A 57,671-nucleotide genomic window follows, 5' to 3' on the forward strand; every position below is an offset into this window, starting at 1 on the left:
TGATTTTGTTCTTAGTATTCAACAGCAACTTGGCAATAAAAAGTAATAGGGGTAACTCTCCGGCGACAGGATGCTCTTCCCGTGGTAAGCTTTGCAGCCCAACCAGCAAAGGGTGTAAAGGTGGAAGTGGTTCGTGTTCAGTGAGTTGGTTCGCTCACCATCAGCCCTCATGGTCGTTGGGTGAACCAAACAGCGAAAACAACGTAACGGTCAGCTTCCCTGCGACAGCGAGCACGTCTCGACAAGTCACGCTGTTTGGCTCGTTAGGTTGCTTCGGTTGACAGGCCAAACGCCCCGATAGGTCAGCTTTTAGTCTCATTTGCCACGTCTCGTCTGACTAGCCAACCGCTTTTGTAATGATAAGTCTAAAACTGATAGTAGTAAGAAGCAATAAGTCAGAAGAACTTGCCAAGTTTTATAGCCTTTTGGGGCTTCAATTCGACTATCATAGACATGGCAATTCACCGTATCACTATTCAGCCCAAGTTGACGAGGCCACTTTTGAGATTTACCCGTTACTGAAAAACCAATCTGAGCCAGATAAATCGTTGCGATTAGGCTTCAGTGTGAATGACTTTGAGGCAGTTATTCAAATACTCAAAAGCCAAAGTGTACAGTTTATTTCCGAGCCAGAAGCTACAGATTTTGGCTATTTGGCGGTAGTTGAGGATTTAGACGGCAGGCGGATAGAACTCTATAAAAAGGAATAGTAACTTTTCATCCTGCGCTGTCGTCCTTCGGGCGACAGGATGCTCGCCGGTTGGGAAGCCAGGCAACCAACCAAATGAGGGTGTAAAGGTTGACGCTCTGCTTGTTGTCTTGAGTAGCGTCATCATCCATCAACCCCTGTTGGCGTTGGGTGATGAACAAAAAGAGTGGCGTGTTTGCGGGCCTCGGTCGACAGGTCGCACGGCTCGAAAGGCAGGCTGTTTGGCTCGTCAGCTGGCTTTGGTTGACACGAGAATCGCCCCAGTTCGGTAAGTTTGAACTTGTATTTTTAGGTTCTAGCTTACGGATTGAACACTGTCAAGTTTCCTGTAACTTTATCGCATGGATGCAGGCGTTTATATGCCTATTATTTCCGATTACGGTTTTAAGGCCACTTTTGGTAACGAACGACAGTTTGTTTTTGTGTACCGCCTTGCAGGCACTCATAAAGTCGGACACCCCTATTCGGGAAGTTAGATTCGATAAAAACGTATTTGAGGCATTAACTATTGACAGCCGTAGCGGCATTTTTGATTTAGCCTGCACCGACGAAAACGGCAGTCAGTTTATCGTGGAAATGCAGTTGGGCTTAGCCCCGCATTTTGTGCAGCGGATGAAGTTTTACGCTTTACACAAGTTCAATACAGTGGTAGAGCGAGGTGAGTTTGACTATGCCAATCTGCCCAAGATCTACGCCATCGCCATTTTGGCGAAGAGTATTTTACCAACCGCGCATTTTCATACGGTGGCCAATTTACGGAGCGAACAAGGTGAAATCATCGATGAGCAGATGACGTTTATCACAGTAGAATTGGCTAAGTTTAATAAACAAGTTGCCGAGATTCAGACTGATTTAGAAAAACTGGTATATACCATGAAGACGCTTCACACAACCGAACCGACTCAATATCCGGCTTTCTGGAATGAGGAATGGCTTAAGCGGGCCATTGATGAGTTGGATACGCGGAAAATGACTCCAGAGGAACGAGCGTATTTTGCCCGTGTAACAGCAGCTACCGCTGAAGCAGTCAAGGCTGAGAAGCAAAAAATTCAGGAAGCCGAGGAACGTAGAGAAAATCTGGTGAAAAGCGAAACCGTTAGGAATGCACTCCAAATAGGTCTAACTGTTGAACAAGCAGCAAAATTGGCAAATGTGTCGGCTGAGTTTGTAGCTCAGATTCAGGCTCAATTATCTGTCAATTAGTATTCAGCGTCTCCTGTGACAGGCCGCACGTCCCTAAGTCGAAGCCGGGCAACCCAACCAAATGAGGTTGTAAAGATTGGCAGTGGTTTGTGTTCAGTAACGTAGCGTTCTCATCCATCAACCCTCATGGTCGTTGGGTGGCGGGTCAAAGTCGTGAGTGTTTGCCATCGTCTCGGCGACAAGCCGCACGTCTCGACGAGGTGACTTGTGAGTTCGTTTGCCAGCTTCGGTTGACAAAGGCCACGTCTGAAAGTTGAGGTTTTGTTCGTGGTTTGGAGTCGTGCACTCATCCATCAGCCCCCCGGGTCGTTGGGTGCGCCAGACAAGCAGTGAAAATACTCGTCTGCTAGCTTTCGGTCGACAGATTACACGGCTTACATAGATAGTTCTTGACTCATTAGGCAGGTTCCGTGTGACATAGAAACTCTCAGACAGGCCATATCATATGACAAATTAGTGAAGACAACTGTAAATAATGACAACTACCTTATTTCGACCTGTTAGTAAAAAAGAGTTGGACTTGATTGAACAGTCCAACTGGACAAAATTTCCACCTCGATTACTTGAACAGCCTATTTTCTATCCAGTCACTAATATCGAATACGCCCGACAAATAACAGTTGAATGGAACGTGCCAGCTTACGGCAACGGATACATAACCAAGTTTGACGTTGATAGTGAATATCTGAAAAAGTATACTATCGAAAACGTGGGAGGTCCTATTCATAATGAATTGTGGGTTCCCGCTGAAGAGCTTGAGGTGTTCAATAGCCACATAGTCGGTCCAATTGAAGTAATCGAATCTTACGAAAAATAGGCAAGAGCAAATCTCTCGTGACGGGATACTCGCCGTTTGGTAAGTTTGCTGCTCAACCAAACGAGGTTTTAAAGGTTGAAGTACGGTTTTAGTTCGGCACTCATTTGGAAATAATCTACGGTGGACTGCCATCTGACAACTTGCTAGTCGGCCGAAACAACATTTCCGTTTTGGCTAAATAGTAGTCCGGTTAGGCTAAATCACCATTGCGATTTGTTCCGAGTTTTGAGCCATGAAAGCATACTTATTATACGAAGCCGGAGAGGTCGATAAACTGGTTCTTGGCGAAACCCAGAGACCTACTTTAAAAAGTGGAGAAGTTTTAGTCAGAGTAAAAGCCATCGGTATAAATCCCGCTGATACCATTTATCGAAATTCACCCACATTTATTTCCCATATATTTGGCGAAGAGCGGCCCGTAATAATGGGTTGGGATATAGCTGGGGAGGTTGTCGCAAAGTCTGAGAATACAGCTGGATTTGAGGTAGGTGATGCCGTGTTTGCCCTTTTGCAAAATGCTCGCGGTTATGCTGAATTCGTGGCGGTCAATGTAGGGTTATTAGCTCATAAACCAGATAACATTACTTTTGAAGAAGCTGCTGCTGCTCCAATGGCTGGGTTGACAGCATGGCAACCACTGATTCACAGAATGAATATCAAAAGAGGCAACAAAATTCTTATACATGGGGCTGCAGGTGGTGTAGGGCATTATGCTGTGCAAATAGCCAATTATTTGGGTGCAGAAGTGATTGTAACATCTTCCGGTAAAAATCACGATTTTGTTATGGCTCTCGGTGCTGATAAACATATCGATTACCAAACTGAAAATTTCTGGGAAGTAATTAGCGATGTCGATTTTGTTTTTGATACTATCGGAGGAGAAACGTTGGAACATTCGATTGACGTAACCAAGCCAGGTGGTACAATTATTTCGATTATTCCTATGGCAGACGAGCGGCTAAAGCCCAAAGCGCAGGCAAAAAACGTAAAATTGTCCTTATGGGGATTGCAATTTAATGGAGAAGATCTTAGAGCATTTGCCGATTTAATGGCTAAGGGTATATTAAAATCCTACATTGCTAGAACGTGCCCTTTTACGGCAATGGCTGAAGCGCATATACAGGTAGAAACCCGTCGCACCACAGGGAAAATTGTCCTTACAGTTTAGCCAGATGATTCATCAAATAAAAACAATTGAACAATTTTATAAATTAAGAAATTTAGCACCACCAGCGCATCCACTAATTAGCGTTCTCGATATTTCCAATGCCCCAGTATATGAACAGATCGAATCAGGAAGTGTAGTCTTCGGTTTTTATGTACTCTCATTTAAAAGTGGTCGCACAGCAAATACGAAATATAGTCAGCTATCTGAAGATTCTGACAGGAGCGTTTTAGGCTTTCGAGCGCCAGGACAGGTAGTAAAGGTAGGACCCAATAAGGCTGTAACCTCTAGTGCATCAGGGTGGATGCTTTGCATTCATCCCGATTTCTTATGGCATACTCCGCTTGCAAGGAAAATCAGGAGCTATGATTTTTTTTATTATGATTTAAATGAAGCGCTGTTTTTATCTGACGAAGAACAAACCACAATAAACACGATTGTTGCAAATATCTCTTATGAGTTTCAAAAAAATACAGACGAATTTAGCCAAAATATTACAATTGCTTTAATTGATGTTTTGCTAGCTTATATTGAACGATTTTATCAGAGGCAATTTAATACGAATAAGGTTGCTAGCCATCAATTACTTGATAGATTAAACAACTTACTAAATAAGTATTTTGATAGCGAAAAGTTATCTAAATCAGGCTTGCCAAATGTTACAGCGGTCGCTGAGGAATTAAACATTTCTCCGCACTATTTAAGTGCAATGCTGAGATCAATAACGGGGAAAAATGCTCAACAGCATATTCACGAAAAACTTATTTCGAAGGCCAAAGAGTTATTATCTACGACGGATCTACCCGTTAGCGAAATCGCATATGCCCTGGGGTTTGAATACCTACAATCATTCAGCAAACTATTCAAAATAAAAACTCAGCTTTCACCTTTACAATTCAGGAAATCTTTCAACTGACAAACAAAAAACAGTGACTGACAAAAAGCCCTACTGGTAATATCGGTTTGGCGATAGGGTGGCCGAGGGAACTCATTCAACTGGTGTGTTACTGTTGAACTTTTGTATTAAATTGGGCTGACGTATTTTAGATTCCGCTATAACACTAAGCCGTTCAACGTTGGGGCAACATAATAGACCGTAAACAAGCGTACCAGGCAGATCAATAGCGTGCGGATTGCGTTCGCTGGCCGCATGTCTTAACAGGACAGCTTTTTTGGCTCGCCGGCCAGGCTTCGGTTGACACGAGAATTGCTCCGGTTAGGCAGGCTAAAAAAAGTGGGTCTATGTCCGTTTCCGCCGATAGACCAATTAATACAGAAACCCTTAAAAAACACTATTATGAAAACTAAGCTCTTATTCGTTTTATTAGTTCTTGGCACATGTTTTTCAACATTTGCGCAACAAACACACGCTCGTAAATCCGAAGCGGCTGTTGTCGAAAAAGGGTTGATTAAGGTATCTGTTTTGTACCCGTATGCAGAAGGTAAAACGTTCGATATGGAGTATTATGAAAAAAGCCATATGCCGTTTGTAGCAGGTTTGTTAGGGGCTAACTTAGTACGCTATACCATAGAAAAAGGTATTGCTAGTGGAATTCCCAACTCCCCATTGCCATTTATGGCGATTGGGAGTTTTTATGTTAAGAGCCTGACTGATTATCAGGCTGCTATCGCCCCTAATCGAGAGGCAATACGGGCAGATTTTCCAAAGTACACCAATATCACTCCTACTATACTGGTTAGTGAAGTAGTAAAGTGATTTTGAGCAACAGCACGCTGAGCACGTCTTGCTAGTGCGATTCGTGCCCGAGATGAAAAGTCGATAAACATAAATTGAGCGATAACAACGTAACTACAGTCTCAGATTTTTTTTAACGTAACTATTTAATATGCCACAAACCACATTGCGTCGTTACGCTGGCATGGCTATAAACGAAAGTTTTTATATTAGACAAGCACAAATACCTTCATAGCAACAGAATGCACAGTTCTTCGTATAGGCAATCAGACTCAGAACGTATTCGTGATTTATACCAGCGGCATGCCTTATTATGGAATGAGGAGCGAAATCGAAGCTTATTCGAAAAGGCGTGGCTGGATCGTTTTCTGAGTCTTATCCCGGCTGATGCTTCGGTTCTTGATCTTGGTTGCGGTATGGGAGAGCCTATTGCCAACTATTTAATTGAGCAAGGTTGTTCGGTTACAGGCGTAGATACCTCACATACGTTCATCGACCTATGTAAAAACCGCTTTCCCCAACAAAATTGGTTAGTTGCGGATATGCGGAATGTAGTTCTCGACAGGAAGTTTCAGGGGATTTTAGCCTGGGATAGTTTCTTTCATCTGAATCACGCAGACCAACGTCGGATGTTTCCGGTTTTTCGTAACTACGCGACCTCAGGTGCTGCCTTGCTGTTTACCAGTGGCCCTTCATACGGTGAGGCAATAGGCGAATATCAGGGTGAACCGCTTTATCATGCCAGTTTAGATGCTGCTGACTACCAAAACCTTCTTCAAGAACAAGGCTTTAGAGTAGTCGATCATATTGTGGAAGATCCAACCTGTGGGTATCGTACGGTTTGGCTGGCCAAATTGGACTAGTGTATGACCGTTTGAGACAGAAGCGATGAGGTGTCAAAAAGCGGGATTCGTAGCCTAATTGAACTTTTGTAAAAGTTACCTGGACTGCGTATCAGTACTTCTTCAATTTTACTTTCAGCAGTGCTTCATTACATTCTTAAAGTTGGCAATAGCTATACGTTACTAGCCGTCTACACACTTGTTCTGGTGGCATGCTTAATCTGGAATCGATTGGGTAGCAAAAGGTAATCATTAGATTGAAAGAAGTTCGTGCATAAATCAATCCGCTGGCATAGGATAGGCGTAGATAACCTATCATGCTGAACGTTAAACGCTATTTGGTTGCTTTAGGGTGTTTGATCCCGATGTTGGGTTTCGCCCAACGCATTGATAATACAGCATCGTTTCGGCAAATTGATAGGGATAAGTACTGCCGCTTTCACTACGACAACGACTATTTTACCGCCACGGACCACTACTATACACAGGGCTATAATATTGAAATCGTTAATCCGGCACTCCGAAAAAATCCACTGACAAAACTGCTCCTTAAATCCAGAGACAGTCAGGTTCAATATGGATTGGCGTTAGAACATTTCGGCTTTACGCCGACTACCCTAGGGAGTGATGCTATTTTAATGGGCGACCGTCCGTTTGCAGCTTGTATTCTGCTCAAAACATTCAGTATATCAACCGATACACTGCGCCGAGTCAGAATAGCGTCGTTATTGAGTACGGGTATAATAGGGCCGGTTGCGTTTGGGTACGAAATGCAGTCGGCCATTCACCGGCTCATAAACGGTGTTGAACCACATGGCTGGCAACATCAGATTCGCAACGATGCGATTGTGAATTATAGCCTCAATTACGAAAAACAACTCTATGCCTATCGTCATGCGCTGTCGGTAAGCGCCAATGCACAGGCTCAGGTGGGGACGTTTGTGGATCGGCTACAAACGGGATTTGTGGTGATGGCGGGTCGATTTGATTCGCCGTTTGGTATAACTGCCAACAGGTTGCCGTTGCAACTATATGTGTATGCACAGCCGCTGGTTAGCCTTGTTGCCTACGATGCTTCTTTGCAAGGTGGCTTGTTTAACCGAAGTAGTCCCTACGTGATTCCAACTGAACAAGTGTCGAGAACGACATTTCAGGCGAACTATGGAGTCGTATTGCGCTACAAAAAACTGTATCTGGAATATTATCAATCCCTACTTACCCGAGAGTTTGGTACCGGCATGCCACATCGTTGGGGAGGTATAAAAATTGGGTTCTCTGGTTAAGCCACTCATCATGGCGTAAAATAAATCTACATACATACGCTTTGGATAGATTAGGCATGTTGTCCTATCTTCGTTGGCAAATAAGCTCGATAAATGAAAGTTAGAAAAGCAGTGATTACCGCAGCCGCTCGCGGAGAACGATTATATCCAGTAGCTGACACGATACAGAAAGCCATGCTCCCGGTTATTGATACCGATGGATTGCATAAGCCCGTCATTCAGGCCATTGCCGAAGAGGCTTTTCTAAGCGGTATTGAGGAAATCTGCATTGTTTGTGCCCCTGGCGATGGTGAGCGCTATATTAATGCTTTTACCTCACTGCGCGACAACCTGGTTAAATCATACAAAAGTGTTGACTGGGCACGGGAAGAAGCCGAAAAAATTGATAATCTTATTAGCCGAATTCAGTTTACCGAGCAGCAGGAGCCGCTCGGTTATGGTCACGCCGTTTATTGTGCCAAAGACTTCGTCAACGATGAGCCTTTTCTACTTCTCCTGGGCGATTACCTGTACGTGTCGAACCTCACCAGCAAACGGTGTGCGGCTCAGCTCATCGAACTGGCGATGCAGGAGAACTGCTCTGTATCGGCGGTTAATCCCACCATTGAGCACCAGATTGGAAAGTACGGCACGATTACGGGCAAGCATGAGCCGGGGGTGAACGGGGTTTATCAAATTGAAAAACTTATTGAGAAACCCTCGTTGAGTCTGGCCGAACTCGAACTACAAACGCCCGGCTTACGCGTTGGTTACTATCTCTGTTTCTTCGGTATGCACGTATTGACACCCACCGTGTTTAGCCTTCTTGAGAAGCAACTGGCCCTGGGCAGCAAGAATACACCACTAACACCCGCCCTACAGGAGTTGGCTGATACCGAAAAATACCTGGCACTGGAGGTTAAGGGCAATCGCTATGACCTGAGCGGACGGCAGGGTTTGCTACGGGCACAAATGGCCCTTGGCTTAGCGGGCGTGGCCCACGACGAAATTCTGACGTCGATGGTCGAACTGCTGGCCGAAGCCAATACTCGAAAAGCGCAATTGATTCAGTAAGTAAATGGTCAATTGATAATGAATAATGGACAATGAATAAACCGTATTCATTATCCACCACTCATTATGCATTGTCCACTATTCATTATTCATTTACTTATCAATCAACATGAATGTTTTTATAGAAACGATTACGTCTGCCGATCCCGCTGTTCGTAACCGATCCTTTTTTGATATAAGCCGAAATTTATCTGCCAATACCTTATTAAAAGCGCTGCGTGAACTGGACGAATTCCGAAAGTCCACACCCAATCTCTACGATAAAGTCCGGGCGATTCTTTTCCTGTATGCTGGTTTCCGCTTTTTTCTGATGGAAACAAAGGAGATTCCGGCCATTGGAAAAATCCCCTACGCCGGTTTCGATGATTTGCTGGCTCGCCGATTTGAACAGGCTATTGCCACGTTTTTGCAGGATCTGGACAAACGAGGTCCCAATGCAACCCTGTTCAGCGGATTGGCTGATAGCTACCACCAGTTATCTTTCCAGACACTGGCCGATCAGGTTCGTAAGAGTGTTCGGTCTAGCAAAGGTAACCAGTGGATGTTCCGCGTAGGGCATCAGGCCGAGCATCCCATTCGGATTCACCCGAGTCTGCTTCAACGCTCAGATAACTCGCTCTTCTACCCGATTCTGCACGAGCAGACCTCCGTCCGGATGGACTTAACCCATAGCGGCTGGTCGGATATTTTTTTCCTCGGGATGGATTATCCCGAAGGCGCTCGTGTTATTAATATCTCCATTGATCTGGGCGTTTTTGGGCGCGACAAAGACATTCGACCGCCCCTACATTGCTACGTTCGGGTTATTTCAGAACCCGTTCTGCGCCTGACCAGCGTGGATTTAAATACGACCAAAGATGTACACGATCTCGCCGATCTGTTCAATTTTGGTAATGACTACATGAGTCTGGTTAAAGCCGGGGTTATTGCATCGGGCCTGATTCCCCCTTCGTTTGAAGGTACGAACCAATCGCTGGCCGAAATTCTGGCTCGTATTGTGGCGCCCGGTATGGGCATTGAACTCGTCACGAAAGTGAACGATATTCCCAAAGGCTCCCGGTTTGCCGTGTCGACCAACTTGTTAGGTTCGATTATTAGTCTGCTGATGCGGGCTACGAGCCAAACGAAAAATCTGGAAGGTGGCTTACAGGAAAGCGAACGTCGTTTAGTAGCCTCGCGGGCGATTCTGGGCGAATGGATTGGTGGTTCGGGTGGTGGCTGGCAGGATTCGGGTGGCGTCTGGCCGGGTATTAAAGCCATTCAGGGAACATTTGCGCAAGAGGGTGACCCCGAATTTGGCATCAGTCGTGGCACGCTGCTACCTCGTCACCGGGTGTTACAGGGCGAAGAGATTCATCCTGATATTCAGGAGAAAATCATGAACTCACTGGTGTTGATGCACGGTGGTATGGCTTCTAACGTTGGCCCAATTCTGGAAATGGTAACCGAAAAGTACTTGCTCCGGGGCAACAATGAATGGAATGCCCGCCAGCAAACGAACCAGATTTTCGACAATATCCTGGCCGCTATTAAGGAGGGCGATATTAAGAAACTGGGCCAAAATACAGCTCGAAACTGGGAAGGCCCCATCAAAACAATTATTCCCTGGGCCTCGACTTATTTCACGGAGCAGATCATTGCCAAAGCGAAAAAACAACTTGGCGACGATTACTATGGCTTCCTGATGCTGGGAGGCATGTCGGGTGGTGGTATGGGTATGTTTGTTAATCCGGCTCATTACGAAGAGTACAAAATGAAGGTACTGGAGATGCTTCGAAAAACGAAAAACGAACTCTCCGATTCCCTGCCTTTTGCAATGGAGCCCGTAGTCTACAACTGGAGTATCAATAACAAAGGCACCTGGGCCACGCTTCAGGAAGGCAATCAGGCACTTATGCCGGAGCAATACTACGGTATTCAGGTGTCGGAGCTGGTCCGGAAAGATCCCGGTTCGATTTCGTACGTGCGTCGGGCCGAGATCGATTACTTCACCACCTATTGCGATCAGAATAACCTGGCGTATCCACTACTGCGCACCATTGTCAGTAACTTATTCAAGGTTTCTGACCCTACTTCGCAAGGAAATCGGAGTGCTGAAAATGAAAAAGCCGACCGGGTTAAGAAGGAGAATGGCTTCGATTATATTCAGCATAATGAAATTCGCGAAGAGCTGCAAAAAGGACGTATCGGTCTATCCCGCAATCGATTGTCAGCCGAAACTGCCATTGACGATGTGTTGCCCGGAGATCTTGTTTCGCTAGAATCATTGGCTGCCGCTGCTCAAACGGGTGAAGCTGCCATCCGATCGGGCAAAGCGGCCATCCTGAGTCTAGCTGCGGGTGTAGGCAGTCGCTGGACTAAAGGAGCTGGTGTGATCAAGGCTATCAACCCATTTGTGGAGATTGATGGCGTGCATCGGAGTTTTCTGGAAATTCATTTAGCCAAAACCCGGAAAGTAGCCGAACGATATGAGGCCGCTATTCCGCACCTCGTAGCGACCAGTTATCTGACTCATGAGCCCATCCGAAAAAAGCTGAGCCTGACCAATAATTTTGGTTATCAGGGGCCAACCTTCCTGTCGCCGGGGCGATCCATTGGGCAGCGCTTTGTACCGATGGAGCGGGACTTACGCTTCTTGTGGGAAGATATGCCCCAGGAAACGCTTGATGAGAACAAGCAAAAAGTTCGCGATGCGGTGCGTCAGTCAATGATTGCCTGGGCGAAGTCGAAAGGGGAGGGCAGCGATTATGTCGATAATATTGCTGCTCAGCGCTTTTCTCCCCTCGGTCACTGGTACGAAGTATCGAACCTGTTGCGCAATGGTACGCTGGCAGCGTTACTGGCTCAATACCCACAGGTCGAAACAATTATGTTGCATAACATCGATACACTCGGTGCTGATGTAGACCCGGCCGTATTGGGTTATCACCTCGAATCGGGAAATGCGCTCACGTTTGAGGTTGTGCCCCGTCGGATTGAAGATCGTGGGGGTGGACTGGCGCGCGTAAATGGCCAGCTTCGCCTGTTAGAAGGGTTAGCGCAACCCCGTGAAGAGGATGAATTGAACCTAAGCTATTACAGCACCAATACAACCTGGATTCAGATTGATCCGTTGTTAAAACTGTTCGGCCTCACGCGCGCCGACCTACAAAAGGGCGATGAAGCGCAACTGGCTAAAGCCGTACGTAGTGTGGCGCACCGGATTCCGACCTATGTGACAATCAAAGATGTAAAATATCGCTGGGGCCACGGTCAGGAAGACATTTATCCGGTAGCACAAATCGAAAAACTCTGGAGCGACATGTCGGCGCTGGCTGATGTAAAATGCGGCTATATTGAAGTTCCCCGCTTCCGGGGCCAGCAAATGAAAGACCCCGCTCAACTGGATTCCTGGGTTACCGATGGTAGCAAAGATTATGTAGCGTCTTTATGCGTCTTTGCTGAATCGGCTGGGGCTCAATAAATAAACTCTTAACGAATGCACGAAGGCCACTTGCTATTGAGCAAGTGGCCTTTTTTATAAATAGCCCAATGGCCAAGAAGTTATTAATAAAGTAACGGGCTTGTAGCCCGCTCCGGGGGGCCTATAAAAAAGATAAGGTTCCCTGAACGCTGCAGAGAACCCTATACTGACTATTCCTAAACCCTTAACCTTTTCTACATGAAAAACTAACTTTTACTCTTTTCTGTTCCAAATACCGAATTAATTCGGTATTTGTTTCAATTTACTGAATGTCAGCAGCTTGGCTGATGGATTGATTCGCGTCCCAAAGGAAGTTGATCATCCGGGCTGTATAACCAGCCTGATTCATCCAGTGACCAGCAGCTGCATCTTTTTGCTTAGCCAGTCTATTATTTACTTGAACAGCCGCTTCGTTAAACTTGGCTCGGTCGGCAGGGCTGATGTTCAGCAATGCAGCCGGGTTTTGGTTGTACAACGAGACAACGCTCATAAAGTTTTGCCAGTTGGTAGTATTTACAAACTTGGCAACGTTTTGTTCAACATACGAAGCAAAAAGCTTCTGTGAACCATTGACAAGCATAGTACTTGCCGGCTTGTTGGCTGCCGGGCTATCATCAGTATTGGTGGTGGTAGCCGCGGTTGCCTGAGATGTTGCTAATCCTAATCCAAGAATCAGTGATGCAAAGATAACACGCGTTTTCATTGTTTTGTTCTATTTGGTTTCGATTAATGAACGCACAAATGTCTGTAGAAATTCCTAAACTGCAAACGCCCATATAGGGCGTTTGCGAAATATTATTCCGAATTTAATGCTGATTTTGAGGTATTTTTTTTATAATAATGATTTTAATTCCTTTGATTCGGAATAATATATTGTATTAACTATGCTTTATATCTATAAAATATGCCTTCGTAAAATTATAAAATTCTTTAAAAAGTTATATCATTGGTTGTAATTATTCATGGCGGCCTGTATTCCAATAGTACAAAAAGTGATGGCTGCGTTGCCTGCACGATCTAAATAGTCTGGCAATTGAATCAATTCATCCTCGGGAAACTGCCCCAAGACGAAATCAACTTGCCTGCCTTTTGAAAAATTATTGCCAATTCCTACCCGAAGTCGGGCATATTCCTGTGTGCCCAAGACCTCATCAATATTCTTAAGTCCATTATGTCCACCCGGTGATCCTTTGGGCTTCAGGCGTAGCTTTCCAAAGGGCAAATCTTTATCATCGGTGATAATCAGGATATTTTCAACAGGAATATTCTCCTGCTTCATATAATACTGCACCGCCCGCCCGCTGAGGTTCATATAGGTAGTGGGCTTTATGAAAAAAAGCTGCTTCCCTTTGTGCTGCCATTTGGCGGTATAGGCCAAACGGGTCATCGAGAAGGTAAAACCATGTTGCGCGGCCAGTCGATCCAGAACCATAAAGCCAGCATTGTGGCGGGTAAGCGCGTACTCTGGGCCAATGTTGCCCAATCCAACAATCAAAAATTTCATAACAGATCAATTCAATAAAGTTACCGATTCACGGTAGGTGGTTTGGGTGCCATCCGGGAATTGACAATCCAGCCGGTAGCCATAGATACCACTGGAGGCCAACTGGCCATTTACAAAGCCATCCCATAAGGGCTCACCACTTAAGAGTACAAAATTAGCACGATTATAAATGACTGCCCCCCAACGATCATAAACTGTAAATCGGGCAATGACCAGTGAGGAAAACGTAAAGTAAGCGGCAAGGGCATCGTTCTGATTGTCATGATTGGGCGAGAAAGCCGCTGGCAAATGAACGAGATTAGCGCAATCGACCGCTATTTGAACGGGTTGCGTGATCACACAGTTTTGATCATCGCGAATCGTTAAAATGTAAACTCCGCCGGTCAAGCCCGAAAATGCGGTCGAGGATTGGAATTGCTGCCCATCGAGCGAATATTGCTCTACTCCAGCAACACGCGCAGTGGTAATCAAAATAGCGCCACTCTTTTGGCCACAGGCCGCGTCAGACGTATTAACAGCGACTCGCTGCGGTCCCGTACTAGCTGCTACACTCATTGATTGGCTAAGGGTACAATTTTCGCTATCTCGCGCCACAAGAGTATAGCTTCCCGGCGGTAGGCCTGTAAAAGTCGGACTGTCCTGAAATTTAGTATTGTCGATACTAAATTGAACGGGGCTACTATTTCCCGCAATTTTCATAGACAGCTGTCCATTTGCCTGACCGCAGGAGGTATGAACTTCGGTAGCATCCAGAATAACCATCGGTTTATACGAAGGTAAACTCAGCGCACTATTGACTTCACAACCATTCGCATCGCGTACGCGAAGGGTGTACGTACCACCCGGCAGCTTCGTAAAAAGCGAACTGGACTGAAACGAACCCCCGTAATTAATAGAATAGGTTAGGGGAGCTTTGCCACCCGTGGCCAAAACAGTCACCTCGCCATTCGCTGTTTCGCAGTGAGGAGGGGTGCTTTTCAGACTTGTAATAGTTGGCGGAGTGTCGGCCGTGAGGGTGACAGATTGGGAAGCCTGGCAGCCAGCAGCGTCTTTGGCAACAGCCGTATAAGAGCCAGGGCCGAGACTGGTAAATATAGGATTCGGTTGAAACGCACTTCCATTTAAACTATACTGCCAACCAGTTGATCCAGTCGCAACAACTTCGATAGATCCATTGGTTTTGTCGCAACCCGTGTTGCTGAGAGTTACCTTAAGGGCTGGCTCAACAACCTCAACCGTAATGGGAATTGGTGGGCTTTCGTTTTGATAGAGCGTTTGCGTGATATAGAACGTAGTCGTCTTTGTAATTTGGGGGCTGTACGTATTGCCTCTTGCCAGTAGATTGGTGCCCGACGAAGAGGAATACCACCGAATATCTTTACCTGTAACGACTAAATTAACCGGGCTTCCTTTGCAAACCGGGCTTCCCGATTTCAGGACAACTCGGTAGAGTTCAACTTTGCCGCTCTCTACGTTAAAGCAAGTACTTCCATTCACGATGTTCTCGTAGGTGCCAATCAGGCTTTCATCGACAGGGTTGTAATTGAGTGTGCCCCGCCAGTAACAAATACCGCGTACGGCGGTGCTGCCATTTTTATCTGATTCGTTGAACGTAACGGTCGAGCCGGATATACTCCCGTTTGCATAAATCCCAACACCAAACGGTAAAGTTGGGTTAGACGATTGCGCGGTGCCGCTTAAGGTGTTATTCGTTTGGGTAAGCGTCAGTGCATAATTGTAGATGGATTGAGCAGGGTTGCCAGGATAGGTTACACCTAGCCAGAAACCTGCCACGTTAGATTGCGCCTTGCTGTCGGCAAGAACCAGCCCGAACACCAGTAAGAGGCCAATGGTAATGTTTCGGTTCATAACAGCGGTGTTTAGGCGAGACACCTAATGTATGGTCTACTAATGTAGCAACAATTGGGAATATGTCGGATTTATAACTAGCGACTATTTAGACTTCCTTCCTATTTTTACTTCATGAACCAACAACGCCTGATTTTATCGAGTCCGCTACTCGAAATTGTGATTAGCCGACTTGCCCAGCAATTAATTGAAACCCACCAGGATTTTGCCGATACTGTTATTCTGGGTATGCAGCCACGAGGTATTTATTTTGCCGAGCGAGTGGCACGGGAACTGAATCGAGCGCTAGGACACACGGTGCCATTGGGCTATTTAGATGCTACGTTTTATCGGGACGATTTTCGTCGTAGAGATTCCCCATTGCGGCCTAATACAACCCATGTTCCGTTTATTATTGAAAACAAACGGGTCATTCTTATTGATGATGTGCTGGCAACGGGCCGGATGGTTCGAGCTGCTCTCGATGCCATGACTGCCTTTGGACGCCCGAGAAAAGTTGAACTACTGGTGTTGATCGATCGGCGGTATAACCGTGATCTTCCCATTAAGCCAGACTATACGGGCAAGCGGGTGAATACGCTTGAGTCACAACAAGTACTGGTTGAATGGACCGAGCAAGGGGCTGATGCTGACCGTATCTGGCTAGTTGGTTAGTGGCAGAATAGGGTTAGTTAAAAGGCAAGATTGGACTGTTAGAATTACTTAGCTAACTATTCATTTTTTATGGGTATATTTACCTGTTAGGGTATAAGGAACAGTTGATCTCAATATTTTGACAATTAAGGACTTATTTGCGAGAATTGAGTCTCTTTTTAGGATTCGGATTTGGTAAGTTTTTTGTAATTTAGCCGACCGTAATTTCTATGAAGACACTTTTATATCAAACACTGCTAGCTTTTTTTTGCTTGACCCTAGTCAGCTTTAGCAGTACAGTAAAAGCCCAGACTGATTTCACCGTCACTGGGCTGGTTACAGATGCTCAAACAGGTGAGCCAATTCCCTTTGCCAGCGTCGCCCTCGTGGGCCGTAGAAGTGGTACATTGACCGACGAAAAAGGACGCTATACCCTCAAGGTTAAAGTTTTGTCGGATTCGCTGGCCGTTAGCTCAATGGGCTATAAAGCGCTGCGTCAGGCTATCGACCCAGAGCGGCCAAGTCAGGCGGTGGATTTCAAGCTGGCATCGGCGGGAAATGCCTTACAGGAGGTAACGGTAAAGGCTGGCGAAAACCCCGCCTGGCGTGTACTTCGGCAGGTGCGTAAAAACCGATCCATCAACGACCGAAAACGACTGGCTGCTTACGAATATGACAGCTATGTTAAAACCGATATTGCCCTCAGTCATGTAACCGACAGGATGCGGAAGAATCCACTCATCAAGCGCATTAACGAAGCGATGAGCAAACAGGATTCGATTGTTGACGATGAAGGCCATCGGCTATTACCCTTGTTGGCTTCGGAGTCGGTATCCCGTTATTATTATCGAACCAGTCCCGACCGTAAACGCGAAGATATTCGTAAAACGCGAATCAAAGGGGTGGCGGTGGACGACGCTGGGCTTAGCTCGCAGTTACTGGGGGGCACTAATCTGGTTAGTCAGAACTTCTACGACAACTACATTCCTATTCTGGGGAAAGATTTTGCCTCGCCCATTGGCGATAACTGGCGGAACTGGTACGAGTTCTTTCTGGCCGACACGACCCAGATTGGCGATCATATCTGTTACGAAATTCAGTTCGATCCCAAACGAAAAGAAGATCTTGCCTTTATCGGGAAAGCCTGGATTGATACAACTTCATTTGCTCTCTGCCAGATTGAAGCTAAAATCGGTCAGGGTGCTAACCTGAACTATGTTCGTTCCCTCACCATTGAGCAGGAGCTAGAATCAACGCTCGATTCTACCGCATCGGTATCGGGTACGGCGGGTTGGTTGCCCGTTAGCATCCGCCTTATGGCAAACCTAACGGGAGTGGGTAAACAATCGCTGGGACTTCGGGCTCAGGTGACCTTGCGAAACACCAATATAACGGTTAACCGACCTCGACCGTCGGGCTTTTATGAACAGCCTATTGAACCAAGTGATACGGTAGCTACTCAGAACGATGCTTACTGGAATAGCGTACAGAAAAATATGGCTGGGGCCGACTCCTTAAATAAAGAGGACCAGAAGACGCGTCAGATCATTGAGAAATTAAGGGCCGTACCAGCCGTGAAGATGGCCGAAGCAGTAGGGCAGGTAGCTGTTACCGGTTTTTATAAAGTGGGTGGGTTTGATATAGGGCCCTATCCTTACTTGTTTGCCGTGAATAGTGTCGAGGGTTTACGGACACGAATCGGGTTTCGGACCAACGAACAGTTTAGCCGCAACTGGATACTTCGTGGGTATGCTGCTTACGGTACACTGGATAATAAATTCAAGTACGGTGGTGAAATCGATTACCTATTCTCGAGGCAGCATTGGACTGTTTTGGGTGTTCGGATCGCTAATGATCTGGAACGCCTTGGATTAACGCCCGAACTGATTGGGGGTAACCGGATTTTCTACGCATTTAGCCGTTTTGGTCGGTACCGAGGTGGTTATCAGAGCTATCAGAAAGAAGTTTTCTTTAAAACAGAACCCGTTAAAGGAATCCTGCTGACAGCTATGTTAGGCAGCCGGACGTTTGATCCGCTGTTCCCATTTCATTATCGGAAGAACCCCGAACTAGGCGATCAGTCGCCGTTACAGTCGGATATTAACGACGCTTACTGGTCAATTGAAGCTCGACTGGCCCGAAAGGAAAAATACCTGATGGACGGTAACGAACGGATTACACTCGGTACAAAACGGGCCCCTATCCTGACCATTCGGTACACGCGTGGACTAAAATCACTGGGTAGCGATTTTAATTATAATCGGATTACCCTACGGGCGCAACAGACGTTGCGTCTTGGCCCACTCGGACGGATGACCTATCTGCTATCAGCAGGCTATACTCCAGACGTAATGCCGGCTCCCATGCTGTTCCCGCACATTGGTAATCCAACGCCTTTGCTGACAACCAATACGTTCAACCGGATGCAGTTCTATGAATTTGTCAGCGACCGCTTTGTGGCTATGCATGTTCAACACCGCTTTGAAGGATTGTTGTTCAACCGTATACCCGGAATACGGAAACTGAACTGGCGATTAATTGCCAATTTCGATGCGCTCTGGGGAAGTTTGTCGCAAGAGAACCGAGCCGTTTCGAGCGCTAAACCATTACCCGATGGCGTAAGGCCTATCTACTTCGGAGCGCTCGATCCTAAAAAGCCGTATATGGAAGTGGGTTATGGCATCGATAATATCTTCAAATTGATTCGGATTCAGGCTATTCACCGACTGGATTATCTGGAGGACGGCCCTAATGGTATTCCATTCAATTCGTTTGCGCTAAAGGCGTCGGCAACAATTAGTTTTTAAGGATGATTTAAAAGGTTTAAGTAGTTTTAGTGTTACTATATTTGGTGTTGCCACATTCTAATAAATAGATTTGTGGGACTCATCCATATTAATACACCTTTATTTTAAAGCCGTTTTCTGTGAATCGCATCAGTCCCCACCTATCTGTAATAATCATTATAGTTTTTTGTTTAGTTGCCCGAGTAACTTATTCCCAAATTATAACGACCATCGTTTCTGGTACCAATATAGGCGATGGTGGCCCAGCTCTTAGTGCTGGTTTCTGTAGTCCCACAGCTATTGGGTTCGATAAGAATGGGAACTCGTTCATTGTAGACACGGACGACTATCGGGTTCGGAAAATAGATGCAAATGGGATTATTACGACACTGGCAGGAACCGGAGGAGGAGGTTTTAGTGGAGATAATAATCCGGCTACGACTGCTACTTTCACGCAACCTGCCGGGGTAGCCGTTGATGCCGCTGGGCGAGTTTATATAGCTGATGTTCAGAATAATCGTGTTCGGCGAATAGACCTAAATGGGATTATTACCACTGTTGTCGGAAACGGTGCATATGGTTTTAGTGGTGATGGAGGGCCAGCTGTAAACGCTAGTTTAGGCTATCCTGCAAATTTGACAATAGATAAGGCTGATAATCTCTATATTATTGATATAAACAATAACTGTGTTCGTAAGATAGGAGTTGATGGCATTATTAATACCGTAGCTGGTAATGCTACGCCGGGTTTTAGTGGCGATGGTGGATTAGCTACTAAGGCTCAACTATATCATCCTACTGCTATTGCTGTAGATAATATCGGTAATCTGTACATCGCCGATTCGTACAACAAGCGTATTCGCAAAGTCGATGTCAATGGAATTATTACGACTATAGCGGGTAATGGAGACTACCAATTCAATGGCGATGGCGGTCAGGCGCTAAACACGTCATTATACTTCCCTGTTGATGTGGCTGTCGATGCTGGTGGAGCTGTCTATATATCGCAGCAAGATGGGCGTGTTCGGAAAATTAACACAGATGGTATCATATGGGCTGTTGCCGGAAACGGTACCAATGGTTTTAGTGGCGATGGTGGCTTGGCTGTGAATGCATTAATTGGCTCTGCTTCTGGAGTTGATATAGATGCTTCTGGAAACATTTATATAGCAGATCAGAATAACTATCGGATACGTCGTATCACCAGCGATGGAGTTATTAATACTATAGCAGGCGGTTTTACGGGCGATGGTGGTAATGCTACCAATGCGTTCTTTCGGAAGTTTCTCTTTAAGACCCCTTCTAATCTCAGTGTTGACCCCAAGGGAAATGTGTATGTTGTTGATCGATTTGGTAATCGAATACGCAAGGTTAGTCCTGATGGTATTATTACTACTGTTGCCGGAACGGGCGTCAATGGATACAACGGTGATGGTGGGCCCGCGATACAAGCTGACCTGAAACATCCACGTGGTATTGGATTTGATTCAACAGGTAATTTTTATGTGGTAGATCAGTACGATACACGTATCCGTAAAATCGCTACCAATGGCATTATTACTACCATCGCTGGTAATGGAACGCCAAGTTTCATTGAAAATAGGCCATATGGTTCAAGTGCTGACATTTATAATCCTAGTGGAATGGCTGTCTCAAAAGCCGGAACAGTTTATGTTCCTACCAGCAAATGCATCCTGAAAATTACACCTAATGGGATCATCTCTATTGTGGCCGGTACAACAGCTAGTACCGGATATAGTGGCGACGGAGGACTGGCAATCAATGCACAACTAAATAACCCTACCAGTGTCAGCTTGGATAAAAATGAAAATCTTTATATCGCTGACTTTTCCAATTATCGAGTCAGAAAGGTTGACGCCAATGGTATTATTACAACAGTAGTTGGTAATGGCTTGTATGGTTATGGTGATGAAAACATCCTGGCTACGAATACGCCAATGAGCGGACCTTGGGAAGTGGCATTTGATGCAAAAGGAGTTATGTATATCTCAGAACCAGGATATTCACGCGTTCGTAAAGTTGCTACTAATGGGATTATTACAACAGCGGCTGGCGTTGGCGTCACTGGTTATAGTGGCGATGGGGGATTGGCGATAAATGCTAATTTGTCGCGTCCCAACGGTATCAGTGTTGATGCCGCTGGTAATTTATACATTGCTGATACCGATAACAGACGCGTTCGGAAAATTACGTATCCTATTTCACCCGTCTTAACAGCAACTACTTCAGCAAATTGCTCAATAACATCTGTTACGCTTACGGCCCAACCGTCAGGAGAAGGTTTTGCTTATCAATTTGGTCCTGGTGCTGTTCAGATTGGGACAACGAATCAAGCTGTTGTTAATACATCCGGGCTTTATTCTGTAACTGTAACTACACCCGTTTTCGGGTCTCCTGCTGGTTCGACCACTATAAGCGTGTTTGTAGGCGATATCTACACAGTTAAAGCTGGCAATTGGAATGATGCAACTATATGGTCATGTGGAGCCGTTCCAACGGCCAGTCAAAAGGTTCGGATCCTGCATCCGGTTAATCTACTATTAAACTATCAAGCTGAGGCCCAGACTGTAGAATACCAAATGGAGGGTAGTCTGAATATAGCTATGGGAGCTCAGTTACTACTTGCCCCTTGATAAAAATAGGTATCTGCCAAAGAACTGATTTTCAGCGATTCGTTTAGAAAATAGTACAGCAGGCCTTCTTGTTTGGCAGTGCATAATATAACGCGTGATATACTTTATACAAACAAGCCGTAGATGCGATAACTTTCTGCATCTACGGCTTGTTCTGCTAGAAACCAGTATCGTTATGTCACTTGTTGCTCCGGCCACTATTCAGAAAGTAGTTGGCGAAAACCTGACCGAAGTTCCTGATCTGCTGGCGGTTGAAGAGCCGCTCGAAATTCGACTAGGATTTGGACCAATTGACGATCGCCAACAGAAATCCGTTTCGGTTACCATGCGGACGCCCGGCCATGACCAAGAGCTGGCGATGGGTTTTCTATTTACCGAAGGAATTATTCATCAGCCCTCCGACATTGTTTCGTGCCGACATTGTGTGCAGGATTCGGAAAAGGAAGGGAATGTTTTGCGGGTTGAACTTAAGCCCGACGTGGTTGTTGACTGGTCCCGTTTAGAGCGCAATACCTTTACATCGTCGAGTTGCGGGTTGTGTGGGAAAACCACGATTGATGCTGTCAGAGCACTGACTCTCGGCCCAATGTCGTCTGATTTCGCTGTTGAATCGTCCATCATTCATTCCTTGGCCGACCGGATTCGGGAAGCCCAGCTGGCGTTTGCCTACACAGGTGGTATTCACGCGGCTGCCTTATTTAACGCCGAGGGAAAGCTGTTGTTAGTCCGGGAAGATATCGGCCGACACAATGCATTGGATAAACTGATTGGAGCTGCTTTCTGGCAAAACTGGCTGCCACTTACTCAGTTCGGCATTTTTCTGAGTGGGCGAGTGGGAGTGGAACTAGTACAAAAAAGCTGGATGGCGGGTGTGCCGTTGCTTGCGGCCGTGGGTGCGCCATCCAGCCTGGCTATGCAAATGGCGCAGGACGCCCAAATGACACTAGCTGGATTTGTTCGTAACGAACGATTTAACCTATATAGCGAGCCAGGGCGGGTTCGGATAACTCAACTGGCTTAGAAACTACCGGAGCAGGTACACGTATCGTAAGAGCGCCCGGTCGAATATGGGCCTTTACCGTAGTTGTGCGGCCCCGATATTCACCATCAACCTGAAAATAGGCTTTACGCCCTGTTTCAATTGTGACCGATGTGGCGGGAAAAATCTCGATTTGCTTCGGATCGAAGGGCTGGAATCGCCAGAATAATTTCAGGATTTCGCCAAACGATAAGCGCCGGAAAACAATCACTTCGAATTTGCCGTCCGATACATCGCCATCTGGGTTAATAACAGCCCCAGTGCCATACATGCGGGCGTTGGCCAGCACCACCATAAATGCAGCTCTGTGTACGCACTCATCATCAACGGTAATGGACACCTTCATGAGCCGATGTTTGCGCAGTACCTTTATAACACTTTGTAAATAGCCGAGTTTACCGCGCAGATTATTCCGCTGATAATATTTAACTAACTGAGCATTCAGACCGATATCGCCCAGATGCAGGCAACTTTCTCCGTCATTCACCGAAATAACATCTATTTTCTTGGACATACCGTTGACTAGTGTATCCAGGCTACCATGTACATCGGTGAGAATACCCAATTCGCGAGCCATACCATTTGCCGATCCTACAGGCAAAATCCCGAGCGAAATAGAGGTGCCAAGCAGGTGTTCTGCCACCTGTTTAATAGTGCCATCGCCCCCAGCTGCTACAACGCAGTCGGGTTTATACTTTTCAATTTGTTGCGGAATTGTCTCATCGTCGGTTTTACCATCCAGGTAAAACTGGTGAACGGTATGTGGCGAATCGGCGAAGTAGTCTCGGATACCTGTTTCCCAAACCGTTTTATCGGTTCCACCCGAAACTGGATTAATTGCGAATAAAAAGGTCAACTTATGAGCGTTTTAGAAGTTATAAATAACAGGTATTGACTGAACACAATGGAGACGTTACAACTGCCTTTTACTCATAACCAAAATAAAGACCCGAAGGATAGTATAAAACATCATTTTTTTTCATGGCTACGTCTGGTAGATCGGCCAGCTGTGAAAGTATACCGGGGCTTTGGCAATGGAAAAACGCTGATTGTTCATGGTAGTATGCTTCGGCGGAGTGCTTTACCCAGAACGAAATATCGAACGAGTATCTGGTTAAATCTTCTGGGTCTGATTCGGTTGTTTTTGGTTCGCCCGTACCCACACGCGACTATGCGAATATACGCGGGTGGACAAACGGTAGATGTACAGACCGATCTGGATGGGTATTTTCGGGCTGAAGTTTCGGTGGCTCAGCCGCTGCCGCCGGGCTGGCATGTGGTCCAGGTGCAGTGTATTACTCAAGATGGCAGAAAGGAAAGCGTAGTGGCTGAAGGCGAAGGAACTATATTGATTCCGTACCCGGCAAAGTTTGCCTGTATATCTGATATCGACGATACATTTCTGGTGTCGCATTCGGCAACCTTATTGAAACGATTACGCGTCTTGCTCACCCGGAATGCACACACGCGTCAGCCATTTGAGGGGGTCGTTGCGCATTATCAGTTGCTGGCCAAAGCCAACCGGGAAGACGGGGCAACAAACCCATTTTTCTATGTATCGAGCAGCGAATGGAATCTGTACGATTACATTGTAGAGTTTTCGAAGAAGAACGGGCTACCGAAAGGTGTATATCTGTTAAGTCCGTTGAAACAACTGTCCGAAGTTCTGAAAACGGGACAGGGGAAGCACATGACCAAGTTTATGCGGATTGTCCGTATTCTGGAAGCTTATCCGGAACAGAGCTTTATTTTATTGGGCGATGATACGCAGGAAGATCCGACAATTTATGAGTCGGTAGTCATGCATTTTCCGAGTCGGATTCGCTGTGTTTATATTCGGCAGGTTTATCATAAAAATCAGCCGAAAACGCGTGAAATTTTGAGTCAGATCGAAGCAATGGGTGTTCCTTATTGCTACTTTGCACACAGCGCCGAAGCCCGACAGCATTCCGTAGAAAGTGGATTAACCGCCTTATAAAATTGGTTATGGAACAAAATACACCTCCCGAAGAATTAACCGGCGAACTTGAAGTCGGTAAGCCCTATACCGAAGCCGCTGGTGTAGAAGCCATCGTGAAATCGCTGGAGCATATTCGCAACGGGACGGGCCTTATTCGCGGGTTAAAGGTCTTGGCCGATTTGAACCAGAAAGATGGATTCGACTGCCCATCCTGCGCCTGGCCCGACCCTGATGGCCATCGATCTACCTTGGGCGAATACTGCGAAAGTGGAGCCAAGGCCGTAGCCGATGAAATCATGACGAAGCATTCCGCTTCGCCGGTTCTGTTTCAACGGTATTCGGTGGCCGAGTTGCTTCAGAAAAACGATTTATGGCTTGGTCAGCAAGGGCGATTGACGCAGCCCATGGTCCTGAAACCCGGCGCTACGCACTATGAACCGATCAGTTGGGATGAGGCTATCCGATTGATTGCCAGTCAGCTCAATGCACTCGATTCGCCCAATGAAGCCATTTTCTATACCTCGGGCCGAACCAGTAACGAGGCTGCTTTTCTGTACCAGCTGTTCGTCAGAATGTTCGGCACCAATAACATGCCCGACTGTTCGAACATGTGCCACGAATCGACCAGTGTTGCACTGGCGGATTCACTTGGTTTGGGAAAAGCGTCGGTTACCTATGAGGATTACGAGAAGGCCGATGTGATTATGATTATGGGCCAGAATCCAGGCACCAACGCGCCAAGGATGATGACGCCCCTGGAACAGGCCAAACGAAACGGGGCTAAAATCATTGCGGTCAATCCATTACACGAAGCGGGGCTACTATCATTCAAGTACCCGCAAAGTGTCCGGGATGTTGTATTCGGTGGCCAAAAACTTACTGATTTGTTCTTACAGGTTCCCATCAATTCTGATCTGGCACTCCTGAAAGCCATGTGCAAGCTGTTGCTGGAGGAAGAGAAAAAGAGTCCTGGTAAGGTACTCGATCAGCAATTTATCCAACAATACACAAGCGGTTACGAAACCTTTGTCAAAAGCCTCGATCAGTTTGAATTGAGCGATTTAGCCGCGCAGTGTGGTCAGACAATCGCACAGATTCAGGAAGCGGTCGATTTATTCAAGTACACACCTAAGTTGATCATCTGCTGGGCGATGGGCTTGACTCAACACCGCAACTCCGTTGAGACGATTAACGAAGTCATTAACCTACTCTTACTCAAAGGGAGCATCGGTATCGAGGGGGGAGGAGCCAGCCCGATTCGTGGCCATAGCAACGTGCAGGGCGACCGTACGATGGGTATCTGGGAAAAGCCAAAACCCGAATTTCTGGACGCGCTCAAACGTGTATTTGCGTTTGAGCCTCCCCGTGAAAACGGCTACGATGTTGTGGCTGCCGTAAAGGCGATGCACGAAGGAAAAGCCAAAGTGTTCTTCGGATTAGGCGGCAACTTCGCAATGGCCGCTTCCGACACGAATTACACGGCAGAAGCCCTGAAACGATGCAAACTAACAGTCCACGTTTCGACTAAACTTAACCGGAGCCACCTGATTTACGGCGAAACGGCACTGATTCTGCCTTGCCTTGGTCGGACCGATCATGACATACAAGCCGCTGGTGAGCAGTTCGTTAGCTGTGAGAGCACAACGGGCGTGGTTGCCCAGTCGCATGGAGTCGTTGAGCCTTCATCAGCTTATCTGAAAAGCGAAGTGGCCATTATTGGCGAGCTGGCCAAAGCAACTCTGGACGGTAAATCGACAATCGATTGGGACTCCCTCGTTGCCAATTACGACCGCATTCGTGATCTGATTGAGCAGGTTGTTCCGGGTTTTGATAACTACAACACCAAAGTGCGGATACCGGGTGGTTTTTACATCCCCAATGGACCTCGTGTTCGGGAGTTCAAAACGAAAGATGGCAAAGCGCACTTTACGGTCAATACGCCCACACACCACGACCTACAACCGGGTGAATTGCTACTCATGACGATTCGTAGTCACGATCAGTTCAACACAACGGTGTATGGCAATGATGATCGCTACCGGGGCATCTACAACGAACGACGGGTCGTGTTCATGCACCCCGATGACATTGCCAACCGAGGATTGCGCGAGAAGCAGGTTGTGAATTTACACAGTCAATACGATGGCAAGCAGCGAACAGCCCATCGATTTGTGGTCGTGCCATACAATATTCCACGCGGTTGCGCAGCAGCTTATTTTCCCGAAACCAACGTGCTGGTGCCCATCGGCTCAAAAGCAGATAAGAGCAACACGCCAACGTCGAAATCAATTGTCGTTACGGTGACGCCATCAGTAGGATAATGGCCCTTCTCAAAGTCTATTTTTTGTCATCTCGACGTAAGGAGAGATTTCAAGGTGTTGATTTTGAGATCTCTCCTTACGTCGAGATGACAAAAAGCTGCTCGATAAACTACAGTTTGAAAAGCTAACGAATCACCGCTGGCAGAATATACTGTTCCATTATCTTATCTACCTGTGGATGAGCATAAGCAGTATTGTAAGCCGTTGCGGTTACGACAACAACCAACGGCTGGTCTTTGAAAACGAAGATCTTATTGCCACCATTTCCAGAACAGTAATAGGTTTCATAGGCTTTGCCATTCACCGTATATTTCTTGTTCCAGAACAGGTAGCCGTAATATTCATCGTTGCGACCGGGAATGGTTTTATGGCGTGTAAAGGTTTGACTCACCCAGGCTGCTGGAATAATCTGTTTGCCATTCCACTTACCGCCATTTTTGTAAAGCTGACCATATTTGGCAAAATCCAGCGCATTCATCTGAATTCCTCCTGCCGTATTGACTACATGCTGTGGCGTGTATGGCCATTTATAATGACTAATACCCAACGGTTTAAATAGTTTCAGGTCAGCGTACTGCTCCAGTTTGCCAGGAACAACCTGATTTAGCACATCGCCCAATAAGACGACCCCCGCCGTAAAATAATGCCACTCGTGCTTGAATTTGGCTGGTTCAACGGGTAAGTCCAAGGCAAATTTTACCCAGTTTGGTGTCGGGTACATATTCTCTTCGTTTCCGGGCGAATCACCGTCATTATCGTTGCCATCGAAGCACGAACTCATCGTTAATAACTCACTCAGTTTTGTATTCGCTTTGGCGGGTGAGTAATTGGCAAAGTTTTTTAAATCGTAAAACTCGGTGAGTGTCTGACTTTCGCTTTTCAGATAGCCTTCCTGTTTTGCAATTCCGGTTAACGTGGAGGCAAACGTTTTTCCCACGGAACGAACATTGTGCAGCGAGTCGCGGGTAGCGCCGTTAAAATATTCTTCGATCAGGAGTTTACCGTTTTTAATGACCACCACACTGGTAATATGTCGGAAGACATCCGCGTCGATATTCCCCTTCAACGCCTTGATCTTGTTCGTGTCAAAAGGCTCAGAAGATACCGAGAGTCCATTGTATGCTTTGGGGGTTGTTAGCTGTACGCTGGTCAAATCAATAACGGGCTTGCGTTTGACCAACAGCTTTAATTGACCGGCTGCAATCAGATTGCCTACAATTAATTCAGGTTTGTTGAGATACGGTTTGATTTCAAGTCTGAACACATGAGAACCATCACTTAATGCCCCATCACCGCCATTGTTCATAAACCGATTCCAGGCAGATTGGCTCCACCAGGCGCCTTCTCGCTGATTGTTAATCAAGGGTTTGCTGATAAGCGTTTCTACGTTTTTGATTTGGGCATAAGGTGCGCCCGGATGGAGATTGGTTTGATAAATGAGTCGGTCGTCTACGTAAAAATTGAACTGGTAGCAACCGTTTTTCGTAAGCTCATCTGCCGATAGTTCAGGGGCTAGCTGATGCAGGTAATTGGTGAGCGAATTACCCATGAAGACCGTCATGAATAGATTGCTTTTGTTGGTTAGTTCATAGGTGTCCAGAAAATCGGACGATTGGAGGTTTGTCGCCGGAATGTCTTTGCTCGTAAAGATGATCTTGCCAATATTGGCCTGGTGCACCGCCGAGGTGATGCCCTGGGTTTTGACAAGATCAGGCGATTGACCATACAGGTTGCCGACAACGAGCAGGCTTAGAAATGAGACTAATAAGCGAATTCGCATGGGATATGAAAAGTAGATTGATACGTGGTCAAAGCTAACTGGAGCAGGTGGACGCGTGGAATAAATGGGTTGAACGGGTCGAAAAATGGGGCAGGGTGGTACGCTGAGCCACTGATGCGGACGTTCGTAATGCACTCACAAAGAGAAGGGAAAATGGGCAGTGGAACGTCCCGAATTATAAGTTGGTCGCTCTTTTTAGGTCGTTTTTGTAGTTTGCTGGGTTCTGCCCCGTCAGTTGTTTAAACGTACGGTTGAAGGTCGTCTTCGAATTAAAGCCTGAATCGTAAGCAATGCCCAGCAGCGTGATTCGATCGTACTGCGGGTCCTGCATTTTACGGATAACTTCCTTTATACGGTACTCATTGATCAGATCATTGAAATTCTTGCCAGTGCCCAGATTAATAATCCGCGATAATTCATGCGGGTGGATTTCCAGAACATCTGCCAGCGAGCGAAGGGTTAGCCCGGCATCTAAATAAAACAGGTTCGTTTCCAGTTGATTTCGTAACTGCATGCCTGCCTCCAGCAGTTCGGGCGTGGGTGTTTCTGGTGGTGTAGCCGATGCCTTTATTTTCTCGACTTCCACAATGACGAGTTCGGGTCGCAGAAAGGATTCAGCCCCAATCCAGATGGTCATGAAGGCCAGCAGCAAGTAAAGTGGATAATAACTGTCGATCCCTAACTGATAGTTGTAAATAACATAATCAACCAGAGTATACGGAACCCAGGCAAGCCAAAGCAGCCCGAACAGAATCAGCAGGCGTTGCAGCCACTTGGACTGGTATTGATAACTATCGCTGAGCAGATCGCTTAAAGTCCTGTCAAACGCCCTAAGTTGTTTGAGCGCAAAAAACAGGTAAATAGAGATAGAGCAAATTGCCAGGAGTTGTAGAATGGGATTGATGAGTTGAAAAGTAGCTGTTTCATAGGTGGGTATATGTCGTTGCTGGCTTTCGAAAATCTGTAAAACCTGAACACTCTGTTCTCCAAGTAAAGGGGTAAAATGGATAAGGTCGCTTGCCCGGAAACGGGATTCTGGTTGGGTCAGTTTACGCACATAATAGTAAAGCAACGGACCAATGGTTAGGGAGTATTGGAGCGGAATCCAGCTCCAGTGTGGGTAGTATTTGCCCAGATTAATATCGATGGACACGACCCAAATCATCCAAAGAACAATCGTTAACAGAACCAGTCCCAAAAAACGGTTGGCCACTTGGTTAATACGTTTGGCAAACAGCAACAAAAAACCAAATGTGGCACCAATAAACACGGCTGCCAGAAAGAGTAGGTCGTAGCCGTTAAGACCAAAGACAAGTTTCATGCTTTGTAATAGTTTCCACGTTATGTGATGTTTCTGTGCTGTCAGCTTCTTAAAGCTGACACGGTATATAGATCTTTCGCAAGCTAATCAGCCCGGTAAGGGCGACCTGTCAATAGTTATTACCGCCTAGTAAGAGGCCCAAGCGCCGTAGGTGCGGCCTATATGGATAGAATTAGGCCGCACCTACGGCGCTTCAGATTATGTCCAACCCTCTTTTTGCTATTAACAGGTCACTCCTAACGGAGTTTCAGACAGGCCCCAAAGATAGGTTTTGAGAAACCTCACCGTATCGGTTATTAGTAACCGACACCACAGTGCAACATCAATATACTGGTGATTCTTTGGAGCCAAATTAACAGTTTCCATGAGGAATCCTGCTTCATTACTTATTAAAGTTCAGCTCGCTTAATAGCCTGAAATCGATTCATCGGCGTATTATGTCAGAGTTAAGCAAATGCGTTCAGCCTGCTTTCTGGATGGCTGTTCGATGAGAATTTTCTGTGTAATGATCGATACTAAAATGGGGCAATTAGCCATACAGGGTGGACCAAAGTCGGTTACTAAAACCTTTCCCTGGCCCATCTACGACGAAACTGAAGTACAGGCCGTAGCTAACATTGTGCGAAGTGGGCAATGGGGTAATCCTGATTGTGCCGATGAAGTTGCCCGCTTTGAGCAAGCATTTGCAGCCTATTGTGGAAGTAAATATGCCGTGAGTTGTGTCAATGGTTCGGTATCGCTCCGGTTGGCTTTAATCGCCTGTGGTCTTCGTCCCGGCGACGAAGTCATTGTGCCGCCTTATACGTTTATCGCCACCGCTTCGGTGGTGCTGGAAATAAACTGCGTGCCGGTCTTCGTGGATATTGATCCCGACACCTACAACCTCGATCCGGCCCGCATTGAAGCCGCCATTACGGAGAAAACCAAGGCCATCATTCCCGTTCATTTTGCCGGTTTAGCCTGCGATATGGATGCGATTCTGGACATTGCAAGGCGGTATAACCTGCGGGTTATTGAAGATGCCGCTCATGCACACGGGGCTGAATACAAAGGCCGGAAACTCGGCTCTATCGGCGATGCGGGTAGCTTCAGTTTTCAGTCGTCCAAAAACCTCACGAGTGGCGAAGGTGGCATCGTAATTACGAATGATGATGCGCTGTATGAAACGATGAATTCGCTCCGGAATGTTGGCCGCTTGCCGAGTGGTCAGTGGTATGATCACTTCAATCCGGGTTGCAATTACCGCATTACTCAACTTCAGGCGGTACTCCTCTCGGAGCAGTTGAAACGACTTGACGAGCAAACCATTACCCGTAACGAGAATGGTCTGTATCTGGATAGTTTGCTAGCGGATATTGAAGGCATAACGCCTTTAAGTCGGGGTGAGGCAGCTATTCGGCATTGCTATCACCTGTATATTTTTAAGTACGACAAAACCAAATTCGGGCAACTACCGAAGAAGGACTTTGTGGCCATGTTATCGGCCGAAGGGGTTCCCTGTTCGGGGGGGTATCCGCATCCGTTGTATAAACAGCCGGTGTTTCAGCAGAAGAATTTTATGTGCTATGCCATCCCCAACTCAGTAGATTATACGCAGGTAAACTGCCCGGAAGCTGAGCGAGCCTGTGCCGATGAGGCTGTGTGGGTTTTCCAGCACGCTATGCTAGGTACCCGAGAAGATATGGAATCGTTTACCCAGGCCATCCGAAAAATCCAACTAGCTCAGTGAGTAAAGAATAGATTTTATGATTTGTACCCACGGACTTCAGCCCGTGGGTACAAATCATAAATCAATAGTTTCCTAAAATCTTAACAATACCTTTCTTTTTTTATACATGAAGTTGAATCGTAATGTCAGTTGGGTAATCAGTAGTCTTGCCCTGTTTTTGGTGATCAGTCAAAGTAAGTTATGGGCCCAGACGATTAATCTTAAGCAGGCAGTGCTATTGGTTTCTCCGTCTGTACCCTCGCCCATGCGGGAAACCGCTCCCCGCATACTCAGCGAAGAGATTGAAAAACGAACGGGCGTTTTGTTGAAAACAATATCGACATGGCCTAAAAATGGCGTAACCCGTGTAGCTCTTGTTCTGGCAAGTGATAAAACACTACAAGGCGCTTCGGTTCCGGCTAACACAGCAACCGAACGACCCGAGCTAAAGCCAGAAGGCTACCGAATTGTTAGTGAAACGAATGCCACTGGCACAACCCTCTGGATTATAGGAGCCGATAGCCGGGGTATTCTGTTCGGGACTGGCTGGGTGCTGAGAAATCTGAAAATGGATCGTAAAGTATTGGAACTGTCCAGCCCTGTCAATGTAGCTACGTCGCCTGATTATCCTATTCGAGGGCACCAGCTGGGCTATCGCCACACGGCAAACTCATATGATGCCTGGACGGTAGGTCAATTTGAACAGTACATCCGTGATCTGGCCATTTTTGGGACTAACGCGATCGAAGGAATTCCATTTCACGAAGACGAAAAGCCCAGCCCTCATTTTAAGATACCAGCCGCCGACATGCGGGTGAAAGTGAGCGAAATCTGTCAGGCCTATGATCTGGATTATTGGGTATGGACACCCGCAACGATTGAACTGACCGACGCTAAAAAACGACAGGCAGAGCTTGATCAACATGAAGCTTTCTACAAGGCTTGTCCTCGGCTGGACCATATCTTTTTCCCCGGTGGTGACCCCGGCGAGAATCATCCAAGAGAAGTAATGCCTTTCTTGAAAGACATACACACCCTGTTGGTGAAATACCATCCGAAGGCGAAAGTCTGGATTTCGTTACAAGGATTCAGTGTGGAGCAGGTCAATTATTTCTATGATTATTTGGCACAAAACAACCCGACCTGGTTGCAGGGAGTCGTTTATGGACCGGGTAGCCCCCCTCTTGCCGAAACCCGTTATCGCCTGCCCAAACAATACCAGCTCCGGCAGTACCCAGATATCACCCATACGGTTCGGTGCGAATTCCCGGTAGAGCATTGGGATCAGGCTTACGCGCTGACATTAGGCCGTGAAGCATCGAACCCGAGACCTTATTTCTATGCGCGGGCGCAAGCGGCTGCGGCTCCGTTTACAGATGGCTTTGTATCGTATTCCGACGGTTGTCATGACGATATTAACAAAGTAATATGGAGCATGCGGGCCTGGGATATGCAGATGAGCGTTCACCAGATTCTGAATGAGTACAGCCGATTTTTCTTTGGCTGGCCATTGACAGAGTCCGCTGCAAACGGCATTGAAGCGCTGGAAAAAAACTGGGATGGCCCACTCGCCCAAAATGGGGGTGTAGAGGCTACGTTTTCATTCTGGAAAACGCTCGAAACGGCCAACCCAGCTTTAGCCACAAATTGGCGCTGGCAACTTCTACTACTCCGGGCTTATTACGACACCTACACTCGTCGGCGCTTGCTGTATGAACAGGGGCTCGAAACCAAAGCTGATGCCGTTTTGAGTCAGGAGGTGAGTATGGATCCCGATAAGGCGATAAGTCAGGCCTTAGCCATTGTAAACAAAGCTGATACGGAGCCAATCGCCCCCGAGTTAAAGGCTAAAATTGTGTCGTTGTGTGACGATTTATATAGATCAATTGGTTTGCAGACCAGCATGCCAAAGTACAAAGCACGAGGCTATGAGCGCGGTTGTTTACTTGATTTTGTCGATTATCCGCTCAATAACCGCTGGTGGATGGCCGATGAATTTGAAAAAGTCCGGGCATTGAAAACGAATGAAGAAAAACAGAAACGCCTGCAGCAAATCAGTGCCTGGGAAACACCGGGCCAGGGTAGTTACTACGATGATGTGTCGAGCGTAAGCAAAGGCCCTCGCGTGAAAACTATTTCCGACGATGCCACCGATATTGCCTGGTGGAACAATGGCTTTAGCCGGACGCGCCTTTCCTCGCAAACCTTCCAGCGGAGCCCGATGCTGGACTACGACAACCTGGACCCGAAGGCGGAATATGTTATTCGAGTGGTTGGATTTGGCGAAGCCTTACTGCGCGTAGATGGTAAGCGCTTAAGTCCAATCGTGTATAATCGAGAGGCCGATACGGTTAAGGAATGGATCGTCCCCATGTCGGCTACTCAAGACGGCCGCATTAACGTTACCTTCGACGAGCCGGAAGAATCGCACCTGAACTGGCGGCAAAATTCCCGCATTTCGGATATCTGGTTGTTGAAAAAGTAATTGTACCGCGGACGGTCCGCCGTTGCGGTGGACCGTCCGCGGTACAATTATACCATTGCCTGATTCAGATAAGCTTTAACGGCAAAACTGGCAACAACTCCTTCGCCCGTTGCTGCGGCTACCTGCGCAATAGCACCTAGTCGACAGTCGCCAGCGGCCAAAATACCGGGAACCGATGTTTCAACTGATCCGGGGCGGGTGCAAATAAATCCCTGTTCATTAAGGTCAAGTGTCTTAGCCAGAAATCGCGTATTTGGGGTAAGCCCGACAAACAGGAAGACACCATCGGCAGCAATTTCCTGAACCTCCCCGGTGGTATTATCGGTCACCTGCAACGCCTTAAACGTTCCCTGATCGTTACTGAGAAACGCCTTGGGTGTTTGATTCATGTAGACCGCTACGTTGGTAAATTCGGCTAATTTATCGGTATACGTTTGGGTTGCACTAAAGGCTGGCTTATAATGAACAAACGATACTTTCCGACAAAAACGGGCCAGGAACATCCCTTCCTCCAGCGCGCTATTGCCCCCACCAATAACAATAACCTCTCGATCGCGGTAGAAGGCTCCGTCGCAGGTGGCGCAAAAATGAATTCCGGCACCCAGTAAATCAGATTCTCCCGGAATATTAAGTCGTTTGTAAGTCGATCCAACAGCTACCACAACGGATCGGGCCGTCAGGTCGCCCAGGTTGGTTTCGAGATGAAAAATCTGGTCTTCAAAACTGATTTTACGAACATCGACTCCTAGCTTAATCTCTGCCCCATAGGTTTGGGCTTGTTCCGCCATTTTGTTCATCAACTCTTTTCCGCTGATGTCGATAAAGCCAGGATAATTTTCAATTTTTTCGGTCAATGAAGCATTTCCACCAACGAGCTTTTTTTCCAGAACAATGGATGAAAACTTATCCCGCTGGACATAAATCGCCGTGGTCAGCCCTGCGGCACCGCCCCCAATAATGGCCACATCATAAAGGTGTGTCTGGGCTTCCTGAGTTATGCCGATCAGGTCTCTTAATACTCTATTGTCGGGGTTGGCATAGGCTTGCTCGTCGATAAGAATGGTGGGGATGATTCGTTTGCCGTTGTTTATCGTTTCCAGAACGGGTATGGCCCATCGGTGTATATCGATATTGATGTACTGATAGTTAATCCCATTATCGCTCAGATAGGCTTTTGCCCGGTGACAGTCCGGACACCAATCGGCGCCAAACAAACGGATGCGGGGGTGATTATGATTAAGGCCGAGTAACGAATCAATTTGGGCGTTACTCGGATTAACAACGGAAGTCTCATTGATAACCAGGGTAGGCGTAAGCCGTTTCCCTTCCTGAATTTCCTCAACTTTCTGAACGGACTGTTGGTCGAGATCAACGTTGATGTAGGTGAAATTCAGTTTATTATCTTCCAGATAGGTTTTTACCCGCTGGCTGTCTTCACACCATTCCGCTCCATAGAGGACTAGTGTCGTTTGATCAAAGCTCATAGCTTTAGGAACAAGGGTCCGATAATGAGCTTAAAGATAGCTTTTGGGAATGTTAACCAGTCAAGTTCAAATTCTAAAAATCTGAACTTGACGTTCTTACTTCCCAGCCAGGTACCGATTTCGGTATTCGAGTGGAGTACAACCCTTAACCTGACGAAATTGCCGGGAAATGTTTTTACTGTCGTTGAGCCCGAGTTCCATCGCAATCTCAAAAACGGTCAGATCAGTTTCCAGTAGTTTTTTTGAAAATTTCTCGATGCGCAGATTCTGGATGTATTTGTAGATGGGGTAGCCAATCACATGCTGAAACCGCATTTCCAGCGATCGTCTTGACAATGGCACCTGCTTCACCACTTCATCGACCTGAAGATTCTTATCGATATTCTGGTGAATGTATTTCAACGAGGAGGCAATAAAATCATCGTGTGTCGCATAAATATCGGTCGACTGTCGGGTGATCACCTGCGTCGGTCGAACAACGATGTCATAGAAACTGGCCGTTTCTTTCCGAATCATGCGGTCTAGCAGGCGAGCTGCATCGTACCCCCCTTTCTCGGCGTCCTGTGCAATGCTGGATAGGGGTGGGTCTGAAAGCTCACAGATCATTTCATCATTATCCACGCCCAACACGGCCACCTCTTCTGGAATTCGAATGCCTGAGTGCCGACAGGCTTCGGTTATATGCTGCCCTAACCGGTCATCGCAGGCCATAATGGCGATGGGCTTAGGTAATGACAAGAGCCATTGACTCAACGAACTAGGTTTGTAGAACCAGAGTTCGATTTCACTTTCGCGGGCGTTCTGGTTCTCAAAGTAGTGGACTTTATAGCCTGCTTTGGAAACGCTTTCTTCGAATCCTTCAGCTCGTTCCCTCGACCAGACGATGTCGGTAAAGCCATAAAAGGCAAAGTTTTTGAAGCCTTTCTTTAAGAAATAATCAGCGGCAATGGCTCCGGTTTCCTGATGGGCGCCCGTTATATTCGGAATTTCCGTAAACCGTTCTTTAAAGTCCTGCGCAATGAGGGGAATACCCGCTTCGGTGATTTTCTGGATACTCTCTTCGTTGTAAAGCTGACCAATAATGCCGTCGGCTTCCCATTCGAGTGCCCAGTTTAAAATACCGTTGATCCCCATCGTTTCCCGGTGAAAGAGCGGCATTCGGCAGAATACCCAGGGACCATATTCGCGCGAGTATTTGGTAATGCCTTTTAACAGACTCTTACTATACTCCTCCGCGAAGTCGATTAACAAAATAATCTTGTGCATAAATAAAGAGCGAAAGAGTGAATGAGTGAAAGAATGAGCTGACGTGATAGCGCACCTTCCGGCTGGTTTCACTCTTTCACTCTTTCGCTCTTTAGTTTAATCGTTGCATTCGTAACCAGCGGTTTCGCCCAGATGCCAATGCTGAAAATATAACCTAAAGTAAGCAACAAAATCAGCATAGCCCAACGGAGTCCAATCAGTTCGGCCAGGCCCCCAATGATCAGCGGCACCAGGGCACCACCAACGATTCCGGTACACAGGATACCCGAAAATGTGCCGTGATGCTGCGGAACGGAATTAAGAGCGAGCGAAAAAATAATCGACCACATAACGGAGGCAAAAAAACCGGTTGTGGGTAAGGCATAAATAGCCCAGTCTTTGGGACCAAACAAACCAATCAATAAGGCAATGACGGCGCCGAACGTAAACAACATCAGTACTTTACGGCTGTCGGCTAGTTTTAGTAAGACCAGACCCAAAATACAGCCTACCGTCATCAGCCCCCAAAAATAAGCCACTACTTCGGCTCCGGTTGTGGCCGGATCGACGCCATGATAGAGTTGAAGGAATTTAGAAATCCAGTTAGCAATACCCTGCTCCGTTCCAACATAGGCGAAAATGCCCGCGAAAAATAAGAGCACCGTTTTGTTGCGAAGTAGCTCAAGCAAGGTGCCGCCAACCTCTATCTTTTCGTCATCTTTCAGTTCAACGTTGGGGAATTTAATCACCCCAACCACCACAATCATTAGCAGCGTGGTAAGTGCAAATACCCAGTAGAGCGAAACCCACTCCAGATGAACTGGCACAACCTGGTTGAGTAGCGAAATAGGAAAACTCGTATTGGTTGTATGTAGATTGAGGACGAAATAACTGTACAAAAACGGACTGATAAACGAAGCTGCGCCCGAAAAAAGCTGGGCTAACACCGAATTAAAGGCAAAATGAGCCTCTCCACCCGCCACCCGCAGCAACGGATTAATGACGACCTGCAACATTGCCATCCCGACACCAATTGAAAAAAGAGACACCAGCGCAATCGAAAAGCGCGGAACGAGCGCAAACAAAAGTGCGCCCAGAAAAGCCAGAAAAAAAGCCCCAAGCAAGACCGGCTTTTCTCGGTATTTTTCGACTAATAACCCCGATGGCATCGACACACTATAAGCCACAAAAAAGGCAAACGGCAGAAACCCCGCCAGACCAATACTCAACTGGAAACTATCGACCAGATCAGGAATGATGGGTCCGAGAATATTCGTCAGAAACGAAATGACGAAGAATATTAACAGAATCAGGACAACAATCAGGGTATTTCGGTTCATAACTAATGCTTTGACAAACTAGATTCTAACTGTTTCTATAGATTCTCGGGGCCGCCCGCGCGGTCGATTCTAGTGTACTGATAATCAGAAACGATAGAATCAACCGCGCGGGTGGCCCCGAGAATCTATAGAATCTAAATTGAACGAGCACTAATGCTTAAGAGCTTCCTGTACGGCATTGCCAACGGTGCCACTTGGCGGTAAAATGTGCAATAAAGACGCTATCGTAGGCGCAATATCCGCAATCGTTGTGTGGCGGAGGGTTTCGCCTTTTGTAATTCCCCAGCCATACAAAACAAACGGAACATGCGTATCGTAATGATAAGGTGAGCCATGATCGGTCCCCGTACCACCATTGGCAATCCAGCCTGGTTCGGTAACCAGTTGGATGTCGCCACTGCGTTTGGCATGGAGCATATTTCGGTACAGATCCAGCAAATGCGTATTCAAATTAGTCGTATACAACCTGCGCAAATTAACCACATCGGCAATGCCCGGCATAGGTAGCAGTGCTTCCCGAATTACGTCATAGGCAGCATCGACCGTAATCTTTTTCTCTTTCAACAAAGCATGATTGAGATAAAGCTGGTAATTCTCACTTGCCTGCAAGTAATCGCCACTGCCGAAAGCATCGGCCAACGATTTTTTGATGGTATTGGAAACGGCTTTGGCATCGATTAACCCAGCTGGCAAATGATGCTGTTGCCAGAACGCAGGAACATCCATAACGCCGTGATCGGCAGTTAAAAACACGCTATAGTTGCCCTTGCCAGTCCACTTGTCCAGAAAGGAAAAAAGGTCCGCAAATTCCAGATCAAGCCGCAGGTAAATATCTTCTTCCTCCACCGAGTTGGGGCCAAACGCATGGCCAATACGATCAGGCGTCGAAAAGCTAATGGCCAAGAAGTCGGTTACCGGACCTTTACCCATATTTTCCCCTTTTATGGCGGCAATCGCAACGTCCTTCGTCATGGTATTGCCCCAAGGCGTAGACATGACCGCCCCAAACGCATCACCTGCCTGACTCACGAGCTCATACGGAAATACGGGTTTTGAGGCACCCGGCAATTTGCTTTCATACGGCTGATCGTCGGGTGTACTTTCGGTATATTCGGCGATAGGCAACAGCGTGTTCCAGTTTCGTTTAACGTACTGGGCGGGGAGTTTTTGGGCGTTGAGCTCGGTTAACCAGGTTGGGAGTTCGGATCTGTAAAAAGTACTCGTTACCCAGTTGCCGGTTTTCGAATCGTACCAATAGGCGCCTGAAGCAGCATGACCTGCGGGCAAAATAGAACCGCGATCTTTAATGGCTACCCCAATGGTTTTAGACCGGAATTGAGTTGCAATCCGAAGCTGGTCGGTAACGGTGCTGGTTAATAAATTCCGGGGCGACATCCGGCCGACGCTAGCGTTTGTACTTCCTACCGTTTGTACGGTGTTGTCTTCGACACAATACACCGAATTCTGCGCGAACGAGTCATACCATTCATTCCCAATAATACCATTTATGGCTGGTAATGAGCCGGTATAAACAGCAGCGTGGCCAGCAGCTGTTACGGTATGGGCGTAGTGATAGTGGTTATTTCGACAGTTAAATCCTTCCTTTAATAAGCGCTTAAAACCGCCTTCGCTGTATTTGTTATAAAACCGATACAGATAATCGTAGCGCATCTGGTCGACCACAATGCCAACGACTAATTTGGGGCCAGCTAACGGGGACGATTTACGAACGGGCTTTGTTGTTCCGGGAGATTGAGCGGCTACCCAGAACGAGAGCGTAGTAAAGCCAACTAAAAAGAACGCTTTTTTCATGAATACAATAGAACGCTGATTTTTATGATTGGTATGATTATATAGCTTTTGGTTATATTAATGATGATTAATTGTAAAATAGTCTATTTGAAGGAATGCACTTTTTTTGAAATCATATTTCATCTTAACTATCATAAAAAATCAGCGTTCAATATTACCTAAACGCGCTCCCGTTGGTCAACTAGAGCCGCAGCACCGAGGAGAGCGATTCCTTCTTTTTTCGATTGGAAGATCTTTAGTCGCTTGAGTGTCATTGGGTAAGCGAAGTCCTGCATACTCTCCAGCATCCCCGTTTTAAAGAATGGGTACGCTTTCGCGATGGAGCCTCCCAGTACAATGACTTCTGGATCGTAGGCATAAAGAACGGCTTTGATCGCCCAGCCAAAGTGCCGACCAAATTCAGTCCAGAGATTCAAGGCATTCTCGTCGCCCAGTTGCGCAGCCTGACTAGCCTCCAGAGCCGTTGTGCCGTGTATGGCTTCGAAAAACTCAGCCGAAGCGTAATACTCGAAATTTTTATCCCTATAGGGAAGCAGACCAATTTCACCTGCTCCACAGTTTGAGCCAACAAACAGCTGATTGTCGATGATAAGACCTGAACCAAGCCCGGTTCCGATCGACATCCCGACGACCGATTGGTACGATTGTGCCAGACCAAACTGGTGCTCGCCGAGGGTGAAACAGTTTACATCGTTATTCACGAATACAGGTATCGAAAACTCTTCTTCCAGAATATCGCGAAGGGCCACTTCTTTCCAGGAAGGAATGTTGGCCACGTTGTAGACAATGCCCCGATTCACATCAACCACAGAGGGTACGCCAATACCAATACTGCTTACCGACGATTCTGTCAGGGGGCGAATAAGCTCAATAAGTTGTGATAATGTAGAGGAAAGTGATTCTTTTTGGTGTAACAGACCACTCATTTGCTGGACAATCGATCCATCTTGCACAAGCCCGGCCCGCACGTTGGTTCCTCCTAAGTCGACCCCAATAGTCATTTTAAAGAAGTTTTTGGTAGTATTTGAAAACCGAGGTATCAGCTCGATTTATTGATTGACAGTAATAATTGCTGACCGGCTCGACCGCCCCGAGGCATCGAAGCTTTTTAGTTTTACCGTGCCTGAAACCTTCACGGGGCCCGTATACAAAGGAGACTGGGTGGTAGGCTCGGTACCATTGGTTGTATACCGAATAGCAAGTCCCGGTAGTTCGACATTAGCCTTCAGCGTTCCTTGTTCGATGATAGCACCCGGTAGTGGTAGTCGATAGTTATAGCCGCCATTGAGCATGGCCAGTCGGGGTAAATCTTTCTGAGCAAGGGTATTGGCGAACACATTCCAGCCTGTATTCATTGACTTTTCGCGGGCTGGTCGGTTTTCGATGGTTTCCCACGGGCGCTGTGGTGCCCAGGCGCTTTCGGCAAAACCCAATAGTTTAGGTAGGATATCGTATTCAGCCATGTCGCGCCCTTTCACGGTTTCACTCCAGAGCTGCGATTCAACACCCCGGATGTTTTTACGGGCTTCGGGTTTCATTTTCTGTAGACCGTCGAAGCTAAGCGGCTTGCCCATCGATGTTTTGTAAGTGGTCTTGAACATATCGAAGGGAGCAAATGCCCAGTTATTTCGCGTATCGACGTAGCCTGCCCAATAGAGGCCCGGCTCCTGCGGATCGTTGTTATACGCCATATCGAAATAAAAGTTCGATACATTGCACAACACGATTGGGTAGCCCGCATTGGCCAGCCGGTTGCCCAGATCAATATCGAACAGGTTGTTCCATACGTAAGGGACAACCCCCTTACCAACAAACTCAGGATTCAGCACGAGCTTTCCGTCGGCTGCTTTGACGAGTACGGCCTCTTCCCAGGCATGCACTTCTAGTTTCCGTTTGGCGAGCCGCTCACGGAGTTTGCCGAAGAAATAAGCCTGTAAATTTTTCGGGTCTTTGATGGATGGATTCTCTTTCAGCACCTTGGCTGCAATAGGGGATTTTGTCCAGGCACCTTCGGGTACTTCATCGCCACCTGCGTGCATAATATCCATCGGCAGACCTGCTTCCTTATACATCTTCGTAATCTCATCGACCACTTTTTCGTAGAAGTGATAGGTGGATTCTCGCCCAATGCTGACCACATTATCGGTATAGCCCTGTGCCGACAGATAGACCGATTTATCGTCTGGGTCGATGAGCCGATATTCGTTCGCTTCTTTTTCTTTGCCTTCCTTCATCAGGCGTTCATACCGGGCTTCCATCGATTTGATCGCAGCCCGCGCGTGGCCTGGTAAATTCAGTTCGGGGATAACTTTGATATGACGTTCCTTCGCGTATTTCAGGATTTCGATAAAGTCGGCTTTGGTGTAGAATCCACTACCATGTTTGCCTTCGTCATAGGCTTTTGGGCCTGATCCGTAAGCTGGATGCAAAACCGCCGTCTCTTTCCCCGACGTGTGCTCCCGTTGCGCGCCAACCTGGGTTAACTCAGGCAAACCGTCGATTTCGAGTCGCCAGCCTTCGTCTTCCGTTGTATAAAACAGAAACTTATTGACTTTATAGAAGGCCAGCAAATCGAGTAGTCGCAAAATCGTTTCTTTCGTCTGGAAATTCCGGCTAACATCCAGGTGCATACCTCGGAATTCAAATCGGGGAGCGTCCTCAACCTGTACGTAATTCAGGGCAATATTGTCAGAAGGCTTCAGGTAGGTTGAGGTCGGAATCAGCGCCAGCAAACTCTGAACGCCATAGAACACGCCTGCCGCGTCGCTGCCCGTAATGGAAACACCGTTGCCATCGATGCTAAGCTGATAGGCTTCTTTCGCTACCCCGTTTACGCTGACTTTGCCTAATTTGAGTGTAATACCTTTGCCCATTCCGCTGCTTATCGAAAACTCCTTACCAGTCAGCGCTTTCAGTTTCTGACTCAGGAAATGGGCTTCACTTTCGAGACCTTTTTCGGCATAAATCGGTAGCGATGAACTTAGTGCCAAGGTACCTGTACCCGGTGTCAACTTGGCAGGTGAGGGGATGATTTTTTGAAGTTTATCGGCAGGAAGCAAGGAGGCTGCCAGGTTCGTCTGATAGGTATGCTCAGGCGTCGGAAGGGGCTCCAGATCGATTTTGCCCCGCAGTATTTGTTCCTTTTTTGTGAAGGGCTTAACGCTATAATCCGCTACCTGAACGATGTTTTGCTCTTTACCTTCCTGATCATAAAAAACGAAATAAAGGCCCATAGGCGCATCAGTAAGCTTATTGACGGCTTCTGTTCCTTCATATCTAATATCGATAGTTGCACCCGGTTTGAGGTTAAATCCTACGTTTGGTGTGAGTTTGTACCAATCGCCGTTGATGTGATGGACCGTAGCTGGCTGCGAGTCTTGGGTCTGGACAATAGGTCGGGGCGACATATTGAAAAATAGGGCCCAATTGGTATCCGTCAGCAAAAAATTGCTTTTGTTGGTAAGCGTAAAGCGAGCTTCGAAGCCAGTTTCGATCTCAGTGAAATTACTTACTAATTCCCAGGAAACAGCAATCTGTTTTGCCTCATCGTTGGAGGGTGTATCGCCCGATCTACAACCAGTAAAACAAACAACGATCGTCGCGATGAGAACGGTCAAAAAAGTAGTTCGCATAAATCCTTAGGTTAAGTAGCCTTTATACTACTCAAATCAGTACTAAAGATACCATTGTTCTAGCGGGGCTTTTTAAATATTTTTAATGATACAGCAACCGAGCCGACTCATTTCTTTAGATGCGATGCGTGGTTTTACCATTGCCGCTATGATTGTCGCCAATTTCCCGGGGAGTGAAGAGTTTGTGTATTTTACACTACGGCACACGATATGGAATGGTCTCTCTTTTACCGACTTAATCGCGCCAACCTTCCTGTTCATCGTTGGTGTTTCCATTGCGCTGGCCTATGCCCGAAAAGTGGATGAAGGTAGCCCGAAAGGCGAACTCTACCGAAAAATCGTCGTTCGCTCGCTGAAGATTTTTGCAGTGGGCATGTTTCTTAATCTAATGCCCGATTTTGATTTTTCGAACGTTCGTTGGACGGGTACACTTCATCGGATTGCCATTGTCTTCCTCGTCTGTGCGTTTCTTTTTCTAAATACAAACTGGAAACAGCAAGCCTGGATTGGGGCGCTTACGCTTGTTGCCTATTGGCTGGCCATGACGCAAATTCCGACGCCTGATGTTGGGAAAGTGGTGCTGGAACGAGGGCAAAATCTGGCGGCCTGGCTCGACCGAAAATACCTGCCCGGCCGTATGTGGCAGGGCACCTGGGACCCCGAAGGAATCCTGAGTACATTTCCGTCGATTGTGACGGGAATTACGGGTATGCTGGCCGGACGTTGGATGCTCAGTAGTGCCAGCCCAACCGAAAAAGTGTCGTATTTGATGACAACCGGGCTGTTTACGGCTGCTGCCGGCTATTTCTGGGGATTGACTTTTCCGGTCAACGAAAATCTCTGGACCAGCTCGTTTGTGTTGGTTACCTCGGGATTTGCGGCCATGTTGCTGGGAGCCGTGTATTTTCTGGTCGATGTGCTGGGACGTAAGAGGGGGACGAAATTAGGAATTATCTTCGGGGCTAACGCTATCACTGTATACGTACTGGCCGACATTTTTGCCCTTTTCTTCTATCGACTCAAATTTGGAGGACTACCCCTAAATGAGAAGGTAGTAACGGGCTTGATAAGCGTAGGTATGCAGCCCGAACTTGCGAGTCTGCTCTATGCCCTGTTTTTTATCGGCATTAATTTTATTCCTGCCTATGTGCTGTATCAGAAGAGAATTTTTATCAAACTGTGAGGCCGCAGTCTGGACGTCCACGTCCGGGGTGGTCGATGTGGTGTCGGTTTCTAAAAACCGACACTGTGAGGTTTCTCAAAACCTCGTGTAAAATGAACTCGCAAGGTTTTGAGAAACCTCGCAGGTCAGGTTGAAGAACCTGGCCTCACTTAGGAGCTATCCTTAATTTCGAAGAAAATGTCAATCCGCTTAACCCTCCTTTTTCTCTCCATCCTAACAACTGCGAACGCGGCTACAATCGACTTGTCGAAAGCGCGTATAGCTACTACCGTTACGGATAAAAAAGTTCTTCGTCGAACGGTCGAAATTCTTCAGCAGGAAGTCCAGAAACGAAGCGGTATTCAATTGCCAGTCGTCACAAAACTTCCCACTGATAAGCAGCCATTTATTGCCCTTTTGCTGGAAAGTAATCTTGCCCAATTATCACCGGATGTTCGGGCTGTTGTTCAGGCAATGCCCGAGAGTAAGAGTGAAGGATTCAAACTCGTCGCGATTGAAAAAGCGAACGCGGTGTTGATTGTCGGGCATGACGCGCGGGGATTGCTGTATGGCGTCGGGCGATTGTTGCGAAAACTGGATATGAAACCGGGCAAAGTTGGTGTAGCTGGCGAGTTGGCGATTACTACTAGTCCGCAATACCCGATCCGAGGGCATCAGTTAGGCTATCGTCCCAAAACCAATGCGTATGATGCCTTTTCGGTGGCGCAATTCGACCAGTACATCCGCGATCTGGCGTTGTTTGGGGCCAATAGCATCGAAATTATGCCTCCGCGTACTGACGATGATTTTAGCAGTCGCCATATGAAATTGCCCGCTATTAAAATGATTGGCGAACAGTCGAGGATTTGCGCAGAATATGGCCTGGATGTCTGGATGTGGTACCCGAACATGGGGCTGGATTATACCCACCCGGATTCGATTAAGAAAGAACTAGCCGAACGAAGTGAGGTCTTTGCCGCTGTGCCGAAGCTGGATGCGGTCTTTGTTCCGGGTGGAGACCCCGGCGAACTGGAGCCTGACGTGCTCTTTGCCTGGCTCGAAAAGGAAGCTCAGGTATTGCACAAATACCATCCTAAAGCCAAAATCTGGGTATCTCCGCAGGTATTCCGGCCCACACAACAGTGGTTCGATGCCTTTTATAAGCACGTGAACAAGGAGTACGATTGGTTTGGTGGGGTAGTTTTCGGCCCTTGGGTGAAGATGCCGGTGCAGGAGATCCGGAAAGTAGTGAAACCGTCGATTCCGATTCGGCATTATCCCGACATTACCCACAATTATGCCTCTCAGTATCCGGTACCGCATTGGGATCTGGCCTGGGCTATGACCTTGGGTCGAGAGTGTATCAACCCACGCCCGCACGATGAGAAAGCCATTCACAACGCGCTCGATCAGTATGGCGCGGGTAGCATTAGTTATTCGGAAGGGACGAACGACGATGTCAATAAGTTTGTCTGGAGCGACCAAGACTGGAACCCCGAAACGCCCGTTATCGAAACCTTACGCGACTTTGCCCGGCTATTTATCGGGGCCGATTACACCGAATCGGTGGCGCAGGGACTTGTTGCATTAGAGCAAAACTGGCGAGGGAATTTACTGACTAACGACGCAGTGGAGCGGACGCTGATGCAGTGGCAGGCTTTGGAGAAATCAGCACCTCGGTCGGTATTACAAAATCCGCGCTTTCAAATGGGTCTGATTCGGGCGTATTACGATGCCTTTACCCGCCGTCGACTGTTATACGAAACTGAGCTTGAGCAGCAGGCACGGATGAGATTGGAAACGATTGGAACAGGAGGATCGCTGGTGGCTATTCAGCAAGCGAATGCTATTCTGGAAAAGGCGTGGAAAGAACCGATTTTGCCGGAATATCGTGCAAAATGTTTTGCACTGGCGGATTCACTATTCAAAAGCATCGGCGCACAACTCACCATCGAGAAACATGGGGCTATGAGTGGCCGTGGTAATTTTATTGACAATATTGACATTCCACTCAACGATTCGCCCTGGCTGCTGTCGCAATTGGAGCAAATCGAAAAGCTGAGTAATGAGCAGGAGCGTGTTCAGAAAATTCAGGAGATGCTACACCGCACCGATCCGGGACCGGGAGGATTCTACGATCACTTTGGCGCTCCCGAAAGCTGGTATCGGGTGGTTCAGGGAGTAAGTTGGGAGAAAGATCCAGGCAGTTTGCAATCGCCCAGAATTGGGTTTGGCGTGGGACTGGTAGGCGTCGAATGGGTGGATGAAATTAAGGCAACAGGCTTCAAAGGTCAGATTACACCCCGAGTCTGGATGAAACAGGCTAAAACCCTGTACGATCAGCCATTGAAAATTGTCTACAACGAGCTTGACCCAAATGCCTCGTACCGCATGCGCATCGCCTATACAGGTCGTTTCCGCTCACGCATGAAACTCACTACCGACGATGGCTCGGTTGTCCACGACTTTATCCAGACAGGCGAGCAGCCCATTTATGAGTTCGATGTTCCGAAAGCGGCTCTGGCCGATGGAGCCGTAACCTTCATTTGGGAATGTGGAGAAGGGGAACGCGGTTCGCAGGTAACGGAGATTTGGCTGATTAAGAAATAAGAAATACCCCTGTCAATCAAGTAATGTGCTGATTGGCAGGGGTATCGGTTTGTTGTGTATCGTTTTATGAAGCAGATTTCTTTACATCTTCAACGAATGATACAGATACGCCGACCAGTCGGGCTATTTCTTCTGTAGTAAAATTCGTTTCTCGGATGAGCGTTCGCGTAAAGGCTAGTGTCTTTTCGTTTATGCCTTTTTCAATGCCCTGTTTTTGGGCTCTTTCTAGCAAAAATTGTTCAATGCCCATCGTCGTACTTCGTTGTGTGATTTCTTCGATAGCTCTCTCAAACTTATCAGTTGTCTCCTGGTTTTCCAAACGTACATAATACCGAAGGAAGTTCATTAAACTCCTGATCTTGTCTTTGGGAATTTGACTGGTTAAAAATCCTTTGGCAATTTGTAGTTTAACATCCAATAACTGTTCCTCGGTCAGTCGTTTACTGGTTAATGCAGCTTTTACTGTTAGGATTACCAGTGCGAAGGGATTTTTACTGGCTAATAAGTCATCTTCCTGTATGTCGAGTATCTTGTATGTATTGTATTGGTACGTCAACCGGGTGCCTAGGTACGATTGCTCATATTGACTCGGATGATAACTTTTATGGCTATCCGTAAAGATGGCAAAGGCAGTTATAGGTTGATGATATTTATCAAAAATCCGATAATAATACTGGAACATTCGCTCAGCGAAGAAACGGTCTTTATAGCCTTGAACTTCAATGTGAATCAAAATCCAGCGTTCAGCGGGTTCGTCCCCCTGCTTCGTGAAGACTTTTACTAGTTTATCAACGTAGCGTGGTTCGTAAGTATCCTGCTCGGGTGGAAATAACTGCTCTAATTCCTTATCAAGGTATTCGACTCCTTTACTTAGATCAAACAAATCATCGGCATTAGGGAAAAAGAATCGTAAAAAGTCATCAAAGACATCTTCCAGGATCGCTTTCCAGAGAGAATCATCGCGTTTCATATTAGAAATGTGGCAATGTTTCTCTAATTGGTGACTAAATTATACTCGTAAAAACGTCTTTTTCTTATACAGAAAATACAGGAATGCCCATTTGACAGCGAGGTAACCAAACACGCCCAGCACGGCAGCTACCCAGCCCGAAGAGATGAGCTTAATCAAGCCACCGAAGAAAAAGTGGTTAGCGTATTCGAATTCGATGAACTCGCCTGCCAGATAAATCAGAATGGAATTCATTCCAATAATTGTAAAGAAGAAGGTCCAGCCTTTGATGCCTTTAACGTCGATTATCCAGTAAAATAATCCCAGTAAGCTCAGACTTAAACCACCGGTAACCATCACAAACGAACTGGTCCAGAGGTTTTTGTTAATGGGAAAAATGAAATCCCAGAGTACACCGAGAATGATAAAAACTGCTCCTGCACCCACTAATTGTATGGCTTTTTGATTACCCGTTTTACCATGTGCCTTTAAAAACGAACCGGCAAAAATGCCAAGCAGTGCATTATCAATCGCCGGAATCGTTGAGAAAAGACCTTCTGGATCATGAATCGTTTTGTACAAATGCCCCGGCACCAATAGCCGATCGATATAGCTGGCCAGATTGCATTCCATCGTGAGTACACCCGCTCCACAGCCCGGCACCGGTATCAGCATCATGGCAGCCCAATAGCCTAACAGAATGCCTATAAACCAGATGTATTGCGTACGGGGTTTGGCGTAGAGGTAAATCAACTGGGCAAACATACCCGCCAGCCCGATACGTCCCAACACACTTGGGAAACGCGTATCCTGTATCGCTTTGACAAACAGGCCGTTGTTGTAGATGATGCCGAGCACAACCAGAATAAGCCCTCGGGTAATAATCTTGCGGGCAATCACGGCCTTGTCGTCGCCTTTATCTAATCGAGATCCTATCGAAAAGGGAGTTGAGACACCCGCCATGAATACAAACAACGGGAAAATCAGGTCGTACGCCCGGAAGCCATTCCAGTTGGGGTGGGTGAACTGATCGGCGATGAGAATAGCCCAGGCCCAGCCTGTTGTTTTGGCCAATACCTGAAAAATCTCTTCACCGCCCATAATCCAGAACATATCGAATCCGCGTAAGGTATCGAGCGAGAGAAGTCGTTTAACGGGAGCGGGCTGGAGTACAGCTGGCTCGGTAGGCGAGGTAGACACTACAGACATACGTTTTTGGTATAAATAAGCGAATAAAATCGATATTCTTTTGATTCTATATATTTTTTGATTCTGCCAGGGTATTGATTCTATAGAGTTAAAAGAATCTAAAGAAGCAAAAAGGGCCCACAGCTTCTACGGCTTTGCCTGTTGTTTCCGCGCCTTATATTCCTGAAAGCGATTTCGGTATTCCTGCATTTGTTCCGGTTTGAACTTTTGCTGATACTCAGCTGGCAAATCCAGGCGCTCGGGGAGGAGGGTCGGTGATTGGTCAATCAGCGTGTTCTTCCCTTTGCTATCTTTTGTTAGTATAAAGGTGTCGTATTTCTGACCGGTTACAGTATACGATTGGTACGATAACTTATCGCCGTCAATCGATACAGTTTGATAGAGTTGCGTGTTCGATCCCGCTCGATCCATCCAGTCCTGCAAGCCAATGTCGTACATTTTGGGGCCACTCACCGACACTACGTAAATAGGCCCATCAGGATGCTTGCGGCTCTTTCCCAACGGCATATTCAACCCGCGACCGTAGGTATGATCATGCCCTTGCAATACCAGATCGACGCCGTATTTTTTGTAAATCGGCTCCATCTTTGTTCGCCATTCGTCGTTGTCACGGCCCTGCTTGGTTGAATAAATTGGATGATGGTGAACGATGACCGTCCAGCGATTTGGATTTTTGCTCAACGTCTGCACAAGCCAGTCTGCCTGGGCGTCCAACACTGTCGAATCGAGCAAGGCCGCTTGTGAGTTCAGCGCGATAAAACGTGTGCCCTGGTAATCAATATAATAAGCCGTTTCGTCGAGACCTTTCGGGCCATTTTCGGGCAATACAAATGATGGCCGCCAGTGTCTCGATACGCGACTCTTGCCTTGTTCATCCTTGAAATATTCGTGGTTGCCCGGTACGGCCAGCGTAGGCACCATACCGTTGATCCAGCCGCCCGCTTCGAACCACTCTGCCCATTGCCAGTCGGCGTTGGACGTCGTGATTAAGTCGCCCGCGTGGATCATGAAATTCACCGTAGGCAGCGTCGAATAAGCCCCACGAATGGCCCGTGACCAAAGCGAACGGATGTCATTTTGGGCATCGCCGAAATACAGGAAAGAGAACGGTGCCGATTTAGCCTGAGCCGTTTTGAAATGAAACCACTCGCTCCAGTAGGTGCCATCGCCCACCCGGTAACTGTATTGTGTAGCTGGTTTCAGATTCTTAAAATGAACGGAATGATACTTTACGGATTTACCGTCGATCAAGACCGTTTCGCTTGTAGCGGGCACGATGGTGGCATTTTTGACAAAATCAGGTGAAGGGTCAGCTTCACTGATGGCACCCACCACGTTGCTAATGGTCGAATCGGTACGCCAGTTGACCGATTGCGACGTGGCTGGATCGCCCTGCCAGCCTAAGATTAGCCGATCTGGATAAACCGTGGCTGGATAAGGTTTATGGATCTGAGCGTTGGCAGAGGAAAAGGTGAGAACGATAAAGAATGAAAAGAAAAGAAATTTCATAAAACGGCTACTTGTATAGAGTGGGTTAATCTATGGTTTTGAGGAAGTTAATGCGGTTTTTTAGTCAGCGATTTATAGACGTTTAGTACATAATCTGTCTGGATAACATCCAGGTGGAGCTGAGCGGCTTTCTGGTAGTTTTCGGGTGTATCAAACGAGTCTAATAGATCAGAAAACGCCTTAATTCCCTGCTGGTGAATCTGCCGAATGAGTGATTCATTAACCACCTCCCAGTTCAGATCGAACGCATAAGGCTTGAGCTTGCTGATCTTGGCTGCCATTTCCTCAACCTTATTGAGTGACGGCATCAGTCGGGCCGTTGGCGCGATCTGTTTCAGTGCGAGTAACGTTTCGTCGGAACCGTAAAAAACGGCATTTTTTAGCAATCCGTAGGTCTGTAAAGTCTTCACTAATGGCTGAGAAGCCACTGCTTTGCAATCGACATACAGATTTGTTTGCGCCTTATGGCTATTATTCCAGCGAGAAACTAACTGACATACTTCGGCGAGTGTCGGAATTTGTTCGGTCTGAAAGCGGTTATCAAAGCCCTTGCCAGCCGAGAGTGTTTTCAAGGTTGTGAGAGTCTGGTCTTTAATGGGCCCACTGCCTGTGGTTGTCCGATTCAGACTACCATCATGCAGAATCACCAACTGACCATCCTGCGTTGTTCGAACATCAATTTCAATAAAATCGACTTGCATTCGGAGCACTTCCCGAAAGGTAGCAAGCGTGTTTTCGGGAGCGAGCTGAGAATTTCCCCGGTGAGCCGAAACGGCGGGCTGGTGATGGGTGGCCATAATCGCTTTGTATCGGCTGATGGAGTCGGTAACCGAACTTGATTGGCTAATAGATTGGCCATTAGGAAGGCCAGGGAAGGCCAGAGCCAACAATAAAAAGCCAGTGAAACACGTCTGTACCCGTTGTCGATTTTTCATTTATGTTGAGCGTTTTTCAAGTTTGGCCTTGCCCGCCAGTCAGCTTCTGGACCGAAGCGTAAATGGAGGGAATGATCCAATTTTTCGTTTTCGGGATAGTGGTAAATCGCCCGATTGGTCAGCCAGAAAAACAGGGCAGAAACCGTTAAGGCAATGGCTGCCCGAAGCCATGTTTGTTTGTATAACCTGTCATACGAGTCTGTTGCCTGAACCACAACAGGCGCTTTTTCGGTCGGAATTGTCAGCATCAGTAGCGTTGCCAGGATGGCGTTAACCGTAATGATCCACTCCGTTAAGAGACGACTAGGATGCCAGTTTACCAACGCCCGTTCAAAATTTCCGACGACCATAAGCCAGAGTAAAATCAGAAAAATGAGTTGCCCTTTGCCCAGCCACGACAATGGTACAAGTGCTATTGGTTCCTGAAAATGTCTGCGAATCAGGACAATAAATAATACTAGAAGCAGAAGCCAGGTTAGCTTAAACCAACTGTCGGGTGTCAGCTGTAGAAAATCGACACCTGGTAAATGACCCAGGTAAGGGACGTTCCACAGAGCGGGGGCTGTTTCCTGTGTACCATCAGGCAGAAGGGTAGGGCGTGTCCATACTTCGGGATTTAATTGCTTGCCCCACTCTTCTACATTTTTAATCAGATTGACGTAGGGGAGTGCCAGCAAGACAAAAACAGTGGTAACACCCAGCGTCCATTTCCCCTGAACCGGTTTATTAGGAGCCGAGTCGTTGTGTAACGGGATACGGGTTGCCAGAAATCCCATAGCTGCAACAATAGCAAGCCCATTGACGAAGCCATAACTCTGTTCCAGAAAGCTATGCCAGTTCTGTTGTTGCCAATTGGCCCAGGCGGCTACGGTCGTTTTAAATTCGACACTGTCTGTAGATAGTCCACGACCTATCAGAATACGAGGATTGCCGGGAGCCATAAGCAACTGTTTGATCCATTGAATGCCCGACAAACCCAGCCCGCCAATGGTGCCGCTCATTACGGACGCAACGGCTACCGGGCGCAGGTTATGGCGACGCATCCAACTAATCGTGCCAATAAAGACACCCGTAATACCCGCCCAGTCATCGCTACGGGGCGGAGTCATTCGGAGACCCCCGGAGTTGGCAAAAAACAAGCTGCCAAGTACCGGAAACGCCAGAAACGAAAGCAGCCAACCCGTAGCCATGTAGACAATCAGCGAAGACCCATTACGAAATTTCCCAAAGCGGACGAAATAGGCGGTAACTCCCAGAACCAACCCAATTACCCAGCCGATGTGCGCTGGATAATCCCCAAACCATTGCGGCCAGTTATTCAGGAGGTTATGGGCTTCAAATGCCAGTTTCCCCGTTTCTGGATCAACGTACGTAGGATCGCCTAAAGGATAGGTGAGGAGCGATGCCAGCGATTGATCTAACCCAGCCAATTGCAGAAGGTATTGAACCAGCCAGCCAACAACTGAGCCCGAGAGCCCGAAAACGGGTAGCCACCACGCTTTCGAACTCTTCTGGTTGAAGAGGTCATAGATTCCCATAGCTAGCAACGCCGTTGATGCCGCCAGATAATCGGCATCGAACCAGTAAAGCGGACTTTTATGGCGAGATTCTGTATGATCGAGCTTGATACCCGATTGGAGTGCGTTGGCAATGGGGTCTTCAAACAGGTCTTGCAAAAACCAGATGCCAAAGACGAACAGAACGGGTTTGAATAACTGAACCAACCGCTCTCGTTCGGCAACTGCGGCTAGTGCTGTTCCTGCTCCGCCTAAGCCAGCCCATAGGAAACCGATGTAAAACAGAGCTGCATAGCCATATAGCTGAGTAGAGCTATGCCCACTTTGCGTATACGAGATGACCTGCATGTACGAAACAGAAGCGCCGAATCCCCAGCCGATAGCTCCGAAAAAGGCAAAGTAAAGTACCCGTTGCTGCCAATCGGAGCGACCCGACAGCAACGCAATAACGATAGCCGCCAGACATCCCGCAAAGGCCGCGCCGTACTCGTGGCCAAAATTGCCTCGAATACCCCAGCCAATCGACAAGGCTAATCCGCCGAGCAACACGCTCTGCCAGTGCCAGATGGGGCTTGAGTGGTTACGGGAAAATGCCAGCGTGCGCATCAGATGACAAGCCCTGAGTTAGTATCGGGTGATAGATCATCACCGGCGGCTTCTTTAATAATACGAAGATCGTGGCGCAATCGCTGACTGAATAGGGCCACATCGAAGCTGTGTACCACGATGTTAACGCCTTCTTTCATCCATTGAATCTGGCGCTCGGGTTCCAGCGAGAAATGGATGCCGATAGAAAGCCCCTTGGCGCGTGTTTGGTGAATGATGCTTCGGACAGCAGCCTCAAAATCAGGGTGATCATATTGCTCAGGCAACCCTAAACTGACCGATAAATCGTGCGGGCCAATGAATACAGCATCAAGCCCCGGCACCGACAGCAGTTCGTCGAGTCGGTTGAGGGCTGGTACACTTTCGATGTTGGCGATGCAGATCGTATCGGCATTGTAAGCGGCAATATAAGCCTGCATCTCGTCCGACATTTGCTCCTGACCAGTTAAGTAGGCATTGAGTCGTTCGCCTTTCAGCGGACGAAATTTTGTAGCACCCACCAGTTCCTGAATTTGCTCCACCGATTCGAGATATGGCGCGACAATACCAATAGCTCCGCCATCGATAGCCTGACAGGCCCGAAACGGATCGGGACTCGGAATCCGGACAATGGGCGTAATGCCATAAGCTCGAAATTGCTGACAGAGACGTGCCAGATCGGCCCGATCCAGCGGTATATGTTCGGTATCCAGGAAAACAAAGTCGACGCCGGTCTGCTGAATAACCTTCGGCCACATCGGTGCGGTCGAGGTGATGCAGCTACCGTATACGTTTTTGCCCTGTTGTAATTTTTTAAGCAAACTTAAGTGGGTCGGAATAGCCATTTTGACGAATGATTACATGGGCTGAATAACGAGTCGGAAGACAAAGGACCAATCAGCCATAGGCCGTTTGGTCCTGGTTAATCGCTACAATTATATACGACTATAGTACTGCTTAATGGGCCTTTCAGGCTATTAGGACGATGATTTATTTCCAATTGCCAGTAGCCTGAATAAACACCTTCGTAGTACTATAACCAGAAGTAGTAGTGCTTCTGGTTGATTTTGAGGAGTTGATGCCACAAACAATTAGCTCCTGGAAGGGAAGCCCAAATCAATGATTATTCCTCCGCTCTAGTAAAATGAAACCTATTGTTCAAATCTCACTGGACCTGACCAACATCGATGAAGCGCTCGAAACAGCTGCTTTAGCCATGCGGGCAGGTGTCGACTGGCTGGAAGCCGGAACACCGTTAATTTTGGCCGAAGGGCTACATGGTGTACGAAAATTACGCGAAGCTTTCCCCAATGTCCCAATCGTCGCTGACCTAAAAACAATGGACGGCGGCTATCTCGAAGTCGAAATGATGGCCAAAGCCGGTGCAACTCATGTGGTTGTGATGGCACGTGCCCACGCCGAAACGGTCAAATGCGTCGTGAAAGCTGGTCGCGATTTTGGCGTTAGTGTAATGGGTGATAACATGGTTTGCCCGGATATGGTTGAAGGAGCAAAATGGCTCGAAGACCTCGGCTGCGATTACATCATTCACCACGTCGGCTACGACGAACGGCGGGGAATTGCTGCGCAAGGTCACCGGATGCCTAGCCCGCTGGATCAGCTTCGCGAGGTTGTGCAGGCCGTTCGGGTGCCAGTCCAGGCGGTTGGTGGATTAAGTCTGGAACAGGCTATTCGCTGTCCAGAATATGGCGCTCCGCTGGTTGTACTTGGCGCTCCTTTGACCATTGATGCCGATGCTTTCAAAACCGCCGACGGAAATCTGGAAGCATCACTTCGGTTGATCTGTGAAAAAATACATGCGTATGGCGATGTGCCCGTAGCGAACTGATTCTATTGTTACTACTGATTGCTGGATTCTATTGGTTTGATAAACAGTGCTTTGGTTGCGATAGAATCCGCAGAATCTACTTATTCTTTTCATTATGAAATCTGCTGCCGTTGTTAATTATGCGCCGGAGAAAGGCTCCGTCGAGATTCGTGAACTGGACCGACCAACGATTGGGGAAGATGACGTATTGCTGGAAGTGGCGAACGTTGGCGTTTGTGGAAGTGACCTTCATCAGTGGACGTCTGATCATAGCTGGCCCGTAAACTATCCAGTCGTGCTAGGGCATGAATTTGGTGGACATATTGTTGAACTCGGAAGTCGGGTGACGGGTTGGCGCGAAGGCGATCGGGTGGTGAGTGAAACCGCAGCTGTTATCGATGCCAACAATCCCATGACACGTCGCGGACTCTATAACCTCGATCCTACCCGGAAAGGCTTTGGGTATGGAGTCAACGGCGCGATGACCCGCTTTGTTCGCGTTCCGGCTCGCTGTCTGCATTTGGTGCCCGCTCAACTCGCTTTCGAGCAGGCGTGCCTGACCGAACCCTGCTGTGTGGCGTTCAATGCCGTGGTAGAAAACAGCCGGATAAAACCAGGCGACCGGGTAATTGTGCTTGGGCCGGGCACCATTGGTATTTTGTGTGCGGCCATGGCCCGTCTTTGCGGGGCCGAAGTTGCCCTGGTTGGCCTGGAAGCCGATCGGCATCGATTGGCGATTGGAAAGCAGTACGGTTGTGAAGCCATTATTGGGGATGCTACCGAATGGGCGAGAAAAGCGGATGGACTCGGAGCCGATTGTATCATTGATGCGGCCGGTTCGAGCATTACTCTGAAAATCGCGATGCAATTGGTTCGGCCCAATGGGCATATTACCAAAGTTGGTTGGGGGCCGCAGCCACTTGGTTTTTCGCTCGATCCATTGGTGCAAAAAAACGTAACACTTCAGGGAAGTTTTAGCCATAACTGGCCAATCTGGGAGCGAGTCATCGCCTTGCTGGCCAATGGACAACTCGATGTGAAACCCATTATAGGGGGCGTATGGCCCATTACCGACTGGCACGACGCCTTCGAGAAAATGCACCGGGGCGATGTGGTAAAAAGCGTACTCAAACCGGTTTAACCCATGCGGTTGCGAAACAAAGTCATCATCATTACGGGCAGTTGTACCGGTATTGGAAAGGCCATTGCCAGTCGGTGCGTTGCCGAAGGAGCACGGGTTGTTGTTCACGGACTGGAACGGGAATTGGGCGAAGCAATCGTTGCCTCGTTGGGGAGTGATAACGCTGTGCTACATATCGAAGAAATTACCGCCGATAATGCCCCGCAACATTTGGTGGATCTGGCCCTGAAAACGTTTGGTCGACTGGATGCGGTCGTCAATAATGCGGCTATGGTTGTTTCATCAAACACCCAGACAACCGATCTGGTACTGTTTCGAAAGGTGATGGAAGTGAACGCATTAGCACCCTTTGCCTTAATTAAAGTGGCGTTACCTCATCTGCAAAAACAACACGGTTGTGTTCTGAATATTGGCTCACTGAA

The 57,671-nt window shown here is 47.4% G+C and carries 41 protein-coding genes (1 of these 41 running past the window's edge); 23 read left to right on the top strand and 18 right to left on the bottom strand.

The genetic code is table 11. From position 1 onward, the window contains the following. The first annotated feature begins 356 nt into the window (after positions 1-356). The 10 genes from ACYVGR_RS22280 to ACYVGR_RS22325 all read left to right on the top strand — a co-directional run bounded on the left by ACYVGR_RS22280 (position 357) and on the right by ACYVGR_RS22325 (position 12,231). The gene (locus ACYVGR_RS22280) at positions 357-710 is read left to right on the top strand and encodes a VOC family protein (RefSeq protein ID WP_460960824.1); all 354 of its coding nucleotides are present in this window, start codon (positions 357-359) and stop codon (positions 708-710) included. A 395-nt stretch (positions 711-1,105) separates the two neighbouring features. Next, positions 1,106-1,912, top strand: a complete 807-nt coding sequence (locus tag ACYVGR_RS22285; RefSeq protein ID WP_460960826.1) for an Rpn family recombination-promoting nuclease/putative transposase — start codon at positions 1,106-1,108, stop codon at positions 1,910-1,912. A 475-nt stretch (positions 1,913-2,387) separates the two neighbouring features. Beyond that, entirely contained in the window at positions 2,388-2,729 is a 342-nt protein-coding gene (locus tag ACYVGR_RS22290) for a hypothetical protein (RefSeq protein ID WP_460960828.1), read from the top strand. A gap of 232 nt (positions 2,730-2,961) precedes the next feature. Then, entirely contained in the window at positions 2,962-3,897 is a 936-nt protein-coding gene (locus tag ACYVGR_RS22295; RefSeq protein WP_460960830.1) for an NADP-dependent oxidoreductase, read from the top strand. 4 nt (positions 3,898-3,901) lie between these two features. Next, positions 3,902-4,810, top strand: coding sequence for a helix-turn-helix domain-containing protein (locus ACYVGR_RS22300; protein WP_460960833.1), 909 nt, complete (start codon positions 3,902-3,904; stop codon positions 4,808-4,810). A gap of 381 nt (positions 4,811-5,191) precedes the next feature. Beyond that, on the top strand, positions 5,192-5,611 hold the full coding sequence (locus ACYVGR_RS22305; protein WP_460960835.1) for an EthD family reductase: 420 nt from the start codon (positions 5,192-5,194) through the stop codon (positions 5,609-5,611). Positions 5,612-5,832: 221 nt separating this feature from the next. Beyond that, on the top strand, positions 5,833-6,453 hold the full coding sequence (locus ACYVGR_RS22310) for a class I SAM-dependent methyltransferase (RefSeq protein WP_460960837.1): 621 nt from the start codon (positions 5,833-5,835) through the stop codon (positions 6,451-6,453). Between the two features lie 296 nt (positions 6,454-6,749). Further along, positions 6,750-7,715, top strand: a complete 966-nt coding sequence (locus ACYVGR_RS22315; RefSeq protein ID WP_460960839.1) for a lipid A deacylase LpxR family protein — start codon at positions 6,750-6,752, stop codon at positions 7,713-7,715. Between the two features lie 93 nt (positions 7,716-7,808). Continuing rightward, positions 7,809-8,768 carry a UTP--glucose-1-phosphate uridylyltransferase gene (locus tag ACYVGR_RS22320; RefSeq protein ID WP_460960841.1) on the top strand — a complete coding sequence of 320 codons (960 nt, stop codon included), beginning with the start codon at positions 7,809-7,811 and terminating at the stop codon, positions 8,766-8,768. A 109-nt stretch (positions 8,769-8,877) separates the two neighbouring features. Further along, positions 8,878-12,231, top strand: coding sequence for a UTP--glucose-1-phosphate uridylyltransferase (locus ACYVGR_RS22325; protein ID WP_460960843.1), 3,354 nt, complete (start codon positions 8,878-8,880; stop codon positions 12,229-12,231). A 262-nt stretch (positions 12,232-12,493) separates the two neighbouring features. On the opposite strand, the gene ACYVGR_RS22330 is transcribed toward ACYVGR_RS22325, so the two are convergent. The 3 genes from ACYVGR_RS22330 to ACYVGR_RS22340 all read right to left on the bottom strand — a co-directional run bounded on the left by ACYVGR_RS22330 (position 12,494) and on the right by ACYVGR_RS22340 (position 15,604). Next, entirely contained in the window at positions 12,494-12,934 is a 441-nt protein-coding gene (locus ACYVGR_RS22330; protein WP_460960845.1) for a hypothetical protein, read from the bottom strand. Positions 12,935-13,174: 240 nt separating this feature from the next. Beyond that, on the bottom strand, positions 13,175-13,735 hold the full coding sequence (gene pth / locus ACYVGR_RS22335; protein WP_460960847.1) for an aminoacyl-tRNA hydrolase: 561 nt from the start codon (positions 13,733-13,735) through the stop codon (positions 13,175-13,177). 6 nt (positions 13,736-13,741) lie between these two features. After that, positions 13,742-15,604 carry a T9SS type B sorting domain-containing protein gene (locus ACYVGR_RS22340; protein WP_460960849.1) on the bottom strand — a complete coding sequence of 621 codons (1,863 nt, stop codon included), beginning with the start codon at positions 15,602-15,604 and terminating at the stop codon, positions 13,742-13,744. A gap of 114 nt (positions 15,605-15,718) precedes the next feature. Between ACYVGR_RS22340 and pyrR the strand changes: the two genes are divergently transcribed. From pyrR to fdhD, 4 genes are all read left to right on the top strand, one after another. Next, positions 15,719-16,258 (top strand): bifunctional pyr operon transcriptional regulator/uracil phosphoribosyltransferase PyrR, encoded by a 540-nt coding sequence (gene pyrR, locus ACYVGR_RS22345; protein ID WP_460960851.1) that lies wholly within the window; start codon positions 15,719-15,721, stop codon positions 16,256-16,258. Between the two features lie 209 nt (positions 16,259-16,467). Further along, positions 16,468-19,044, top strand: a complete 2,577-nt coding sequence (locus ACYVGR_RS22350) for a DUF5686 and carboxypeptidase-like regulatory domain-containing protein (RefSeq protein ID WP_460960853.1) — start codon at positions 16,468-16,470, stop codon at positions 19,042-19,044. A 119-nt stretch (positions 19,045-19,163) separates the two neighbouring features. Then, positions 19,164-21,677: an NHL repeat-containing protein gene (locus tag ACYVGR_RS22355; RefSeq protein WP_460960855.1), complete on the top strand. Its 2,514-nt coding sequence runs from the start codon at positions 19,164-19,166 to the stop codon at positions 21,675-21,677. 175 nt (positions 21,678-21,852) lie between these two features. Beyond that, complete coding sequence (fdhD, locus tag ACYVGR_RS22360; RefSeq protein ID WP_460960857.1) at positions 21,853-22,698, top strand: formate dehydrogenase accessory sulfurtransferase FdhD; 846 nt, start codon at positions 21,853-21,855, stop codon at positions 22,696-22,698. Here fdhD and ACYVGR_RS22365 read toward each other — a convergent pair. Continuing rightward, positions 22,649-23,572 carry a diacylglycerol/lipid kinase family protein gene (locus ACYVGR_RS22365; protein WP_460960859.1) on the bottom strand — a complete coding sequence of 308 codons (924 nt, stop codon included), beginning with the start codon at positions 23,570-23,572 and terminating at the stop codon, positions 22,649-22,651. The genes fdhD and ACYVGR_RS22365 overlap by 50 nt on opposite strands. A gap of 48 nt (positions 23,573-23,620) precedes the next feature. Between ACYVGR_RS22365 and ACYVGR_RS22370 the strand changes: the two genes are divergently transcribed. Continuing rightward, positions 23,621-24,694, top strand: a complete 1,074-nt coding sequence (locus tag ACYVGR_RS22370; protein WP_460960861.1) for an App1 family protein — start codon at positions 23,621-23,623, stop codon at positions 24,692-24,694. Positions 24,695-24,702: 8 nt separating this feature from the next. After that, complete coding sequence (locus ACYVGR_RS22375) at positions 24,703-26,997, top strand: FdhF/YdeP family oxidoreductase (RefSeq protein ID WP_460960863.1); 2,295 nt, start codon at positions 24,703-24,705, stop codon at positions 26,995-26,997. A gap of 124 nt (positions 26,998-27,121) precedes the next feature. Here the strand turns inward: ACYVGR_RS22375 and ACYVGR_RS22380 are convergent, their stop codons facing one another. Both ACYVGR_RS22380 and ACYVGR_RS22385 read right to left on the bottom strand, forming a co-directional pair. Then, positions 27,122-28,777: a serine hydrolase domain-containing protein gene (locus ACYVGR_RS22380; RefSeq protein WP_460960865.1), complete on the bottom strand. Its 1,656-nt coding sequence runs from the start codon at positions 28,775-28,777 to the stop codon at positions 27,122-27,124. A gap of 175 nt (positions 28,778-28,952) precedes the next feature. Continuing rightward, a complete protein-coding gene (locus ACYVGR_RS22385; RefSeq protein WP_460960867.1) occupies positions 28,953-30,098 on the bottom strand; it encodes a helix-turn-helix domain-containing protein in 1,146 nt (381 codons plus the stop codon). A 505-nt stretch (positions 30,099-30,603) separates the two neighbouring features. Here ACYVGR_RS22385 and ACYVGR_RS22390 point away from each other — a divergent pair. Next, positions 30,604-31,827 (top strand): DegT/DnrJ/EryC1/StrS family aminotransferase, encoded by a 1,224-nt coding sequence (locus ACYVGR_RS22390; protein WP_460961202.1) that lies wholly within the window; start codon positions 30,604-30,606, stop codon positions 31,825-31,827. Between the two features lie 106 nt (positions 31,828-31,933). Beyond that, entirely contained in the window at positions 31,934-34,291 is a 2,358-nt protein-coding gene (locus ACYVGR_RS22395; protein WP_460960869.1) for a hypothetical protein, read from the top strand. 47 nt (positions 34,292-34,338) lie between these two features. On the opposite strand, the gene ACYVGR_RS22400 is transcribed toward ACYVGR_RS22395, so the two are convergent. From ACYVGR_RS22400 to ACYVGR_RS22425, 6 genes are all read right to left on the bottom strand, one after another. Continuing rightward, positions 34,339-35,775 carry an FAD-dependent oxidoreductase gene (locus tag ACYVGR_RS22400; RefSeq protein WP_460960871.1) on the bottom strand — a complete coding sequence of 479 codons (1,437 nt, stop codon included), beginning with the start codon at positions 35,773-35,775 and terminating at the stop codon, positions 34,339-34,341. A gap of 96 nt (positions 35,776-35,871) precedes the next feature. Next, positions 35,872-37,041, bottom strand: coding sequence for an AraC family transcriptional regulator (locus ACYVGR_RS22405; RefSeq protein WP_182461175.1), 1,170 nt, complete (start codon positions 37,039-37,041; stop codon positions 35,872-35,874). 68 nt (positions 37,042-37,109) lie between these two features. Further along, positions 37,110-38,360 (bottom strand): MFS transporter, encoded by a 1,251-nt coding sequence (locus ACYVGR_RS22410; protein WP_460960873.1) that lies wholly within the window; start codon positions 38,358-38,360, stop codon positions 37,110-37,112. A 150-nt stretch (positions 38,361-38,510) separates the two neighbouring features. Further along, complete coding sequence (pafA, locus tag ACYVGR_RS22415; protein ID WP_460960875.1) at positions 38,511-40,172, bottom strand: alkaline phosphatase PafA; 1,662 nt, start codon at positions 40,170-40,172, stop codon at positions 38,511-38,513. A 158-nt stretch (positions 40,173-40,330) separates the two neighbouring features. Continuing rightward, positions 40,331-41,173 (bottom strand): ROK family protein, encoded by an 843-nt coding sequence (locus tag ACYVGR_RS22420; RefSeq protein WP_460960877.1) that lies wholly within the window; start codon positions 41,171-41,173, stop codon positions 40,331-40,333. Between the two features lie 48 nt (positions 41,174-41,221). Beyond that, positions 41,222-43,804, bottom strand: coding sequence for a family 20 glycosylhydrolase (locus ACYVGR_RS22425; protein WP_460960879.1), 2,583 nt, complete (start codon positions 43,802-43,804; stop codon positions 41,222-41,224). 85 nt (positions 43,805-43,889) lie between these two features. Between ACYVGR_RS22425 and ACYVGR_RS22430 the strand changes: the two genes are divergently transcribed. Together ACYVGR_RS22430 and ACYVGR_RS22435 are read left to right on the top strand one after the other, a co-directional pair. After that, positions 43,890-44,987: an acyltransferase family protein gene (locus ACYVGR_RS22430; protein ID WP_460960881.1), complete on the top strand. Its 1,098-nt coding sequence runs from the start codon at positions 43,890-43,892 to the stop codon at positions 44,985-44,987. A gap of 177 nt (positions 44,988-45,164) precedes the next feature. Further along, positions 45,165-47,576 carry an immunoglobulin domain-containing family protein gene (locus ACYVGR_RS22435; protein WP_460960883.1) on the top strand — a complete coding sequence of 804 codons (2,412 nt, stop codon included), beginning with the start codon at positions 45,165-45,167 and terminating at the stop codon, positions 47,574-47,576. A 64-nt stretch (positions 47,577-47,640) separates the two neighbouring features. Here the strand turns inward: ACYVGR_RS22435 and ACYVGR_RS22440 are convergent, their stop codons facing one another. The 6 genes from ACYVGR_RS22440 to ACYVGR_RS22465 all read right to left on the bottom strand — a co-directional run bounded on the left by ACYVGR_RS22440 (position 47,641) and on the right by ACYVGR_RS22465 (position 55,125). Continuing rightward, positions 47,641-48,546, bottom strand: coding sequence for an Rpn family recombination-promoting nuclease/putative transposase (locus tag ACYVGR_RS22440; RefSeq protein WP_460960885.1), 906 nt, complete (start codon positions 48,544-48,546; stop codon positions 47,641-47,643). A gap of 39 nt (positions 48,547-48,585) precedes the next feature. Further along, entirely contained in the window at positions 48,586-49,734 is a 1,149-nt protein-coding gene (locus ACYVGR_RS22445) for an acyltransferase family protein (RefSeq protein ID WP_460960887.1), read from the bottom strand. A 126-nt stretch (positions 49,735-49,860) separates the two neighbouring features. Further along, the gene (locus ACYVGR_RS22450; protein ID WP_460960889.1) at positions 49,861-51,243 is read right to left on the bottom strand and encodes a purple acid phosphatase family protein; all 1,383 of its coding nucleotides are present in this window, start codon (positions 51,241-51,243) and stop codon (positions 49,861-49,863) included. A 47-nt stretch (positions 51,244-51,290) separates the two neighbouring features. Beyond that, positions 51,291-52,178, bottom strand: a complete 888-nt coding sequence (locus ACYVGR_RS22455) for a glycerophosphodiester phosphodiesterase (protein ID WP_460960891.1) — start codon at positions 52,176-52,178, stop codon at positions 51,291-51,293. Then, positions 52,175-54,301, bottom strand: a complete 2,127-nt coding sequence (locus tag ACYVGR_RS22460; RefSeq protein ID WP_460960893.1) for a hypothetical protein — start codon at positions 54,299-54,301, stop codon at positions 52,175-52,177. Before ACYVGR_RS22460 ends, ACYVGR_RS22455 begins: the two co-directional genes overlap by 4 nt. Beyond that, positions 54,301-55,125, bottom strand: coding sequence for an HpcH/HpaI aldolase family protein (locus ACYVGR_RS22465; RefSeq protein ID WP_460960895.1), 825 nt, complete (start codon positions 55,123-55,125; stop codon positions 54,301-54,303). Before ACYVGR_RS22465 ends, ACYVGR_RS22460 begins: the two co-directional genes overlap by 1 nt. Positions 55,126-55,424: 299 nt before the next feature. Here ACYVGR_RS22465 and ACYVGR_RS22470 point away from each other — a divergent pair, with 299 nt between their 5' ends. The 3 genes from ACYVGR_RS22470 to ACYVGR_RS22480 all read left to right on the top strand — a co-directional run. Then, positions 55,425-56,129: an orotidine 5'-phosphate decarboxylase / HUMPS family protein gene (locus ACYVGR_RS22470; protein ID WP_460960897.1), complete on the top strand. Its 705-nt coding sequence runs from the start codon at positions 55,425-55,427 to the stop codon at positions 56,127-56,129. 94 nt (positions 56,130-56,223) lie between these two features. Next, positions 56,224-57,249, top strand: a complete 1,026-nt coding sequence (locus tag ACYVGR_RS22475; protein WP_460960899.1) for a zinc-binding dehydrogenase — start codon at positions 56,224-56,226, stop codon at positions 57,247-57,249. A 3-nt stretch (positions 57,250-57,252) separates the two neighbouring features. Further along, a protein-coding gene (locus ACYVGR_RS22480) for an SDR family oxidoreductase (RefSeq protein ID WP_460960901.1) crosses the window boundary here: on the top strand, positions 57,253-57,671 show its 5' portion. 358 nt of this gene lie beyond the right edge of the window; 419 of the gene's 777 nt are visible here — the first part of the coding sequence; its start codon is at positions 57,253-57,255; the stop codon falls past the right edge of the window.

The organism is Spirosoma litoris, assembly GCF_054776755.1.

What these genes read in the sequence shown, in the direction of transcription:
- ACYVGR_RS22280 (WP_460960824.1), top strand. Translation starts at nt 357, where the DNA reads ATGATAAGTCTAAAACTGATAGTAGTAAGAAGCAATAAGTCAGAAGAA.
- ACYVGR_RS22290 (WP_460960828.1), top strand. Translation starts at nt 2,388, where the DNA reads ATGACAACTACCTTATTTCGACCTGTTAGTAAAAAAGAGTTGGACTTG.
- ACYVGR_RS22295 (WP_460960830.1), top strand. Translation starts at nt 2,962, where the DNA reads ATGAAAGCATACTTATTATACGAAGCCGGAGAGGTCGATAAACTGGTT.
- ACYVGR_RS22300 (WP_460960833.1), top strand. Translation starts at nt 3,902, where the DNA reads ATGATTCATCAAATAAAAACAATTGAACAATTTTATAAATTAAGAAAT.
- ACYVGR_RS22305 (WP_460960835.1), top strand. Translation starts at nt 5,192, where the DNA reads ATGAAAACTAAGCTCTTATTCGTTTTATTAGTTCTTGGCACATGTTTT.
- ACYVGR_RS22310 (WP_460960837.1), top strand. Translation starts at nt 5,833, where the DNA reads ATGCACAGTTCTTCGTATAGGCAATCAGACTCAGAACGTATTCGTGAT.
- ACYVGR_RS22315 (WP_460960839.1), top strand. Translation starts at nt 6,750, where the DNA reads ATGCTGAACGTTAAACGCTATTTGGTTGCTTTAGGGTGTTTGATCCCG.
- ACYVGR_RS22320 (WP_460960841.1), top strand. Translation starts at nt 7,809, where the DNA reads ATGAAAGTTAGAAAAGCAGTGATTACCGCAGCCGCTCGCGGAGAACGA.
- ACYVGR_RS22325 (WP_460960843.1), top strand. Translation starts at nt 8,878, where the DNA reads ATGAATGTTTTTATAGAAACGATTACGTCTGCCGATCCCGCTGTTCGT.
- ACYVGR_RS22330 (WP_460960845.1), bottom strand. Translation starts at nt 12,934, where the DNA reads ATGAAAACGCGTGTTATCTTTGCATCACTGATTCTTGGATTAGGATTA.
- pth (WP_460960847.1), bottom strand. Translation starts at nt 13,735, where the DNA reads ATGAAATTTTTGATTGTTGGATTGGGCAACATTGGCCCAGAGTACGCG.
- ACYVGR_RS22340 (WP_460960849.1), bottom strand. Translation starts at nt 15,604, where the DNA reads ATGAACCGAAACATTACCATTGGCCTCTTACTGGTGTTCGGGCTGGTT.
- pyrR (WP_460960851.1), top strand. Translation starts at nt 15,719, where the DNA reads ATGAACCAACAACGCCTGATTTTATCGAGTCCGCTACTCGAAATTGTG.
- ACYVGR_RS22350 (WP_460960853.1), top strand. Translation starts at nt 16,468, where the DNA reads ATGAAGACACTTTTATATCAAACACTGCTAGCTTTTTTTTGCTTGACC.
- fdhD (WP_460960857.1), top strand. Translation starts at nt 21,853, where the DNA reads ATGTCACTTGTTGCTCCGGCCACTATTCAGAAAGTAGTTGGCGAAAAC.
- ACYVGR_RS22370 (WP_460960861.1), top strand. Translation starts at nt 23,621, where the DNA reads ATGGAGACGTTACAACTGCCTTTTACTCATAACCAAAATAAAGACCCG.
- ACYVGR_RS22375 (WP_460960863.1), top strand. Translation starts at nt 24,703, where the DNA reads ATGGAACAAAATACACCTCCCGAAGAATTAACCGGCGAACTTGAAGTC.
- ACYVGR_RS22380 (WP_460960865.1), bottom strand. Translation starts at nt 28,777, where the DNA reads ATGCGAATTCGCTTATTAGTCTCATTTCTAAGCCTGCTCGTTGTCGGC.
- ACYVGR_RS22385 (WP_460960867.1), bottom strand. Translation starts at nt 30,098, where the DNA reads ATGAAACTTGTCTTTGGTCTTAACGGCTACGACCTACTCTTTCTGGCA.
- ACYVGR_RS22390 (WP_460961202.1), top strand. Translation starts at nt 30,604, where the DNA reads ATGATCGATACTAAAATGGGGCAATTAGCCATACAGGGTGGACCAAAG.
- ACYVGR_RS22395 (WP_460960869.1), top strand. Translation starts at nt 31,934, where the DNA reads ATGAAGTTGAATCGTAATGTCAGTTGGGTAATCAGTAGTCTTGCCCTG.
- ACYVGR_RS22400 (WP_460960871.1), bottom strand. Translation starts at nt 35,775, where the DNA reads ATGAGCTTTGATCAAACGACACTAGTCCTCTATGGAGCGGAATGGTGT.
- ACYVGR_RS22405 (WP_182461175.1), bottom strand. Translation starts at nt 37,041, where the DNA reads ATGCACAAGATTATTTTGTTAATCGACTTCGCGGAGGAGTATAGTAAG.
- ACYVGR_RS22410 (WP_460960873.1), bottom strand. Translation starts at nt 38,360, where the DNA reads ATGAACCGAAATACCCTGATTGTTGTCCTGATTCTGTTAATATTCTTC.
- pafA (WP_460960875.1), bottom strand. Translation starts at nt 40,172, where the DNA reads ATGAAAAAAGCGTTCTTTTTAGTTGGCTTTACTACGCTCTCGTTCTGG.
- ACYVGR_RS22420 (WP_460960877.1), bottom strand. Translation starts at nt 41,173, where the DNA reads ATGACTATTGGGGTCGACTTAGGAGGAACCAACGTGCGGGCCGGGCTT.
- ACYVGR_RS22425 (WP_460960879.1), bottom strand. Translation starts at nt 43,804, where the DNA reads ATGCGAACTACTTTTTTGACCGTTCTCATCGCGACGATCGTTGTTTGT.
- ACYVGR_RS22430 (WP_460960881.1), top strand. Translation starts at nt 43,890, where the DNA reads ATGATACAGCAACCGAGCCGACTCATTTCTTTAGATGCGATGCGTGGT.
- ACYVGR_RS22435 (WP_460960883.1), top strand. Translation starts at nt 45,165, where the DNA reads ATGTCAATCCGCTTAACCCTCCTTTTTCTCTCCATCCTAACAACTGCG.
- ACYVGR_RS22440 (WP_460960885.1), bottom strand. Translation starts at nt 48,546, where the DNA reads ATGAAACGCGATGATTCTCTCTGGAAAGCGATCCTGGAAGATGTCTTT.
- ACYVGR_RS22445 (WP_460960887.1), bottom strand. Translation starts at nt 49,734, where the DNA reads ATGTCTGTAGTGTCTACCTCGCCTACCGAGCCAGCTGTACTCCAGCCC.
- ACYVGR_RS22450 (WP_460960889.1), bottom strand. Translation starts at nt 51,243, where the DNA reads ATGAAATTTCTTTTCTTTTCATTCTTTATCGTTCTCACCTTTTCCTCT.
- ACYVGR_RS22455 (WP_460960891.1), bottom strand. Translation starts at nt 52,178, where the DNA reads ATGAAAAATCGACAACGGGTACAGACGTGTTTCACTGGCTTTTTATTG.
- ACYVGR_RS22460 (WP_460960893.1), bottom strand. Translation starts at nt 54,301, where the DNA reads ATGCGCACGCTGGCATTTTCCCGTAACCACTCAAGCCCCATCTGGCAC.
- ACYVGR_RS22465 (WP_460960895.1), bottom strand. Translation starts at nt 55,125, where the DNA reads ATGGCTATTCCGACCCACTTAAGTTTGCTTAAAAAATTACAACAGGGC.
- ACYVGR_RS22470 (WP_460960897.1), top strand. Translation starts at nt 55,425, where the DNA reads ATGAAACCTATTGTTCAAATCTCACTGGACCTGACCAACATCGATGAA.
- ACYVGR_RS22475 (WP_460960899.1), top strand. Translation starts at nt 56,224, where the DNA reads ATGAAATCTGCTGCCGTTGTTAATTATGCGCCGGAGAAAGGCTCCGTC.